This window comes from Rhizobium sp. RM (assembly GCF_013390595.1).
Classification (GTDB): Bacteria; Pseudomonadota; Alphaproteobacteria; order Rhizobiales; family Rhizobiaceae; genus Agrobacterium.
Window position 1 is genome coordinate 902,918 of the sequence record NZ_JACAWV010000022.1, and the last position, 56,558, is coordinate 959,475.

57 protein-coding genes (2 of these 57 running past the window's edge) are annotated in these 56,558 nt (G+C 56.8%); 33 read left to right on the plus strand and 24 right to left on the minus strand.

Features of this window, described 5'->3' with window-relative positions:
• Positions 1-1,003, plus strand: the 3' portion of a protein-coding gene (locus HWX89_RS20930; protein WP_138791061.1) for an alkene reductase. Its footprint begins 110 nt before the window's first position; 1,003 of the gene's 1,113 nt are visible here — the last part of the coding sequence; the start codon falls outside the window, past its left edge; it ends in the stop codon at positions 1,001-1,003.
• Between the two features lie 45 nt (positions 1,004-1,048).
• Here HWX89_RS20930 and HWX89_RS20935 read toward each other — a convergent pair whose 3' ends face one another.
• Positions 1,049-1,438, minus strand: a complete 390-nt coding sequence (locus tag HWX89_RS20935; protein ID WP_138791062.1) for a DUF6220 domain-containing protein — start codon at positions 1,436-1,438, stop codon at positions 1,049-1,051.
• Positions 1,438-2,478, minus strand: coding sequence for an NAD-dependent epimerase/dehydratase family protein (locus HWX89_RS20940; RefSeq protein WP_138791063.1), 1,041 nt, complete (start codon positions 2,476-2,478; stop codon positions 1,438-1,440). The genes HWX89_RS20935 and HWX89_RS20940 overlap by 1 nt, the downstream gene beginning before the upstream one ends.
• A gap of 90 nt (positions 2,479-2,568) precedes the next feature.
• On the opposite strand from HWX89_RS20940, the gene HWX89_RS20945 reads away from it, so the two are divergent.
• A complete protein-coding gene (locus HWX89_RS20945) occupies positions 2,569-3,513 on the plus strand; it encodes a LysR family transcriptional regulator (RefSeq protein WP_138791064.1) in 945 nt (314 codons plus the stop codon).
• Positions 3,514-3,516: 3 nt separating this feature from the next.
• Here the strand turns inward: HWX89_RS20945 and HWX89_RS20950 are convergent, their stop codons facing one another.
• Both HWX89_RS20950 and HWX89_RS20955 read right to left on the minus strand, forming a co-directional pair.
• Positions 3,517-3,789: a DUF2188 domain-containing protein gene (locus tag HWX89_RS20950; RefSeq protein WP_138791065.1), complete on the minus strand. Its 273-nt coding sequence runs from the start codon at positions 3,787-3,789 to the stop codon at positions 3,517-3,519.
• A 266-nt stretch (positions 3,790-4,055) separates the two neighbouring features.
• On the minus strand, positions 4,056-5,258 hold the full coding sequence (locus tag HWX89_RS20955; RefSeq protein WP_138791066.1) for a pyridoxal phosphate-dependent aminotransferase: 1,203 nt from the start codon (positions 5,256-5,258) through the stop codon (positions 4,056-4,058).
• Positions 5,259-5,467: 209 nt separating this feature from the next.
• Between HWX89_RS20955 and HWX89_RS20960 the strand changes: the two genes are divergently transcribed.
• The 4 genes from HWX89_RS20960 to HWX89_RS20975 all read left to right on the plus strand — a co-directional run bounded on the left by HWX89_RS20960 (position 5,468) and on the right by HWX89_RS20975 (position 8,597).
• Complete coding sequence (locus tag HWX89_RS20960) at positions 5,468-6,397, plus strand: EAL domain-containing protein (RefSeq protein WP_138791067.1); 930 nt, start codon at positions 5,468-5,470, stop codon at positions 6,395-6,397.
• Positions 6,398-6,530: 133 nt separating this feature from the next.
• Positions 6,531-6,839: a hypothetical protein gene (locus HWX89_RS20965; RefSeq protein WP_138791068.1), complete on the plus strand. Its 309-nt coding sequence runs from the start codon at positions 6,531-6,533 to the stop codon at positions 6,837-6,839.
• Positions 6,840-7,035: 196 nt separating this feature from the next.
• Positions 7,036-7,938, plus strand: coding sequence for a DMT family transporter (locus HWX89_RS20970; protein WP_138791069.1), 903 nt, complete (start codon positions 7,036-7,038; stop codon positions 7,936-7,938).
• A 443-nt stretch (positions 7,939-8,381) separates the two neighbouring features.
• A complete protein-coding gene (locus tag HWX89_RS20975; RefSeq protein WP_003494703.1) occupies positions 8,382-8,597 on the plus strand; it encodes a cold-shock protein in 216 nt (71 codons plus the stop codon).
• Positions 8,598-8,678: 81 nt separating this feature from the next.
• Here the strand turns inward: HWX89_RS20975 and HWX89_RS20980 are convergent, their stop codons facing one another.
• The gene (locus HWX89_RS20980) at positions 8,679-9,323 is read right to left on the minus strand and encodes an MBL fold metallo-hydrolase (RefSeq protein ID WP_138791070.1); all 645 of its coding nucleotides are present in this window, start codon (positions 9,321-9,323) and stop codon (positions 8,679-8,681) included.
• Positions 9,324-9,537: 214 nt separating this feature from the next.
• On the opposite strand from HWX89_RS20980, the gene HWX89_RS20985 reads away from it, so the two are divergent.
• The 4 genes from HWX89_RS20985 (at position 9,538) to HWX89_RS21000 (ending at position 13,024) form a co-directional block, all read left to right on the plus strand.
• Positions 9,538-10,146, plus strand: a complete 609-nt coding sequence (locus HWX89_RS20985) for a DUF1236 domain-containing protein (protein ID WP_138791071.1) — start codon at positions 9,538-9,540, stop codon at positions 10,144-10,146.
• A gap of 238 nt (positions 10,147-10,384) precedes the next feature.
• Positions 10,385-10,897 carry a MarR family winged helix-turn-helix transcriptional regulator gene (locus HWX89_RS20990; protein ID WP_138791072.1) on the plus strand — a complete coding sequence of 171 codons (513 nt, stop codon included), beginning with the start codon at positions 10,385-10,387 and terminating at the stop codon, positions 10,895-10,897.
• A gap of 2 nt (positions 10,898-10,899) precedes the next feature.
• Complete coding sequence (locus tag HWX89_RS20995; RefSeq protein ID WP_138791073.1) at positions 10,900-11,613, plus strand: response regulator; 714 nt, start codon at positions 10,900-10,902, stop codon at positions 11,611-11,613.
• Between the two features lie 31 nt (positions 11,614-11,644).
• Positions 11,645-13,024 (plus strand): ATP-binding protein, encoded by a 1,380-nt coding sequence (locus HWX89_RS21000; RefSeq protein WP_138791074.1) that lies wholly within the window; start codon positions 11,645-11,647, stop codon positions 13,022-13,024.
• Positions 13,025-13,061: 37 nt separating this feature from the next.
• Here HWX89_RS21000 and HWX89_RS21005 read toward each other — a convergent pair whose 3' ends face one another.
• From HWX89_RS21005 to HWX89_RS21020, 4 genes are all read right to left on the minus strand, one after another.
• Positions 13,062-13,403 (minus strand): tRNA-binding protein, encoded by a 342-nt coding sequence (locus HWX89_RS21005; protein ID WP_138791075.1) that lies wholly within the window; start codon positions 13,401-13,403, stop codon positions 13,062-13,064.
• A gap of 12 nt (positions 13,404-13,415) precedes the next feature.
• Positions 13,416-14,234: a pyrroline-5-carboxylate reductase gene (gene proC / locus HWX89_RS21010; RefSeq protein ID WP_138791076.1), complete on the minus strand. Its 819-nt coding sequence runs from the start codon at positions 14,232-14,234 to the stop codon at positions 13,416-13,418.
• 1 nt (position 14,235) lies between these two features.
• Entirely contained in the window at positions 14,236-14,736 is a 501-nt protein-coding gene (locus tag HWX89_RS21015) for a type III secretion system chaperone family protein (RefSeq protein WP_138791077.1), read from the minus strand.
• A 431-nt stretch (positions 14,737-15,167) separates the two neighbouring features.
• On the minus strand, positions 15,168-15,431 hold the full coding sequence (locus HWX89_RS21020) for an accessory factor UbiK family protein (protein ID WP_138791078.1): 264 nt from the start codon (positions 15,429-15,431) through the stop codon (positions 15,168-15,170).
• Between the two features lie 273 nt (positions 15,432-15,704).
• Here HWX89_RS21020 and lgt point away from each other — a divergent pair, with 273 nt between their 5' ends.
• The 7 genes from lgt (at position 15,705) to HWX89_RS21055 (ending at position 24,367) form a co-directional block, all read left to right on the plus strand.
• Positions 15,705-16,547 carry a prolipoprotein diacylglyceryl transferase gene (gene lgt / locus HWX89_RS21025; RefSeq protein WP_178340852.1) on the plus strand — a complete coding sequence of 281 codons (843 nt, stop codon included), beginning with the start codon at positions 15,705-15,707 and terminating at the stop codon, positions 16,545-16,547.
• 15 nt (positions 16,548-16,562) lie between these two features.
• Entirely contained in the window at positions 16,563-17,663 is a 1,101-nt protein-coding gene (locus HWX89_RS21030) for a class I SAM-dependent methyltransferase (RefSeq protein ID WP_138791079.1), read from the plus strand.
• 146 nt (positions 17,664-17,809) lie between these two features.
• Positions 17,810-18,604, plus strand: coding sequence for a peptidoglycan editing factor PgeF (gene pgeF, locus HWX89_RS21035; protein ID WP_138791080.1), 795 nt, complete (start codon positions 17,810-17,812; stop codon positions 18,602-18,604).
• Between the two features lies 1 nt (position 18,605).
• On the plus strand, positions 18,606-19,757 hold the full coding sequence (locus tag HWX89_RS21040; RefSeq protein WP_138791081.1) for a M24 family metallopeptidase: 1,152 nt from the start codon (positions 18,606-18,608) through the stop codon (positions 19,755-19,757).
• A 121-nt stretch (positions 19,758-19,878) separates the two neighbouring features.
• Positions 19,879-20,583, plus strand: a complete 705-nt coding sequence (locus HWX89_RS21045; protein ID WP_138791082.1) for a hypothetical protein — start codon at positions 19,879-19,881, stop codon at positions 20,581-20,583.
• A 218-nt stretch (positions 20,584-20,801) separates the two neighbouring features.
• Entirely contained in the window at positions 20,802-21,734 is a 933-nt protein-coding gene (locus HWX89_RS21050; RefSeq protein WP_138791083.1) for a ribose-phosphate pyrophosphokinase, read from the plus strand.
• A 365-nt stretch (positions 21,735-22,099) separates the two neighbouring features.
• Positions 22,100-24,367, plus strand: coding sequence for a methyl-accepting chemotaxis protein (locus tag HWX89_RS21055; protein ID WP_138791084.1), 2,268 nt, complete (start codon positions 22,100-22,102; stop codon positions 24,365-24,367).
• A gap of 159 nt (positions 24,368-24,526) precedes the next feature.
• Here HWX89_RS21055 and exaC read toward each other — a convergent pair whose 3' ends face one another.
• The 3 genes from exaC to HWX89_RS21070 form a co-directional block, all read right to left on the minus strand.
• Positions 24,527-26,044 (minus strand): acetaldehyde dehydrogenase ExaC, encoded by a 1,518-nt coding sequence (exaC, locus tag HWX89_RS21060; protein WP_138791085.1) that lies wholly within the window; start codon positions 26,042-26,044, stop codon positions 24,527-24,529.
• 181 nt (positions 26,045-26,225) lie between these two features.
• The gene (locus HWX89_RS21065) at positions 26,226-27,185 is read right to left on the minus strand and encodes a helix-turn-helix domain-containing protein (protein ID WP_138791086.1); all 960 of its coding nucleotides are present in this window, start codon (positions 27,183-27,185) and stop codon (positions 26,226-26,228) included.
• A 93-nt stretch (positions 27,186-27,278) separates the two neighbouring features.
• Positions 27,279-29,357 carry a putative bifunctional diguanylate cyclase/phosphodiesterase gene (locus tag HWX89_RS21070; RefSeq protein WP_138791087.1) on the minus strand — a complete coding sequence of 693 codons (2,079 nt, stop codon included), beginning with the start codon at positions 29,355-29,357 and terminating at the stop codon, positions 27,279-27,281.
• Between the two features lie 300 nt (positions 29,358-29,657).
• Here HWX89_RS21070 and HWX89_RS21075 point away from each other — a divergent pair, with 300 nt between their 5' ends.
• The 4 genes from HWX89_RS21075 (at position 29,658) to pth (ending at position 34,483) form a co-directional block, all read left to right on the plus strand.
• Positions 29,658-30,263, plus strand: coding sequence for a 50S ribosomal protein L25/general stress protein Ctc (locus HWX89_RS21075; RefSeq protein WP_138791088.1), 606 nt, complete (start codon positions 29,658-29,660; stop codon positions 30,261-30,263).
• A 289-nt stretch (positions 30,264-30,552) separates the two neighbouring features.
• Positions 30,553-32,943 carry a bifunctional diguanylate cyclase/phosphodiesterase gene (locus HWX89_RS21080; protein ID WP_138791089.1) on the plus strand — a complete coding sequence of 797 codons (2,391 nt, stop codon included), beginning with the start codon at positions 30,553-30,555 and terminating at the stop codon, positions 32,941-32,943.
• Positions 32,944-32,963: 20 nt separating this feature from the next.
• A complete protein-coding gene (locus tag HWX89_RS21085; protein ID WP_246705223.1) occupies positions 32,964-33,677 on the plus strand; it encodes a substrate-binding periplasmic protein in 714 nt (237 codons plus the stop codon).
• Between the two features lie 89 nt (positions 33,678-33,766).
• Positions 33,767-34,483, plus strand: coding sequence for an aminoacyl-tRNA hydrolase (pth, locus tag HWX89_RS21090; protein ID WP_138791091.1), 717 nt, complete (start codon positions 33,767-33,769; stop codon positions 34,481-34,483).
• 19 nt (positions 34,484-34,502) lie between these two features.
• Here the strand turns inward: pth and clpS are convergent, their stop codons facing one another.
• On the minus strand, positions 34,503-34,814 hold the full coding sequence (clpS, locus tag HWX89_RS21095) for an ATP-dependent Clp protease adapter ClpS (protein ID WP_138791092.1): 312 nt from the start codon (positions 34,812-34,814) through the stop codon (positions 34,503-34,505).
• A 214-nt stretch (positions 34,815-35,028) separates the two neighbouring features.
• On the opposite strand from clpS, the gene ychF reads away from it, so the two are divergent.
• From ychF to HWX89_RS21110, 3 genes are all read left to right on the plus strand, one after another.
• Entirely contained in the window at positions 35,029-36,132 is a 1,104-nt protein-coding gene (ychF, locus tag HWX89_RS21100) for a redox-regulated ATPase YchF (RefSeq protein ID WP_138791093.1), read from the plus strand.
• A gap of 174 nt (positions 36,133-36,306) precedes the next feature.
• A complete protein-coding gene (locus HWX89_RS21105; RefSeq protein ID WP_138791094.1) occupies positions 36,307-36,780 on the plus strand; it encodes a MaoC family dehydratase in 474 nt (157 codons plus the stop codon).
• A complete protein-coding gene (locus tag HWX89_RS21110) occupies positions 36,777-37,244 on the plus strand; it encodes a MaoC family dehydratase (RefSeq protein WP_138791095.1) in 468 nt (155 codons plus the stop codon). Before HWX89_RS21105 ends, HWX89_RS21110 begins: the two co-directional genes overlap by 4 nt.
• 44 nt (positions 37,245-37,288) lie before the next feature.
• On the opposite strand, the gene HWX89_RS21115 is transcribed toward HWX89_RS21110, so the two are convergent.
• The 5 genes from HWX89_RS21115 to petA form a co-directional block, all read right to left on the minus strand.
• On the minus strand, positions 37,289-37,831 hold the full coding sequence (locus tag HWX89_RS21115; protein ID WP_045019026.1) for an adenine phosphoribosyltransferase: 543 nt from the start codon (positions 37,829-37,831) through the stop codon (positions 37,289-37,291).
• 90 nt (positions 37,832-37,921) lie between these two features.
• Positions 37,922-38,314, minus strand: a complete 393-nt coding sequence (locus HWX89_RS21120) for a GFA family protein (RefSeq protein ID WP_138791096.1) — start codon at positions 38,312-38,314, stop codon at positions 37,922-37,924.
• Between the two features lie 87 nt (positions 38,315-38,401).
• A complete protein-coding gene (locus tag HWX89_RS21125; RefSeq protein ID WP_138791097.1) occupies positions 38,402-39,313 on the minus strand; it encodes a cytochrome c1 in 912 nt (303 codons plus the stop codon).
• A 22-nt stretch (positions 39,314-39,335) separates the two neighbouring features.
• The gene (locus tag HWX89_RS21130) at positions 39,336-40,658 is read right to left on the minus strand and encodes a cytochrome b (protein ID WP_138791098.1); all 1,323 of its coding nucleotides are present in this window, start codon (positions 40,656-40,658) and stop codon (positions 39,336-39,338) included.
• Positions 40,659-40,672: 14 nt separating this feature from the next.
• Positions 40,673-41,251 (minus strand): ubiquinol-cytochrome c reductase iron-sulfur subunit, encoded by a 579-nt coding sequence (petA, locus tag HWX89_RS21135; protein ID WP_138791099.1) that lies wholly within the window; start codon positions 41,249-41,251, stop codon positions 40,673-40,675.
• A 308-nt stretch (positions 41,252-41,559) separates the two neighbouring features.
• Between petA and HWX89_RS21140 the strand changes: the two genes are divergently transcribed.
• Positions 41,560-42,492: an endonuclease/exonuclease/phosphatase family protein gene (locus HWX89_RS21140; RefSeq protein WP_138791100.1), complete on the plus strand. Its 933-nt coding sequence runs from the start codon at positions 41,560-41,562 to the stop codon at positions 42,490-42,492.
• Between the two features lie 10 nt (positions 42,493-42,502).
• On the opposite strand, the gene HWX89_RS21145 is transcribed toward HWX89_RS21140, so the two are convergent.
• The gene (locus HWX89_RS21145) at positions 42,503-44,371 is read right to left on the minus strand and encodes an ABC transporter ATP-binding protein (protein ID WP_138791391.1); all 1,869 of its coding nucleotides are present in this window, start codon (positions 44,369-44,371) and stop codon (positions 42,503-42,505) included.
• Between the two features lie 124 nt (positions 44,372-44,495).
• Positions 44,496-46,346 carry an ABC transporter ATP-binding protein gene (locus tag HWX89_RS21150; RefSeq protein ID WP_138791101.1) on the minus strand — a complete coding sequence of 617 codons (1,851 nt, stop codon included), beginning with the start codon at positions 46,344-46,346 and terminating at the stop codon, positions 44,496-44,498.
• Between the two features lie 384 nt (positions 46,347-46,730).
• Here HWX89_RS21150 and HWX89_RS21155 point away from each other — a divergent pair, with 384 nt between their 5' ends.
• Complete coding sequence (locus HWX89_RS21155) at positions 46,731-47,192, plus strand: tRNA (cytidine(34)-2'-O)-methyltransferase (protein WP_138791102.1); 462 nt, start codon at positions 46,731-46,733, stop codon at positions 47,190-47,192.
• Between the two features lie 145 nt (positions 47,193-47,337).
• Positions 47,338-48,990 carry a Na/Pi cotransporter family protein gene (locus HWX89_RS21160; protein ID WP_138791103.1) on the plus strand — a complete coding sequence of 551 codons (1,653 nt, stop codon included), beginning with the start codon at positions 47,338-47,340 and terminating at the stop codon, positions 48,988-48,990.
• Between the two features lie 2 nt (positions 48,991-48,992).
• On the opposite strand, the gene HWX89_RS21165 is transcribed toward HWX89_RS21160, so the two are convergent.
• Complete coding sequence (locus HWX89_RS21165) at positions 48,993-49,265, minus strand: hypothetical protein (protein ID WP_138791104.1); 273 nt, start codon at positions 49,263-49,265, stop codon at positions 48,993-48,995.
• A gap of 230 nt (positions 49,266-49,495) precedes the next feature.
• Between HWX89_RS21165 and hemF the strand changes: the two genes are divergently transcribed.
• From hemF to HWX89_RS21180, 3 genes are all read left to right on the plus strand, one after another.
• Entirely contained in the window at positions 49,496-50,407 is a 912-nt protein-coding gene (gene hemF, locus HWX89_RS21170; RefSeq protein ID WP_138791105.1) for an oxygen-dependent coproporphyrinogen oxidase, read from the plus strand.
• Between the two features lie 122 nt (positions 50,408-50,529).
• On the plus strand, positions 50,530-50,799 hold the full coding sequence (locus tag HWX89_RS21175) for a hypothetical protein (RefSeq protein ID WP_138791106.1): 270 nt from the start codon (positions 50,530-50,532) through the stop codon (positions 50,797-50,799).
• 198 nt (positions 50,800-50,997) lie between these two features.
• The gene (locus tag HWX89_RS21180) at positions 50,998-51,183 is read left to right on the plus strand and encodes a DUF1059 domain-containing protein (RefSeq protein WP_138791107.1); all 186 of its coding nucleotides are present in this window, start codon (positions 50,998-51,000) and stop codon (positions 51,181-51,183) included.
• Between the two features lie 94 nt (positions 51,184-51,277).
• Here HWX89_RS21180 and HWX89_RS21185 read toward each other — a convergent pair whose 3' ends face one another.
• Genes HWX89_RS21185 through HWX89_RS21195 form a run of 3 tightly spaced genes read right to left on the minus strand, consistent with a single transcriptional unit; the run spans position 51,278 to position 53,780 of the window.
• Complete coding sequence (locus HWX89_RS21185) at positions 51,278-52,534, minus strand: CCA tRNA nucleotidyltransferase (protein WP_138791108.1); 1,257 nt, start codon at positions 52,532-52,534, stop codon at positions 51,278-51,280.
• Positions 52,531-53,160 carry an NUDIX hydrolase gene (locus HWX89_RS21190; protein WP_138791109.1) on the minus strand — a complete coding sequence of 210 codons (630 nt, stop codon included), beginning with the start codon at positions 53,158-53,160 and terminating at the stop codon, positions 52,531-52,533. The genes HWX89_RS21185 and HWX89_RS21190 overlap by 4 nt, the downstream gene beginning before the upstream one ends.
• Positions 53,157-53,780 (minus strand): DUF1285 domain-containing protein, encoded by a 624-nt coding sequence (locus tag HWX89_RS21195; RefSeq protein ID WP_138791110.1) that lies wholly within the window; start codon positions 53,778-53,780, stop codon positions 53,157-53,159. The genes HWX89_RS21190 and HWX89_RS21195 overlap by 4 nt, the downstream gene beginning before the upstream one ends.
• Positions 53,781-53,928: 148 nt before the next feature.
• Between HWX89_RS21195 and HWX89_RS21200 the strand changes: the two genes are divergently transcribed.
• The 3 genes in view from HWX89_RS21200 to HWX89_RS21210 are tightly spaced (at most 28 nt apart) and all read left to right on the plus strand, a layout consistent with a single transcriptional unit that may run on beyond the window.
• Positions 53,929-54,939, plus strand: a complete 1,011-nt coding sequence (locus tag HWX89_RS21200; protein ID WP_138791111.1) for an AAA family ATPase — start codon at positions 53,929-53,931, stop codon at positions 54,937-54,939.
• 28 nt (positions 54,940-54,967) lie between these two features.
• Positions 54,968-55,882 carry a DUF58 domain-containing protein gene (locus HWX89_RS21205; protein ID WP_138791112.1) on the plus strand — a complete coding sequence of 305 codons (915 nt, stop codon included), beginning with the start codon at positions 54,968-54,970 and terminating at the stop codon, positions 55,880-55,882.
• Positions 55,879-56,558: the start of a DUF4159 domain-containing protein gene (locus HWX89_RS21210; RefSeq protein WP_138791113.1), read on the plus strand. 2,128 nt of this gene lie beyond the right edge of the window; only the first 680 of its 2,808 coding nucleotides appear in the window; its start codon is at positions 55,879-55,881; the stop codon falls past the right edge of the window. The genes HWX89_RS21205 and HWX89_RS21210 overlap by 4 nt, the downstream gene beginning before the upstream one ends.

Sequence of the window (56,558 nt, forward strand, 5' to 3'; positions counted from 1 at the left end):
GAACGCCACATATTACGAACAGCGCGCCTCGGCCGGTCTGATTGTAACGGAAGGCACGCCGATCTCTCAGCAGGGCCAGGGCTACGCCGACGTTCCCGGTCTCTATAAGAAAGAAGCTGTTGACGGCTGGAAGACGGTCACAGACGGCGTTCACGCTGCCGGCGGCAAGATCGTCGCCCAGATCTGGCATGTCGGGCGTATCTCGCACACCTCGCTGCAACCGCATGGTGGGCAGCCTGTCGCGCCATCTGCGATCACGGCAAAATCCAAGACCTATATCATCAACGACGACGGCACCGGCGCTTTTGCCGAAACCTCTGAGCCTCGCGCGCTCACGCATGATGATATCGGCCTTATCCTTGAGGACTATCGCTCCGGCGCACGTGCAGCGATCGAGGCAGGTTTCGACGGCGTCGAAATTCATGCCGCCAATGGCTACCTCATCGAGCAGTTCCTGAAATCCAGCACCAATGAGCGCACCGACCAATATGGTGGCTCGATCGAAAACCGCGCCCGTTTCCTTCTGGAAGTCGTTGATACCGTGACAAAAGAAATTGGCTCTGGCCGTACCGGTATCCGCTTGTCTCCGGTCACACCGGCCAACGACATTTTCGAAGCTGATCCGCAGCCGCTCTACAACTATGTTGCCGAGCAGCTTGGCAGCCGCGGCCTGGCATTCGTCCACGTCGTCGAGGGCGCAACCGGCGGCCCGCGTGACTTCAAGCAAGGAGACAAGCCGTTCGACTACAACGCCTTCAAGGCTGCCTATCGCAATGCTGGCGGCAAGGGGCTCTGGATCGGCAACAACGGCTATGATCGTGGTAGCGCGATAGCAGCGGTCGAAAACGGCAAGGTCGACGCTGTCGCCTTCGGTAAGGCGTTTATTGCAAACCCGGATCTGGTCCGCCGCCTCAAAGACGACGCGCCGCTGAATGAGCCCAACCAGCCGACCTTCTATGGCGGCGGCGCCCAAGGTTATACGGATTACCCAGCTCTCGCCTGATAACAAACGATAAGCCGCGCCCCTCAACAAGGCGCGGCTTTTTGTTCAAGTATGCCTCCTGGCCTGGCGAGCGGCAAAGTCCGAGAAAGCCCCCATGATAAACGCGTTGGGCACATGCAGCGCCTGAAGAAATCCGCTCCCTGTTTCCCGGCCGATGCTCATCAGCGCGAGTTGCAGGCCATATAGCCCGAGCAAGATCATCGCGCGTAAGAGATTTGTGCGAAGAGCACTCAGCAGCAGCGCCATAAACACCAACGCACCGATAGGAAGCACAAGAAACATCCCAAGTGCCTTATGTACGTCAATCAGCGAGCTGTCATAATAGAGCGATAATCCTGCCAGCAAGACCTGAGCGAAAATCAGTACCGGCACACTCGCCGATATCAAGGCAAACAATTGGCGCGAGCGCGATCCGGAATGGACAGGAATGGCCATCACACCCTCCTCGTCACGTTGATGAAACGGCCGATCTCCTCAGCGCCATCGCGGACGGGGTCGAGACAGCCAAGCCCCGCCAGAGTTGCCGATATTGCCAAGTCGATCGAGGTGTGCGGCTCTTCCCCGAGAAACTCCACGAGCTTGCGATTGCTCATCCGGATCGGCATCCGCCAGAGATATTGCATTTCAAGGACTTCACGAAACAACGGAACAACAGGCGCGGCCAGCCGCACGGCACTCCACGACAGACGCTTCATCTTGACGGGATGACCGGATACACGCTCGATTGCCTTGACGATCTGCAGACCGTCAAAGTCCCAGAAGCCATCCATATGGAAGACAGAGAACGGGGCCAGCGCATCCGATCGATCAAGCAGGCGACCGATTGTTTCGGCCACATCCGGCAGATAGGCCCACTGATGCCCGGCATGAGGATAGCCGGGGTTCGATACGCGACGGACAGGTTTTCCTGGTCGCACCAGCATCTGCGAGAACCAGTTGTTCTTCGTAGCGGGCCCGAAGAAATCTCCCGCCCTCACGATCAGCACCGGCACGCCGCGAAGCGAGGCCGCCTTTAGCCGCTGCTCCATTTCCTTTCGCAACATGCCTTTACGGGTAAAAGGATTTTGCGGACTTACTTCCGTCAGGACAGGAAAGGCATCAGCACCGAAATTATAGACCGAGCCGAGAAATACGATACGTGCCCCGACAGCTTCGGCGGCTGCAATAGTGTTATCCAGCATAGGCAACACTTGCTTTTCCCAGTTCTGGTATCCGGGCGGATTAACCGCATGAACGATCATATCCGCACCTTCGGCGGCGGCCAGGACATCGGTGCGGCTCAAGGCGTCGCCAGTGACATATTCCATGTCCACCCTCGCCCCTGGCAGCGCCGCCCTGCGGCTCATCGCCCTGACGCGCCAGCCGCGCTTCAAAAGCATTCTTGAAATCTCGCCACCGATACCGCCATTTGATCCCAGCACGAGGGCCAGACGCCCAGCGGTTTGAATGGAAGCTTTGCTGTTTTCATTGATCATTGCCGTCACTCCTTCATCTTGGCTGGAGTATTGGCTCGTTCCGGATTATACGAAATTGTCGAAATATGTGGATCGGTCATACAAAATCTTATGATGAAGAACCGTAACGTCAGTTGGGATTTTTACCGAACCTTTCTCGGTGTTCTCCGGGATGGTTCCCTCTCGGCGGCAGCCCGTGAGCTTGGCATCACGCAGCCCACCGCTGGCCGCCACATCGGGGCGCTGGAGGAAGCAATAGGCTTCCCGCTGTTCATTCGCTCCCCGCACGGGCTGATGCCGACAGAAGCGGCACTTGCCCTGCGTCCCTACGCGGAAAATCTGGCCGCGACGGCATCGGCCCTGATGCGGGCGGCATCTGGCGAAGTCGGCAAGATCGAGGGCGCGGTTCGCATCAGCGCCTCCGATATCATCGGCGTGGAAATCCTGCCGTCGATTATCGCCAAGTTGCAGGATATTCATCCGCGGCTCGAGATCGAACTCTCACTGTCCGACACACTGGAAGATCTTCTGCGGCGAGAAGCCGATATCGCCATTCGCATGACAGAACCGCAGCAGGATGCGATTGTCATGCGCTATATCGGTAATTTCCGGCTGGGCTTTCACGCAACGCGCGAATACCTGGAAAAAGCCGGTACTCCGATGGAAATGATGGATCTGGAAGACCATCGCATGATTGGTTTCGATCGCAAGACGCCTTTCATTCGGGCTGCAATCCACCATATGCGATCCCTCAAGCCCGAGATCCCTGATACGGAAGAAATTTCATTCGCCGTACGCGCAGACAGCAATCTTGCCCAACTCTCGATGATCCGCGCCAGCGCGGGGATCGGTGTCTGCCAGATAGGTATGGGGCAAAAAGATCCTCGGCTTGTCCGTGTTTTGAACCACATCGACATTCCGCTGCACACCTGGGTCGCAATGCACGAAAATCTCAAGACGTCACCACGTTGCCGCGCCGTTTTCAGCGCGCTGGTGGAAGGCTTGAAAGCCCATCTGAAAGAGACGGACCCGGAAGCGCCGCCGCAAAGGCGTTAAAACTCAATAAGGCCGCGCCTGGGACTGGCGGGTGGTCTTGTCCACAATCTCGGCCTCCGGCCGGTCGCCGCCCTGACTGTATTCTTCGTGCCAGTGGCCTGTTTCGTCCTGATAGCTTATCTCTTCATCTTCCCCGCCGATCTGCTGTTCAGCGGCAACGATCCGCGCCGCCTGAACGGCATCGGAATAGGATGGGAACGTTTCGGAATAGGCGCCATTCAGTCGATAGGCAAAACCTCCATCATGTTCCACAATTTCATACACCACTTTGGTCATACATGCTTCCTCCTGCTTCAGGCGACATGACCATAACCGCTATTCAGATGTGGCATTCAGCGGACACCAAAGCGCGGGCGGCACGTCCTTGACGCCACCACTATCCTCCCAAAAACGCCTGAGTGCAAATTCTGCTTAAACGATGAGACGAGGCGTCGCAGGCCGATCGCGAGTGAGCGAAACGTTTCGCTCGATAGATCAACGTGAGCTAACACAAATAAAAAAGCCCGGCATCGCTGCCGGGCCTTATCATAATGTCAGTGCTATTAGCGGCAATCAGCGCAGAAGCGCTGGATACGCTTGCAGGCCTCTTCAAGCAGCGTCTCCGAGGTGGCGTAGGAGATGCGGAAGTTCGGGCCAAGACCGAAAGCCGAACCGTGCACAACGGCAACGCCTTCAGCTTCGAGCAGCTCGGAGACGAAATCCTCGTCCGTTTCGATGACCTTGCCGGACGGTGCGGTCTTGCCGATCATGCCAGCGCAGGACGGGTAGACGTAGAACGCGCCTTCAGGTGTCGGGCAATTGATACCCTTGGCCTGGTTAAGCATGGAAACAACCAGATCACGGCGACCTTCGAAGATCTTCTTGTTCTCGGGAATGAAATCCTGAGTACCGGCAAGTGCCTCGACGGCGGCCCATTGCGAGATGGACGACGCACCCGACGTCTGCTGACCCTGGATCATGTCCATTGCCTTAATGAGCGGCAGCGGACCCGCAGCGTAACCAATACGCCAGCCGGTCATGGCATAGGCCTTGGAAACGCCATTCATGGTCAGCGTGCGGTCATAGAGCGACGGCTCTACTTCAACAGGCGTCACGAATTTGAAATCGCCATAGGTCAGGTGCTCGTACATGTCGTCCGTCAGCACCCAGACATGCGGATGCTTGACCAGCACGTCCGTCAGAGCCTTCAGCTCGTCATGCGAATAGGCCGCGCCCGACGGGTTGGAAGGCGAGTTGAAGATGAACCACTTGGTCTTCGGCGTGATCGCCTTTTCCAATGCTTCAGGCTTGAGCTTGAAATTGTCTTCCAGCGTGGTGTCAACGAAAACCGGCGTACCACCGCAAATCGCAACCATTTCCGGGTAGCTTACCCAGTAAGGTGCCGGAATGACGACTTCGTCGCCCGGGTTGAGCGTTGCCATGAAGGCGTTGAAAAGAATCTGCTTTCCACCCGTGCCGACAATGGTCTGCTCAGGCTTGTAGTCGAGACCGTTTTCACGCTTGAATTTTTCAGCAATCGCCTTGCGCAGTTCAGGGATACCGGAAACAGGCGTGTATTTCGTTTCGCCACGCTTGATGGCATCGATGGCCGCTTCCTTGATGTTTTCAGGCGTATCGAAATCCGGCTCGCCTGCGCCAAGGCTAATCACATCGCGACCCTTCGCTTTGAGATCGCGAGCTTTCTGGGTGACGGCGATGGTGGCGGACGGCTTTACGCGGGAAAGAATGTCGGCAAGGAAGGCCATTTTTAATCGGTCCTGTTGAAGTTGACATCGGCAGAAGCCCGAAAACGTCGACGACTGCGGCATTTTCTATGTCTAAAGAGCAGCAGTCTTTCAAGGCCAAAAGCCGACATATGTGGAATAACGGAAGATTTAAATCTTCCTTTACCGGGAAGTAACGCTTCCTCGTTAAAATCTGGGGGTCAAATCGTGTGTTTTGCTGCTGGTGAAATATGGCGCAGAAAAGCATCTTTTCCAGCCTCGTCCGCCAAGCCGACGGGACCTGGACCACAACCTATCGCACGTTCAGATTGAAATCGGCTTTACAGCCGATCTTTCGAAGAACGGAGGTCGGCCCTCTCGACATCGATTCCTTCGAGGGTCTCGTCCGTCCCTATCGTGGTGAAGAGCCCGTCACGCCGGGTGAGTTTTTCGCACTCGTTGCGCCTGAAGATATCGAGAACATCGACAGCATTCTGCGCACCATCCATATTCTCAACGTCGGCAGGCTGGATCGCGCCCGCGCCCGCATCTTTGTCAATTTTCATCCTGGCCTCTTCCAGACACCCGCCAAAATGCGGCAGGAGGTGGAACGCATGCGACTTGCCGCCCACGAAGCGGGCATCACAGCAGATCGCATCGTCTGCGAAATCTCGGAAAAGAAAACATCCGACACACGCATGGTGGCGGATTTTGCCTATCATATGCACGATATCGGCTTTCGCGTCGCCTTGGACGACTATGGCGCCGGCGATTCCGACATCGAGCGCATCAAGCTTATCAAGCCGGACTATGTGAAATTCGAATCCGGATGGGTAAATGAGTTCATGCGCAATTCGGCCGGCGCTGCATTGCTGCGCGTCATCGTCGGCCAGTTCCGCAACGATGGCATAGAACCCGTCTTTGAAGGACTGGAGTCAGACTGGCAGGTCGACCTTTGCGAAGAACTCGGCGTTTTCCTGATGCAGGGATATGTGCTGGCCAAACCCGAACTGGCCCCGACGAGCTTCGATGAGCGTTTTCCCGAACTGGGAAGCGACCGATACAACGCCACGGTGCGGGCAGAACGAACCACATCAGGCCTGCCGCTCTTCAAGGAAGATCGTCCTTCGGACATTCGTCCGGCACGCCCAACACGAACATTTGGAAAACGCGGCATCTGACAAGACCGCACGCATTAACCGTGCCTTGATATTGCCACAATAAATACCGCGGACCGCCTGAATTCGGTCTCCAAGCAGTCCATTTCGAAGCCTCTTCTATCCTTCGCGAGCAGGGATAAAAGGGAACTGGACAATGTTTACGAACGACAGGACTTCCGTCGAAAGATTACGGGCCAAAAGAACATTGTTTTCTCTCTGGATGGCGATAGCTGCTCTCCTCGTGATCCTGACCATGGCAGCAGGACTTGCAACCTCGGCAAATGCTGCGCAGGCCGTGGACACCATGCAGACCGCCTCCATCCCTCAGGTTGCCGCAACCGCACCGGAAGGCGACAACACATTGCTCATAGCTCTCTCTGGCTTCGTCTTTCTCGGCCTCGGCGTCGGCGGTGTGGTCCTGACAAGGCGCAGCCTGAAGGACGAAGCGCGTCGTTTCAAATAGCGACCACGAAATGCTCCCTGCCGCCTTTTGCCCCGCCTCGCCCCGGACCTGCCCTATCCGCCGCCGCTGACTTGCAGCGCCCCCACCTTGCTGATAAAGCACGTGGCTAACGTCGTATCGACAATTCAAAAAATCCCCGAACGTTCAAGGCCGTGACCTTAGGTTGTCAGGCCCTTGTCTTGCTGCTGGTGCCATTATGACGCGTGTTCAAGCCAATCTGGTGCTTCTCCTCGCTGCGGCGATCTGGGGTGGCGGTTTCGTTGCCCAGTCCTCGGCGATGGCATCGATCGGGCCGTTCTGGTTTGTCGGGCTACGCTTTGCGATCGCAACCATTGCCGTCCTGCCATTTGCCCTGCTCGAAAACCGCAGCCTCAAAGCCGCCCCCACGAGGAGCAACATGCGGTCGTTTGCGATTGTCGGGCTTGCTCTGTTTGGGGGCGCTACCACGCAGCAGGTCGGCCTGCTCACCACCACAGTGACGAATTCCAGCTTCTTAACTGGCCTCTATGTAATTTTCGTACCGGTCATTGCGGTCGTTCTTTATCGTCGCCATCCACACTGGATTGTCTGGCCTTGCGCTCTGATGATGCTTGGCGGAATTTTCCTGCTTTCGGGCGGCGCGTTCGCTGCTCTCACCCAAGGCGACATCCTCAGCATTATCTGCGCCTTCTTCTGGGCCATCCAGATCACGCTGGCTGGCCGCTTCGTTTCCGAAACTGGAAGGCCTCTGGCGCTGTCCTGCACACAGTTCGCTGTTTGCTCCCTCCTGAGTTGCATCATCGCTCTCGTCTACGAGCCAATAAGCATGGCAGCGATTACAGGTTCGCTGGCCGAAATTTTCTATGTCGGACTGGTCTCATCAGGCCTTGCTTTTGTGTTGCAGGTGATTGGCCAGCGTTACACGACAGCCCCTCAGGCAGCTATATTTCTCTCATCGGAAGCCCTTTTCGGTGCTTTGCTAGCATCGATTTTCCTCAACGAGACGATTTCGGGGGCCGGTTACGTAGGCTGCCTGATTATCTTCGTTGCCATCCTGATGGTCGAACTCATACCCGAACTCACCAAGAAGCGCCCCAAAAGCATGGCGGGCGCGGCCTGACACGAAAAGAACCATTTTTCCCATTTCGGGAAAAAGCGCGGCGCCACCGCTAGAAATTTGCTGAAAATGCCGAACCATACGGTGATTATTTCAGCAATTTAGCAGGCTGCAGAAAAATTATGCGTTCACCGTCATTTGCTCTACCGCAGGTTTTTTATCTGATAAAAAGCCCTTGAAAACTTTTGCTTGCCAATTTCAAATAAACGCATCACTCTACCGCGGTTCGGGCAATTTGCGAGCATGGGAAGGCCTATAAATTTGCGCACCGGGGACGCTATAAACCTCGGGCGGCGGGACGAAAAACGTTGGATGAGAACGCCATTACTTCCCGTTGCGAAGGTCCATTTTCTCAATAGTCAAAAGCTGCCTGCCAACGCCCACGCGGGGCAAAACTGTAATGCTGCCTGTAGCTGAACGCGGGCAGAGCGAAAAGGACCTGATGCATGGCCGAGACTGGCACCGTAAAATTCTTCAATACCGACAAAGGCTTCGGCTTCATCAAGCCAGACAATGGTGGCGCTGATATCTTTGTTCACATCTCTGCCGTACAGGCTTCTGGCCTGTCCGGTCTCTCAGAAAATCAGAAAGTAAGCTTCGACACGGAACCGGATCGTCGCGGTAAGGGCCCGAAGGCAGTCAATCTGCAAATTGCTGGCTGACCCGACACGGCTTTCTCTTCTAGTTGAAGCCCGGCAGGAATGCCGGGTTTTTTTATTTGCGTCGCCAAAACAACTTCAGGTTCAAATGCCTTGAAGATAGGGGTTCGTACGGCGTTCTTCACCCAAGCGCCCACCCGGGCCGTGACCGCAAATGAACCCGACCTCATCGCCAAGCGGCAGAAGCTTGTCGCGAATGGATGCAATCAGTTGGTCATGGTTGCCACCCGGCAGATCGGTGCGACCGACGGAACCGGAGAACAATACGTCTCCGACATGCGCGAAATTCTGGTCACGATTGTAATAGATGACATGGCCTGGCGCATGTCCAGGGCAATGATAGACCTCAAACACATGATCGCCGAAGGATACCCGGTCGCCGTCATTCAGCCATCGGTCCGGCAGTACGTTTTGCAGACCGCTGATCCCGTATTTCTCCGCCTGCGCCTCAATTCGCTCAAGAAGCGGACGGTCGTCTTCGTGCGGGCCAACAATATCAAGAGCGAGCTTCTCTTTGAGTTCCTTGGCTCCTCCGGCATGATCGAGGTGACCATGCGTCAGCCAGATCTCTTTCAACGTGATGCCGTTTTCCGCAACAACCTGGAGAATAACGTCCACATCCCCGCCGGGATCAACAATGACGCCCTCCTTGGTGTCCTGATCGAAAAGAACAGTGCAGTTCTGTTCAAAAGGCGTAACAGGAATAATGCCTGCCTGTAGTTTTCCCATGTTATCGTCTCCGGCACCCAAAAAATCCAGTTTTCTATAACGCGCTGTCCTGCCCGGCACAATGCAACGACCGCATTCGTTGGATCGCTGTTTAGCGTTGGAAATCAGTGAGAACGGTCCGAACAGAATGTTTTCAGATACCGGCTGCACAAAAAATCTTGGAACGGACAGACCGTTCTGACGTTTAGCTCCCGTCTTAAAAGGAGTGAGACACATGGACAAAAAGCTGAAACTACTCATAGCCGGCGGCGCTTTTGCGCTCATGGCCGGTTACGCAAATGCCGCCATGGTCGCCACAACCGCATCCGACATTTCCGTGCGTTCTGGCCCTGGCGACGACTATCCAGAACTGGGTCTTGCTACCCGTGGCAGCAATGCCGTGCTTGATGGCTGCATAGAGAGCAGCGCCTGGTGTCGTATTGAGGTGAACGGTATGAGAGGTTGGGCACATGCCGACTATCTCAACGTGATGTATGAAGGCTCGCCCGTCATTCTGGAAGAGCGCCGTAGCGATCTAAACGTGCCCGTTGTGACCTATGAAAAGACCTCGAGCATTCAGGCTGAACCGAACCCCGGCGACCCCAATCTTGGTCGCGTGGCTGATGTCGATGCCATCACCCCACCTGAAACGGTGATCACCTACATGGATAGCCATCCGGCTGACGTGGTACGTGTCGATGGTGACGTCGTTGTCGGCTCGACTTTGCCGCCCAATACGCAGCTCATGACGATCCCGGACTACGAATATAGCTATGTGCGGGTGAATGATGTTCCGGTTCTGGTCGAACCTGGCACTCGCCGTATTGTCTACGTGTACGAGTAACGGCAAGGCAAGGCGTGACAAAAATCGCCAGACCTATCCAGAAGAGCGCGGATTTCCGCGCTCTTTTCTTTTGCCATCGCTTCTCAGCAGGATTCCGGTTGCACCCCGACCCGCACCATATTATCCAGCGCAACAGAAAATGATCGGCGACATCCTCCCGAGCGGGCACGTTTTCGGCTATGTTTACAAAATATTGGCGCATGGACGTGAGTCAGCCGCAGACAACGAAGGAACAGCAGTGCCACCGCAATCGCTCAAGAACGCAGCCACGAAGCAGACACCTGCACTTCCGAAGGTTGATGACGGCAAGATCGATTTCGACACGATAGAGGCACTGTTCTTCGCTTACCGCGACTTCGTCTCCGATCCGGATGTCATTCTTTCCAAGCTCGAATACGGGCGCGCGCACCATCGTGTTGTGTATTTCGTCAGCAGACAACCTGGCATGACAGTTGCAGATTTGCTGGATACCTTGCAGATCACCAAGCAAAGCCTTGCGCGCGTTCTCAAGCAGCTCATTGACGATGGCTATATTCGCCAGATGGCAGGTCCGGAAGATCGTCGTCAGCGCCGGCTCTACCCCACCCTCACCGGACGGGAGCTTGCACTGGCACTCAGCGAACCACAATCACGTCGTATCGATCGCGCACTGGAAGGCCTTGGCCCCGATGCGCGCGACTGCGTGCGGAAATTTTTGGCGCAGATGCGAAGCCCGACACCCCTTGAAGGGGTTCCATTGGAAAGCGAATAACCATGGCGACAGCTCCGACCAAACGCCCTCCCGCGGAAGACGATGCAGCTCACCTGCTGATCGTCGATGACGATGCCCGTATCCGCGATCTCTTGCAGCGTTTTCTCGGAGACAAAGGTTATCGCATTTCGGTTGCAGCCGATGCGGCCGAAGCACGCCGCAAGATGCTGGGCATTCGTTTCGACTTGCTCATTCTCGACGTGATGATGCCCGGTGAAAACGGTCTGTCGCTTACTCGGTCCCTGAACGAGGACAAGTCCGTTCCCGTCATTCTCCTGACGGCACGCTCCGAAGCCGACGCCCGCATTGCCGGTCTGGAAGCTGGCGCTGACGACTACCTCGCCAAACCTTTCGATCCCCGCGAACTGGTTTTGCGCATCAACAATATCCTGCGACGAAACACATCACCGGATACACCGAAGATCGAACAGATCATGTTCGGCCCCTTCAATTTCTCGATTCCCAAAAAGGAATTGCGACGTGGAGCGGAATCGATCCGTCTGACGGATCGCGAGCAGGAGATTATGCTGCTCTTTGCCCTGCGCGCCGGAGAAACGATACCACGGCATGAATTGGTCGAGGCAGAATCCGATGTTGGCGAGCGAACGATCGACGTGCAGATCAATCGCCTGCGCCGCAAGATCGAGGATGATCCCGCCAACCCTGTCTATTTGCAAACCGTACGCGGTATCGGTTATCGCTTGAGCGTAGATTGAACCTCGCAACAGCGAAAACGGGCGCATAAACATGGCAAGCCTCGATTTTCTCACCACCGTCAAGAACAGCGGCATCGCGAGAAGCTGGCGTTCCTTCGGCAGATTGGTTCGCCACTGGCTACCAACAGGGCTTTATACCCGCTCGCTCATCATCATCATCCTGCCGATGATCCTGCTGCAGGGGGTCGTGGCCGCCGTTTTCATGGAGCGTCACTGGCAGCTCGTCACGGAACGCCTTTCTGCCGCCGTTACCCGCGACATCTCGGCCATCATCGAATTGCTGCAGACGGACCCTGAAGAGGACGACTATCAGCGCGTCATCCGGATTGCCCGCGATAAGCTCGACCTCAGCGTCTATATCGAGCCGAAGTCCGATCTGCCGGCCCCAAGACCCGAACCGCTGTTCTCCATCCTCGACAGGATTCTGGCAGACCAGCTGACCCAGCAAATCGGCAAGCCGTTTTGGATCGACACCTATGGCAATGGCTCGCTCGTTGAGATTCGCATCCAGCTTGAAGACAAGACGCTGAGGGTCTTCACCCGGCGCAGCCAGGCCTACGCATCCAATACCCATATTTTCCTTGTCTGGATGGTCGGTGCATCGCTGGTGCTGATCGCCATTTCCATTCTGTTCCTGCGTGGACAGATCAAACCGATCGAGTCGCTGGCGCTTGCAGCCGAAAGCTTCGGCAAGGGCCAGAAAATCAGCGCCTACTCACCACGCGGCGCAGACGAAGTCCGGCGAGCGGGTCTTGCTTTCATCCTCATGCGCGAGCGCATTGAGCGCCAGATGGAGCAGCGAACGGCTATGCTGAACGGCGTGAGCCACGACCTGCGCACCATTCTGACACGATTCAAGTTGCAATTGGCCCTGGCCGGCGACAATCCCGACCTTGAAGGATTGGACAACGACGTCGAGGATATGCAGTCCATGCTGGAAGCTTATCTGACATTTGCGCAGACCGACGTGGAGGAGAATGTCGGCACGCTGGCGCTTGTTCCGCTTCTGGAAAAGACCAAGCACGACTTTGCGCTGCACGGCAAAACCCTGAGCTACGAACTTTACAACGTCGAGAATGTCGTCGCGCGACCAAATGCGCTGTCCCGCCTTGTTGCTAACCTGGCCGCCAATGCGCAGCGCTATGCCAACCGCCTTCATATCGATATTCGCAAGGCGCCACGCTCGATCATCATGACATTCGATGACGACGGTCCCGGCATTCCAGAACAATCACGCGAAGACGTCTTCAAACCGTTTTTCCGGTTGGACGAAGCACGTAATCTCAATGCTTCGGGTACGGGACTTGGCCTTTCCATTGTCAGGGATATTGCGCGTAGCCATGGCGGGGAAGTCACACTGGGTGACAGCGCGATGGGCGGCTTGCGCGTCATCGTGAAAATTCCGGCCTGATCCGCTCAACCGAGGATCGAGGCCGGACAAGCCGTGATCAGCACATTTTCTCGCCGTTTGGCACGTCGCGCTCGACACCTGCCAGAACGATGGCACCGTCCTTGTCGGCAAAACCGAGGGTAAGAACTTCCGAGCGAAAGGGACCAATCTGCCGCGGCGGGAAATTTACCACGCCCAGCACCCGCCGACCGATCAGGCTTTCCGGCGTATAGTGCACGGTGATCTGTGCCGATGATTTCTTGATGCCGATTTCCGGTCCGAAGTCGATCTTCACCTTGAAGGCCGGTTTGCGCGCTTCCGGAAAAGGTTCGGCTTCGATGATCGTACCGACACGGATATCGACCTTCTCGAAATCGGCATAGGAAATTTCACCGCTCATATCTGTACCTTGTCAGCCGGCCAATTCTTCGGCGCGTTTTTTCGCGGCTGCAACCGCCTTGTCGAACAAGGGCTGCATACCGTCGTCCGCCATCAGGACGGACAGTGCCGCAGCAGTCGTACCACCCGGAGAAGTCACGTTCTGGCGGAGGCGCGACGCCTCTTCCGTCGCCTGGTGCAGCAATTCCCCTGCCCCGGCAACGGTCTCACGCGCAAGACGCATTGCCACATCCGCAGGCAGGCCTGCTTTGCGACCAGCTTCGGCCATGCACTCCACGAGATAGAAGACATAAGCTGGACCGCTACCCGAAACTGCCGTCACCGCGTCGATATCGCTCTCGGCATCGACCCACTCAACGGGTCCGCTGACTTTCAGCAACCCATCGACCACGGATTTCAGAGCTGGCGTAACCGCAGCATTGGCATAAGCGCCCGTGACGCCACGGCCAACCATCGCTGGAGTGTTTGGCATGGCTCTGACAGCAGCCACGTCACCGAAATAAGAAGTGAAGGTGCTGATGGTCGTTCCGGCCGCGATTGAAACGACAACCGTGGATGGACCGACGAGTGACTTCAACGCTGGCAGCACGCTGTCCATCAGTTGCGGCTTCACGGCAACGAACAGAATACCCGCTGTCACGCCTTCCGGTGCGCTTTCGCTATGCAGCGCGCCAGCCTCGGCGATCGTCGTTCTCATGGCGTCGGAGGGGCGTGGATCGACAACGATGACTTGCGATCCGGGCACACCTTTTTTGAGCCAGCCGGTCAGCATTGCGCCGCCCATATTGCCCGCTCCGACCAGAACGAGCGGCCCCGAAGCCTTGTACACCATATTACGCTTCTCCAACGGTCTCGAACATAACGGCTTCAATTGCCGTTTTGGCGTCCAGTCCCGACCAGACGACGAACTGGAATGCCTGATAATATTGCTCGCAGGACTCAAGCGCGCTGGAAAGCAGCACCTCAACCTGCTGGTTGTTGGGCTCCGCGCCGCCAGCGAGCAGAAGCGACTGACGGAAGATCACCACATCTTCCTGCCGCCACAGGTCGAAATGCCCCATGAGCACCTGACCGTTGATTTGCGAAAGCAGGCGAATAACCTCATTGACGCGTGGCTCGGGCACCTTGATGTCGAATGCACAGGCAAGATGAAGCGCCTCGAACTCCTCCATCCAGGAAAAGGAGATATGGTAGTCGGCCCAGTGACCCGCTACCGTCATGGCAATTTCATCCTCGCCAGAGCGTTCGAACGACCAGTCGTTCGTAGCGGCAACGATCTCGATCATGTCCACTGGATTGGACTGACGCTCAATTTCAAATTCCATCAGGCTCATGCGGCACCTTCTCAGCCGGAATCGATGTTACGTTTTGAACGCCGGGCACAAAACTCCCATACAAACCGGATTCAACATTTGAGACGATTGCCCGACACCACCAGAATTACGCAGTCACCCTGTCTGGAGCTTACCAGGTTCGTTTCGAATCATCATTTAAAATCAGTCTATAATGCGCGAGTCCCACTGCCACCCCTCGAAGGCCATTTTTGCTTTTTGAGCAGTGGATATCTTCTCCCGCATTGCCTCAGGCGAGAGTCATAACCGACTCTGACAATTGTGTTTTTTGCATGTGTCCACAGGCCCGAAATTTCCCGTCCCGGTTTCGAAAATGACACCTGATGCAGACCGTCACGGGACAAGCGCGCAACAAAAAACCGGACCCGCCGCGCGAATCCGGTTTCCATCAAAATCTGAGAGCCTTAACCGTGTCAGTCGGTCGAGGTCGAGAGTTTTGCTTCGAGTGCCTCGATGCGGGCGCGCAGGGCGTCATTTTCGTCGCGCGCCTGGATAGCCATTTCGCGCACAGCTTCGAATTCTTCGCGCTTTACGACGTCGAGGCTGTTGAGCCAGCGATCCGCCTGCGCATGAAATGCGGATTCGACTTCCTTACGCATACCCTGCGCAGCGCCGGCTGCGTCTGTCATCAGCTTGGCAAATTCATCCAGAAAACGGTTGGTGCCCGTCGTGCTCATGGCGCAGTTCCTTCGTCGGTTAAAAGAGCTTTCCGCTCCATCCGGTTGATATGTTTCAGGTAGGCACTCGACCGCCACCTTGCAAGCAAAATCGCACAATTCGGCACCTTTCCTCGCCACAAATGGCGCCCGGACAGGCTGCAAAAATCACCTTGACCACCGCCACTTCAATCGCCATTTTCCTCGCTCCGGGTAACGGCCGTCATGGCCGGAAACCTTGAGGCAATGGAACCAATCTGTTGTCAGTAACAGCAACGATGACGGAATATACGATTGTCAGCCGCAGCAGCCCTACTTGCCATTATGCCGTTCCCCGATATTGATCCGGTGGCCGTTTCCATCGGACCCGTCGCGATCCACTGGTACGGGCTTGCTTACGTCGTCGGCATCATGCTCGGCTGGTCCTACGCCCGCCGACTGAGCCGCACCAATCATCTCTGGCAAAAAGACAACTCACCAGTAACCGTGCAGCATCTCGATGATTTCATCCTGTGGGCTGCCGCTGGCATCGTATTGGGCGGGCGCATCGGCTACATCCTGTTTTACGATCTTTCCTCCGTCGCAGCCAATCCGATCAGAGCAATCGAGATCTGGAACGGCGGCATGTCTTTCCATGGCGGGCTAATCGGCACCACCATCGCGATGATATTGTTTGCGCGCAAGAACGGCATTCCGGTCTGGAGCATGTTCGACATCGTCGCCGCCGTCGCCCCCATCGGCCTGTTTTTCGGCCGCATCGCCAATTTCATCAACGGCGAGTTGTGGGGCCGTATTTCCGACGCTCCATGGGCCGTTGTCTTTCCAACAGGCGGCCCTTTCGCCCGCCATCCGAGCCAACTGTACGAGGCGGGTCTAGAAGGCTTGCTTCTGACCGCTGTACTGGCTCTGGCAATCTACGCGTTCAAGGCATTGAAAGCTCCCGGCACCGTGACCGGCATCTTCGTCGCAGGTTATGCTCTTTCGCGTATTTTCGTCGAATTCTTCCGCGAACCGGATGCCCAGATCGGTTATCTGGCAGGCAATTGGCTGACCATGGGCATGGTACTTTCGACACCCATGGTGCTGCTGGGACTGTGGGCAGTCGTTCGCGCCCGCAGTGCCGCAGGCCGCGCGTAACCGGGATGCCTTGCTATGAGCACACCACTTGCGCGTCGCATCAAATCCATGATCCGCCTCAACGGGCCTTTGAGCGTCACAGATTTCTTTTCGCTCTGCCTCGCTGATCCCGAACACGGTTATTACAAAAGCCGAGAGCCTTTCGGTCGCTCGGGCGATTTCATAACCGCACCGGAGGTCAGTCAGCTTTTTGGTGAAATGATCGGCGTTTTCGTGGTGCATGCCTGGCAACGCCACGGCGCTCCTGCCGAGGCAAGGCTGGTCGAAATCGGCCCCGGACGCGGTACGATGATGTCCGATATATTGCGCGTCATTCGCCGGATTGCCCCGCCTCTCTACGAGACGATGCAGATCCATCTCGTGGAAACCAGTCCAAGGTTGACGGCCATACAGAAGGAAATGCTTTCCGGTCACTCCGGCAAGCTGACATGGCACGAGAGTTTCGATGCTGTTCCGGACGGTTTTCTGCTGCTCGTTGCCAATGAACTGTTCGACGCCATTCCAATCCGGCAATTTGTCAGGACGCCACAGGGTTTTCGCGAGCGCGTCGTGAGCCTGGATGCCGACGACAATCTGGTATTCTCGGTAGGTGTCGCAGGTATCGACCCTGCCCTCTTGCCGACCCTTCCCGAACGACAGCCGATTGGAACCATCGTCGAGATATCCCCTGCGCGCGAAGCGGTGATGACGGCAATCTGCCAGCGATTGACCACGCACGGCGGCACGGCACTCGCCATCGACTACGGCCATCTGGTTTCAGCTTATGGCGACACGCTGCAGGCCATGCGCCATCACGCCTTCGACCCGGTGCTCGCCCACCCAGGCGAAGCCGATCTCACGAGCCATGTGGATTTCGAAAGCCTCGTCAAAACAGCAGAGGCAAACGGCGTCCATGTCAACGGCAGTCTGCGTCAGGGAGACTTCCTGTACGGGCTTGGCCTGAAGGAGCGTGCTTCGGCACTGGCAGCCAAGGCGGACCCCGACCAGACGCTCGCGATCGCTGAAGCAGTCAATCGTCTGGCCGGCGAAGGAGCAGGCAAAATGGGGGAACTTTTCAAGGTGATCGCCGTTTCAAGCCCTGCACTTCATCTCATGCCGTTTCGCGCAGTGGATTGACACAACGAACGGGTCTGGGCCACCATTGCCTGTAAAACGAAGCAGGCGAATGGCATCAAACCCACCTTAGCTCTGCCGACAGGAAACATCTCGCTTACCGCATTCCCACTGCAAAACAGCGACATTCTCCAAGGAATTCCAAGACCATGCAGAACGAAACGCTGCCGCTCCCGATCCAGAGCCCCCTGCTTTCGTCCCTCTCCGGCAACAAGGTTCGTCACGGCTTTTTTACACGCTATGGCGGGGTTTCGGCAGGCATTTACGAAGGTCTGAATGTCGGCCTCGGCTCGAACGACGAGCCGGAACGGGTCAAGGAAAACAGACGCCGCGTTGCGCAATGGTTTGGCCTGCCGACAGAGAAACTTGCGACCGTCCACCAGGTCCATTCTCCTGATGTGGTCGTCGTGGATGACAGCTACGCGGGCGATCGCCCGGAGGCAGATGCTATGGTCACGGCGACACCCGGCGTGGTTCTCGGCGTGTTGAGCGCCGATTGCGGCCCCATTCTTTTTGCCGATGCCGAGGCGGGTGTGGTTGGCGCAGCCCACGCCGGATGGAAAGGTGCACTGTTTGGCGTTCTGGAGAACACCATAAGCGCCATGGAACGGCTTGGAGCCAACCGCGAACGCATCGTCACGTCGCTCGGCCCGTCCATCAGCCAGGCCAATTATGAGGTCGGGCCGGAATATGTGACGCGCTTTACCGACATCGATCCCGATTACCAACGTTATTTCTCCGCTGCAGAAAAAGCCGGCCATGCTTTTTTCGACCTGAAACAGTTCACCATCGACCGCTTGATCAAGGCAGGTGTCAGGGCGGAAAATCTCGGTCTTTGCACCTACCCCGACGAAGAGCGATTCTATTCCTATCGCCGCACCACCCATCGCGCCGAACCGGATTACGGACGGCAGATTTCTGCTATCGCTGTTGTGGAGGATTAATATGGCCCTGCATTTCGAGCCCTCGGAATTCGAGGCGCGTCGCGAACGGCTGACCGCGAAGATGGCGGAAGAAAAGCTGGATGCCATGCTGCTGTTTGCGCAGGAAAGCATGTACTGGCTGACCGGTTACGACACCTTCGGCTACTGTTTTTTCCAGACGCTTGTCGTGAAGTCCGATGGCTCCATGACGCTCCTCACACGGGCAGCAGATCTCAGGCAGGCGCGCAATACCTCCACCATCGAAAACATTCTGATCTGGGTCGACAGGCCGAACGCTGACCCGACGCTGGATCTTAAAAATCTGCTGAGCGATCTCGATCTGCTCGGCGCCCGGATCGGTATCGAATACGACACTCACGGTATGACCGGGCGTGTCGCACGCCTCATAGACAATCAGCTCGCCAGCTTTGGCCAGCTTGTCGATGCCTCCTATCTCGTCAGCACACTTCGTCTCGTCAAAAGCCCGGCGGAAATCGTCTATGCAAAACGGGCTGGCGATATGGCCGACGACGCACTTGATGCCGCGATGAAAATCATCGCGCCCGGCGCTGACGAAGCAGACATTCTGGCAGCGATGCAAGGCGCGATCCTGGCACGTGGCGGCGACTACCCCGCCAACGAATTTGTCATTGGCTCTGCCGCGGACGCTCTGCTCTGCCGCTACAAGTCTGGCCGCCGCAAGCTTGACACGACGGATCAGTTGACCCTGGAGTGGGCAGGTGTCAGCGCTCACTATCACACGGCCATGCTGCGAACGGTACTGATAGGCGAACAGGATTTCCGGCAAAAGGAGCTCTACAGCGCCTGCCTGCAAAATCTGACGGCGATCGAAGAAATCCTGCGTCCCGGCAGCACATTCGGCGATGTTTTCGACATGCATGCCCGTGTCATGGATGAACGCGGCCTCACCCGACACCGCCTCAATACCTGCGGTTACTCGCTCGGCACCCGTTTTTCGCCGTCCTGGATGGAGCATCAGATGTTCCAGGCAGGCAACCCACAGGAGATTCAGAAAGACATGACACTGTTTGTGCACATGATCGTGATGGATTCCGACTCGGGCTACGCGATGACGCTAGGCCAGACATATCTGACGACGGACGGCGCCCCGGAGCCCCTGTCACGCCACAGCCTCGATCTTCTGACAGCGTGAGTCTTACTCCACAACCGGCCATTTGACCTGGTAAACCGGCGTGTTTGACAGGAGGGGAGAACCCGCCATACATTGCCGCACCCTGGAAGAATATGGAGCGGAACATGAGAGGCAACATCGCATGAGCCGGACAAGGCTCATTCTCGTCATCCCGGCGCTCGCCCTCATGCTGTCGGCCTGCAACACGACGGAAGCCCTGACACCGCAGGTCGATATTGGCCAAAGCGGGTCCACACCCGTGACCCAGGGTGATCTTGATCAGATGGCCGCCGCCGCAGACAGGGCACCAGCAGGTTCACCAGCGACATCGAGCTCAGTTCGCTCCTATGCGCCACAAAATACGCTGCAGGCTCAGGCACAGGCGCTCTCCAACGGCAATCAATATGGCCAACCAGTCGACCAGAGTCCTCCCCAGCAGCAACCGCAACAGACGGCCTCGCTCGCTCCTTCCGGTTCCTCCGGCGATTCCATTCGCTTTCTGCCCATTATCGGCGCTCCCGTACAGGCGGTCACCCCGCTGTCGCGCCAGCTCGGCGCGGAAGCACGTGCCAAGGGTCTGACGATCCGCGCCTCGAACGACCATTCCGCCGACAATATCCTGAAAGGATACTTCTCCGCCTTCGCTGATGGCAGCAAGGTGAATGTCATTTACGTCTGGGATGTGCTGGATGCGAATGGTGCGCGCCTGCACAGGCTTCAGGGCCAGGAAACAGTGCCTGGCAAGGGCAACGATCCATGGTCGGCCGTCAGTGATCGTGTGATGCAGGATATCGCGGCAAAAACGCTGAATGAATATGTCACATGGAAGCAAGCACAGCGGGGATGAGGCAGTAAAACCGGACAAGTCGCAAAGATTTCACGAAAATCATTGGGAAAGCATGGAGTCCTCTTGCAATCGGAGGCAACAGCGCTATTAAGGCGCGCATGGCAATAGGGCGTGTCCGGCAAAGGTCTTTCGGCCGGGTATTCCTCCCCTTGAACGACGCTTGGTCACGGAAAACCTATCCCGGACCATAGGCGATGGCATGGAAACAGGCGGCCGCAATGAAGGTTTTCGCAGGCAATTCGAACCGGCATCTCGCCGAAGCGATCTGCAAGTATCTCAACGTTCCTCTAGGAAATGCCACTGTAAAGCGGTTTGCTGACCAGGAAATATTCGTAGAAATCGGGGAAAACGTACGTGGTGAGGACGTTTTTGTCGTCCAGTCCACCTCATTCCCGGCAAACGATCATCTGATGGAATTGCTCATCATGATCGATGCCATGCGCCGCTCTTCAGCGAAGCGGATCACGGCGGTTCTTCCCTATTTCGGTTACGCCCGCCAGGACCGTAAGGCCGGCCCCCGCACACCGATTTCCGCCAAGCTTGTCGCCAACCTGATTACTGAAGCGGGTGCTGATCGCGTTCTGACGCTCGATCTTCACGCTGGGCAGATCCAGGGTTTCTTCGACATTCCGACCGATAACCTCTTCGCCGCACCGATCCTAGCCCGCGACGTTAAGGAACACTACGACACCAACAACGTCATGGTGGTTTCGCCTGACGTTGGCGGTGTGGTTCGCGCCCGTGCACTGGCAAAGCGCCTCGACTGTCTGTTGGCTATCGTCGACAAGCGCCGCGACCGTCCGGGCGAATCCGAGGTCATGAACGTCATCGGTGATGTCTCTGGAAAGGACTGCCTCCTGATCGACGACATCGTCGATTCCGGCGGCACGCTTTGCAACGCGGCCGAAGCGCTGCTGAAGAAAGGCGCGACCAGCGTCACCGCTTACATCACGCATGGTGTTCTGTCCGGCGGAGCTGTTGCCCGTGTCGCTTCATCGAAGCTTCGCGAACTCGTCATCACTGACAGCATTCAGCCGACCACCGCCGTTCAATCGGCCCACAATATCCGCGTTGTCACAACGGCAAATCTTTTGGGCGAAGCCATCAACCGTACGGCTCAGGAAGAGTCTGTGTCTGGTCTGTTCGACTGAGACATCGAAGATCAGGTAACAATTTGAAAGGCGGCCATCATTCCGATGCCGCCTTTTTGCTTTTCCGGGGCTGCGACCGGACAGCGCATCGATCGGGGAGCTGAAAGAACGGCTTGTCCAACCCGTTCTCAACATCCAACTGGCGAGACATTTCCGTCAGTCACCACCGATCCTCCACGACACGTGCCGTCGACGGAGCTTCGCGCCATTTCCTTACCGTTTTATGCAAGCCTCAACACGACGAGAACACGGGAAATTTTCGCGTAAAAAGAGAAATATAGTCGTACAATTGCCTCGAAATTTAACGCGTCCGTAAACAATTGTTGCGACGTTTCCGGCACATATTTCAGGGGGGAGAAAACACGATGCCCGGCACGATTCCGTCCAATGGCAAGATCAAGTCATTGTCCATAAAAGCAAAGTTTGCAGCACTGGTCACAGGCGCAACCTTGATTTCCTGTTTGTCCGTAGGACTGATCTCCTATCAGATCGGCAAGGCAGGTCTGATCGACGCCAGCACAATCAGGCTCGAAACGGTTGCAGGAAATCAATCGAAGCAGCTTGACGCATATACATTGCGCGTCGAACAAAGCATTGCCGAACTGTCGCAGAACTCTGCAATTGCACAGGCAACGGAAACGATGACCAACATCATTCCGAGCGAACTGGATGCCGTCGTGCAGGCTTTCCGTCGTGATGGCGTTTCTGAAGAAGAGCGCGCCGCTTTTGACGGTACCGGATTGAAGTTGCTCTACGCCATCCAGCACGCAACCATCAATGGGACCATTGCCAGCGTTTGGCGCAATACCAAGGTCAGTGACATCTACGTAATCGACAAGAACGGTCTGATTGTCTACTCGGTAACCAAGGGCAAGAACTTCCTCACCAATATTTCCGAGCCGCAGAACAGAGCCATCAAGGATCTTTATGATCGCGTCTCTGCGGGGAAAGACGGCATTATCACGACTGCGTCGTTCAGCGGCCAGGGCGCGGACGAATCTGCTTTCGTCGGCATGCCGCTTGCGGTTTCGAACTGGGGACAGATACAGCGAAAAGGCGTCGTGATCATGCGCGTTTCGGCAGACCGGGTTGGCACGATCGTCACGCCGGAAGAAACCGGCAAGAGCATTGACGATGCGCTTCTTCTGAGTGCAGACGGCAAACGCCGCGCGGGCGTCCTGTCCGGCGGTGCGGACGCTCGTGTTCCCGAAAGCCTGGCGGGCCTGTCCGGCTCGGCAAACGCCGGCACGGTCGTCGCAAGCACGCCTGCTGGCAACATGTTCTACGCGTATCGCCCGGTCACCGTTTTCGGCGAAAAGCATTTACTCGCGATCGGCCAGCAGGAGAGCAAGGTTCTCGCGGCTGCCAACAATCTCGCCTTCTGGGCGACGCTGGCAACACTCGCAGTCCTGGCCGCCATGACCCTCATCGGCATCGCCGTTTCCGCAGGCCTCACAAAGCCGCTGACCGGCCTGGCAAACCTCATGGAACGCCTGAACGGCGGCGAAAACAACATCGAGATCAAGGCTGTCGCACGCGGCGACGAAATTGGCACAATGGCCCGCGCACTGGAATCCTTCCGCCGGGGCATCCTTGATAAGCTGCGCATGGAAGACGAAGCCGCCCGCAAGGGAGAGGAACTCGACGAAGAACGCTCCCAGCGCGAAATGGAAAAGGCGAGAAGCGCCAAGGAGCTGGAAGAAGCCGTCAGTGCTCTTGCAAAGGGTCTCGCCAACCTCGCCGCCGGCAGGCTCGATCTGCGGATCGAGAAAGCCTTTGTTCCGTCCCTTGACCATCTGCGCATCGATTTCAACAATTCGATGGCGGGTCTGGAAACGACAATCGCCAATATCGATCACAGCGCCAGCGCCATTCGTGCCGGCTCGAGCGAACTCAAGAGTGCCTCGGAAGACCTGTCTCGTCGCACGGAACGGCAGGCCGCTGCCCTTGAGGAAGCTGCGGCAGCACTGGGCGACATGACGAAGGCCGTCAACAATTCTCTCGAACGTTGCAACGTGGCGGTCGAAGCAACAGCCGACACTATGCAGGACGCACACAAGTCTACAGCCGTGGTGAAGGAAGCCATCGTCGCGATGGAACGGATCGAAACCTCATCGTCCAAGATCCGCCAGATCATCGATGTCATCGATCAGATCGCGTTCCAGACCAACCTTCTGGCTCTGAACGCCGGCGTCGAAGCTGCGCGTGCCGGCGAAGCAGGCAAGGGCTTTGCTGTCGTTGCACAGGAAGTCCGCGAACTCGCGCAGAAATCCGCCGCTGCGGCCCGCGATATCACCCAGCTGATCGCAACCTCGGCAGGTGATGTAGAAAGTGGCGTTGCGCTGGTTCTGCGCACCGGCGAAAGCCTGGAACAGATTCAGGGCCGCATTCAGTCCGTCAACGATCAGATCGTGGCGATCGCCGCCGCGTCACGCGAACAATCGGGACGCCTTGGTGAAATCAACGCTTCGGTCAACGAACTCGATCAGGTCACACAGCAGAATGCCGCCATGGTCGAGGAAACAACTGCCTCCGCCTTCTCGCTGGCAAGCGAGGCCGACGGCCTGACCGAACAGGTTGGACAGTTCTCGGTTGGCTCCGGTCATCAGAATGAGCGCCGCTACGCCGCTTGACGGCGACCACGCCTAGAAATCTTTAAAAGAGGCCGGACACTTTCGTGTCCGGCCTCTCTCTTTCGGGCAGGGATTTCAAATTGTCTGAGCCGGGCTCCCAGGAGCCTTGAGCCCCTGGGAGCTTGCCGGCGACCACCGCCGCCGGCCCCGGGGAGGAGATCAGAAGAAACCGACCTTGTTCGGGCTATAGGAAACAAGAAGGTTCTTGGTCTGCTGATAATGATCGAGCATCATCTTGTGGGTCTCGCGACCAATGCCCGACTGCTTGTAACCACCGAAGGCGGCACCCGCCGGATAGACGTGGTAGCAATTTGTCCAGACACGGCCGGCCTCGATGCCACGACCGGCACGATAGGCAACGTTGGTATCACGGCTCCACACGCCAGCGCCCAGGCCGTAGACGGTGTCGTTGGCGATTTCGAGCGCCTCTTCCACTGTCTTGAAGGTCGTCACAGAAACGACGGGTCCGAAGATTTCCTCCTGGAAGACCCGCATCTTGTTGTTGCCTTCAAAGACCGTTGGCTGGATGTAGAAACCATCCTTCAGATTGCCGGAAAGCGATTTCTTGTCGCCGCCAGCAAGCACCTTCGCGCCTTCTTTCTTGCCGATTTCCAGATAGCTCATGATCTTGTCGAACTGCTCTTGCGAAGCCTGCGCACCGATCATGGTGGAGTTGCTGAGGGGATCGTCCTGCGTGATTGCAGCAACGCGCTTCAGTGCCTTTTCCATGAAGCGATCATAGATGGACTCATGCACCAGAGCACGAGACGGGCACGTGCAGACCTCACCCTGGTTGAGCGCGAAGAAGGCGAAACCTTCGAGCGCCTTGTCGAGGAAGGCATCATCTTCATCCATGACATCGGCAAAGAAGATGTTCGGCGATTTGCCGCCCAGTTCCAGCGTGATGTTGGTCACATTGTCAGCCGCATAACGCATGATTTCCTTGCCGACCGACGTGGAGCCGGTGAAGGCGATCTTGGCAATGCGGTTGCTTTGCGCCAGTGGCTTGCCGGCTTCCGTGCCGAGACCGTTGACGATGTTGATGACACCAGGCGGCAGAAGGTCCTCGATCAGTTCCATCACCACCAGAATGGATGCTGGTGTCTGTTCGGCAGGCTTGAGCACGACGCAGTTGCCGGCAGCGAGAGCTGGCGCAAGCTTCCAGGCCGCCATCAGGATCGGGAAGTTCCACGGAATGATCTGACCGACGACGCCCAGCGGCTCATGGAAATGATAGGCAACGGTATCATTGTCGATCTGGCCGATCGTGCCCTCCTGCGCGCGAATGCAGCCTGCGAAATAACGGAAGTGATCGATCGTCAGCGGAATATCCGCGTTGGTGGTTTCACGCAGCGGCTTGCCATTATCCCAGGTCTCCGCCCGGGCAATGAGATCGAGATTGTCCTCGATGCGTTGCGCGATCTTGAGAAGAATGTTGGAGCGTTCGGTCACGCTCGTCTTGCCCCACTTCTCCCGCGCCTGGTGCGCGGCGTCGAGGGCAAATTCGATATCGGACGCATCCGAGCGTGGGACTTCACAAATCTTCTGTCCGGTCACTGGCGACAGATTATCCATGTAGCGGCCGGATTTCGGTTCGACCCACTTGCCGCCAACATAGTTGCCATACTTCAGCTTGAACGGCGCCTCGCCAGCCTTTTGCTGAACCTGAATATTCATGATTTCATCCTCCCTGATGAAAAACGATCCGTTGCAGACCGCATGGGAAGAAGGTGGTCTCCTATCGTGACATTTGGTAGAGGGGCGGCGAGGTTCCGCACCGCACAGTGTTTCACATCTGCGACAAAGCGGCCTTGCGGAGAACGCAAGACCGCTTTTGCGGGTCCAGAGTTAAGAAATGTCAGTGAACGGCGAGCTTTTTCATCTTGCGATGAAGGGTCGCACGGCTGATCCCCAGCAAGGAAGCAGCCTGCGTAACATTGCCGTTTGTGCGCGAAAGAACCCGGCGCAGCGCGGCTCTTTCCGCTTCGGCGAGATCAGAGCCGCCGTCATGTCGCTGCTCGTGAAGTATGTCGGCAGCGGGCACGCCCTGGGCAATTTTCCCATCATCCAGCTTGAGCGCAATTCTCGCAGCACTCGTTGCACCAAGAACAAGATCGTCCTGATCGACCGCAAGCAGCGAGAGCGACGCACCCGAACCAGTTGGCACAATCACGATACGAGCACCCGGGAAAGCCCGACGGAAAAGATTGCCCTCTATCCGTTGCGCTGCATCCTTGACTGCCTGGGTCACGAAAGAGAACGTCATTTCATCAATGTCGTTACGGCACGTCGAAATATCGAGGGCGCCCGTCACCCTCCCCGTATGATCGCGGATGGGAGCAGTGGTGCAGCTCAGTCGGGTGTTGGACGTGAAGAAGTGCTGGTCGCGATAAACGACAACTGATCGCTCATCGACAAGCGCTGTTCCGATACCATTTGTCCCGACGCTTTGTTCGCTCCACACCGCTCCTGACCATAAACCAAGGGCACGGAAATCGCGATCATCTCCCGCCGCGCCGCGCCGTTCCAGCGCAACCCCCTCGGCATCCGTCAGCAACAGACAACATCCCGACCTGCCGACACTCTGGAATATACGGTCGAGTTCCTCAGTACTTTCGGCAATAAGGCCGGCAGCACTTTCCCGCGCACGGCGAAACTCGCTGTCGGTCAGGAAAAGAGGCTTGCGATTTTCTTCCGGGGCAAGGTGATGTTTCACCATGCAGCGACGCCATGAGGCGACAATTGGAGAGCTCGCGGCGGCGGAACGGTGTCGCGCGATTTCATACACGCGGTCTGCATGGGCAAGGTCAGATGACATGCGCTCCTCCCAAAGCTTTTGGGCAATGTGCGCTGTAAGCCTTCACGTTTCAATAAAAAACTTTGCGAGCGCAGGCTCGCCAGGTTTTCTCGTTCAGCTTGCGGCGCGATAACGCAGGTCGTCAAGGCCCGCCTGATCGTCCGAAGACTGCAGGTCATCACCCACGAGATTGGCGATCGAGGTCACAGGGCCAGGTTTACCGAAGAAGAAGCCCTGCACCTGCAGGCAACCTTCTCGGCGCAGGAACTCTATATGAGCCTGCGTCTCAACCCCTTCGGCCAGAACCGGAATGTTCAAGCTGTGCGCCAGGATAAGCGTCGAACGGACGATGGCCTCGGACTGCACATTCGTCGAGAGGCCGTCGATAAACGCACGGTCGATCTTGATCTTGTCGAAGGGGAAACTCTGCAAGGTCGAAAGCGAGGAATAACCGGTACCGTAGTCGTCCATGGCAATTTTCACACCCAACGCTTTCAGTCGGCGAATGGTCGTCAGGGCATGGCGATGGTCGGCAATGATACTGCCCTCGGTGATTTCGAGTTCCAGCCGCGCTGGCTGAAGCCCCGTCTTGCGTAAAATCCTGTCCACCTTGTCGGGAAAGTCGTTGTCGGCCAGCTGCTGTGGCGCCACGTTGACGGCGACCGAAAGCGCCTTTTTCCAACGCGCGGCCTGTGTGCAAGCTTCCGCCAGCACCCATTCACCCAACTCAACAATGAAACCATTCTGCTCGGCAATCGGAATGAAATCGGCAGGGGAGATCATGCCGCGTGTCGGATGCTTCCAGCGCAAAAGCGTCTCGAAACCGACAATGCTGCCGGTATTGGTATCATTCTGCTGCTGATAATAGAGCTCGAACTCGTTGTTCTCCAGACCGGCACGCATGGCGATTGCAAGTGCATTGCGCTCGCGGGCCGCATCGTCCATCGACTTGTCGTAGAAGCAGATCGTTTCTGCGATGCCATTCTTGGCGCGGTACATGGCCACATCGGCCTGGGCTATCAGGGTATCGGCATCGACCGAACTGCTGTTGCGAACAGAAATGCCGACGCTCGCCCCGACGGTGAAAGAATGACCATTCCACTCGACCGGTGTGTTGATCTGCTCGATCAGCCGTTTGGCAAACTCCGTGCCATCTGCACGGGTGTAATAAGCTTTGGTCAGCGCCACGAACTCGTCACCGCCCATACGCGCCAGGAACTCGCCCGACCTCAACACGGAACTCGCCCGGTCTGCAATCGTGCGCAGCACCGCGTCTCCCGCCGCATGGCCGTGCACATCATTGATTTCCTTGAAGCGGTCAAGGTCGATCGACAACAGTGCAATATGCGCGCCGGTGGACACGTCACGCGTAAAGCGGGTGAGATGTTCGATAAATGCCGCACGGTTTGGAATGCCGGTCAGTGGATCGTGAAGCGACAGATGCCGATAACGCGCCACTGCCTGCTGCGTTGATTGAGCATCGATCACGTAGGTCGACAAGCCCAGTGCAAAAAGCAGCACAGTCACTCCGATCGCTCCTCCTCCCATAAGTGCGGGCGAAAGGAGGCTCTCTTCAATGACAATCCGGGGATCGAACTCGAACGTCATCGATGCCATGCCGGTATAGTGCATCGACGCGATCGCCAGAATGAGAAAGGCGACGGCGGAATGTTTACAGAACCAGTTGATGGGACGGGCAATGCGGTTAACAGCCAAGGCGCCGAAGACAGCGCCAAGGATCAGCGATGCGATGACGTAGCTCTTGTTCCACTGGATGAAGCCCTGGACGTTATAGGCTGCCATGCCGGTGTAATGCATCGCCGCAATACCAAGGCCGACAATTGCACCACCGGCTTCGACGAAGGCACTTCTTCCACCATAGGCGGAAATGCCAAGCCCCGTCGTCATGGTCACGATGGCGATGACCAGCGAAAACCCGGTCAATGTCGGATCATAACCGACAGTGCCGGCCGCGATATATCCGAGCATCGCAACGAAGTGGGTTGTCCAGATGGTTGCACCACCATTGACGCCGGCCAGAAACAACCAGCTCACCTTCTGCACGCCAGACGCGACTCTGACGCGTGAGAACAACCTCATCGTAACGAAGCTGCCCAGAATACAAACGATCACGGCGGCGGCCGTGTAGCGGATGTCATGATCGATGATCAGGCAGTATAGAACCAGAAGCATTATTGTCTTGCACCAACGGAATGTCGGCGACACTTATCATTCATCAAGTTTGCGCTTGGTTTATGCACATGGCTAAGCATTGATTAAAAAAATCGGCCAAGAACACTATAGACGCAGGATCGGTATTGGCGCAGTTCGAGTCTGGCGATGCAGCCTTGTCATTGCGGCTGTTTTGTACTATAGCGCCCGCACCCGTGCAGACACCCTTGGAGGCAACGCGGGCGGGATGACCTGATGGCCATCTCCAGTTCAAGCCAAAAACAGGCATGAACTCTCCATATAACCTCGAAAGGAAATGCCATGAGCAAAGAATCGTATGAGCTCAAGGCCGAGGCGCGCGAACGAGTTGGTAAGGGGTCCTCTCGTGAACTTCGCCGCAACGGTTTGATTCCCGCTGTCATCTACGGTGACAAGCAGGCCCCAATTTCTATCGCCCTGTCGACCAAGGAAGTAACGCAGCGCATTCACGCTGGCGGCTTCATGACGACGATCGCGACCATCGACTTCGACGGCCAGAAGATCAAGGTTCTCCCGAAGGATTACCAGCTTGATCCGGTTCGCGACTTCACGATGCACGTCGACTTCCTGCGCGTTTCCGGCAATGCTGCCGTTAACGTTGAAGTTCCGGTTCACTTCGTCAACGAAGACAAGTCGGACATCAAGATCGGCGGCGTTCTGAACATCGTCCGTCACACGGTCGAACTGCACTGCCCGGCAACCGATATCCCGGAATTCATCACGGTTGATCTCGCTGGCCTGAAGATCGGCGACAACGTTCACATCTCGAACGTTAAGCTGCCGAAGAACGTTACGCCGGTTATCGACCGCGACTTCACGATCGCAACGATCGTTGCTCCGGCCGCTGGCGTTGCTGAAGAAGCAACCGAAGAAGCTTCCGGCGAGTAATTGACGGGACCGAAAGGTCCTGATCGCCTTGCTTATGAAGACCCGTTCCGTTCGCGGAGCGGGTTTTTTTGTGTTTTGTGAACCTTAAATCGAAACCCCTTTTCTATCCCGCGCGAACGCTGCAGCGTTTCAGCATCGATTAATAATTCCATGAAACGATGCGATTGCTCTCACCCAGCACCGGACGCCAAGAAAAACAATGACCTGTCTGTTTTCTCATTCAGGTTTTCAAGGACGACCGGAAAGGTGAGACGCGTAATTCAGGGGCAAAGGGTAACGACAATCAAACATGGCTCATTCCGTCGAAAGTCGCTTCATCGCGATTGTCTCCGGGGCACTTCTCACGGTCGTTGCTCCCCTCTTCACGCTCCTGCTGACGCTCTCCTATCACGAAGCCATTCGTAGCCAGCGCGATCACCTTGAAATACTGCTGACCACGAACACGCAGGCCCTTGCACGCCCCCTGTGGGATCTGGATGATGACACCATCAACCAGATCACCGGAACGCTTGTCTCAGACCCCATGGTAAAGATGGTGGAGGTCAAGGACACGTCTGGACAGCTCGACATCGTCCAGACCGCGGGCGACGACGCTGTCGAAGATACGGTTTCGACATCCCGCACGGTTATCTACAAGACGTCGGGGGGCGCGATCACGGTCGGACAGCTGATCGTTCACTATCAGAGCCTCAGCCTGTTCACGTCCCTCAGCCAGATGGAAATGGCGTTCATTACCATTTTCATTCTGGCGATTCTGACGATCGTGCTCGCAGCCATTGTCGGCAACCGCTTCATGGTCATTCGGCCGCTGATGCGATTGGCAGCGGCCATCGAAGCGACACGGCGTCTTGGCTCGCGCCACCACGTCGACTGGCGCTCGAAGGACGAAATCGGCCGGCTGGCTAAAAGCTTCAACGAAATGCAGACCCAGCTCGAAAAAGAAGAGCTGGAGATCAAGAATGCCCATGAACGCAAGATCGAGATCTACAACCGCACGCCCGCCATGCTCTTCTCTCTCGACCGGCAGGATCGGGTCGCGGCTGTTAGTGACTATTGGGTCCAGGTAAGCGGTTACAGCCGCGCAAAAGCACTGGGTCTGGATTTTGCCGATCTCATTCATCCGGAAGATCGGCCACTCTTCAAGACGCGCAAGACTGCGTTCGAGGCTGTGGATGCCACGGGACAGATGGGCATTACGCTGCGCTTCCGTTGCGGCGACGGCCGCACCATGGATATCCTTATTCTCGAAAAAGAACTCCACTCCAGCGCAGTGACGCAATCGGACACACGGCTTTGCGTCATGACTGACGTGACCGAACTGCGCCAGTCGGAAAAGCGCAATCGGCAGCAGGCCATTTCCGATCACCTGACAGGCCTTTTCAATCGCCAGGGCTTCGAGGCAATCCTGGACACCCAAATCCGCGAGGCGGACAAGAATGGAACGGAACTCGCGTGCCTTTTCATCGACCTCGACCGGTTCAAGGCAATCAATGACAGTCTCGGCCACGCCATAGGCGATGCCGTCCTCAAGGAGTTCACGCTGAAGCTTGAACCTTTGCTCACCGCTGACGATAGCGCGTCGCGGCTGGGCGGTGACGAGTTTGCCATTCTGCTTGCCGGCGAAAATGCTGCCGAGCGCGCCTCCAAATTCAGCGACCGTATCTGCTCGATTCTGGATACGCCTTTCGACATTGACGACAACAGCATCCGTATGAGCGCCAGTATTGGCATGGCGATCTACCCGGTTCACGCGTCGAGCGCCGCTGAACTTCTGCAGAATGCCGATATGGCGATGTATACACGCAAAAGGGCCGGCAAGAACGGATCGCAAATGTTCGACCCGTCCATTACCGACCGGGCACGCGAACACGCGGAGATGGAACGCGATATCGAACAGGGCTTGGCGGAGGGCTGGTTTGAACCATATTTCCAGCCGATCCTGGATCTTGCAACGGGCCAGACGGCAGGCTTTGAAGCCTTGATGCGCCTCAATCATCCGGAAAAAGGGCTGCTGCCCCCCGCCGCCATCGTCAGCCTTGCGGAGGAAAACGGTACGATCAATCGGATCGGAAACACGATCCTCGACCTTTCGATTGCCAATCTGGCCGAGATATCGCGCATCCCCGGAATGGAGAATTCCTATGTGGCGGTTAATTTCTCACCGCTGCAATTTGAACCGGGACTTCCCACACGTATTGCCGGCGTTCTTCATCGCTACGGCATCCGCCCATGTCGCCTCGTCATCGAGATAACCGAAGCGGTCATCATGAAGGATGATCCGCAAATCCGGGCGATCCTCGACGCCATTCATCAATTGGGCTGCCGGATCGCTCTCGACGATTTTGGCACGGGTTATTCGTCCTTGAGTTACCTCAGCCGTTTCCCGGTCGATATCGTCAAGATCGACCAGTCGTTTACGCGTTCGATCTGCGAGGAAACCGTCGAGGTAAAACAAAGAAGTCGCATGCTGATCGAGGGCATCGCTGCCATATCGCACAAGATGAACTGCATCGTCGTGGCAGAGGGTATCGAAACCGAGGAGCAGAAGGCACTTCTTCTGTCAATTGGTGCGGACTGTGGTCAAGGTTATCTGTTTGCAAGGCCACAACCGGTTCCCGCCGTCATCGACGACCTGAACCGTGATCGACTTGTCGACAGCGTATCGGTCCGGCAGGCATGAGATCGAAAGGAGCGGGTTTGATGCGATTGATCTTGTTGCCCCTGATCTGCCTCGCGCTTGCCCATCCTGTCAGTGCGGCAACACTGTTTCTCACCACGGAGATCTATCCTCCCTATAACGTCCGGTCCGCCGATGGCGGCGTGGAAGGCGTCTTCATCGATCAGCTCAAAATCCTGCTCGATGAAACAGATACGGATTATCAGGTCAGTGTGATGCCGTGGGCGAGAGCCATTGCGCTTGCCAGAACACAAAGCATGCATTGCGCCTTCGCCGCCGCGCGGACACCGGAGCGGGAAAATCAGTTCAAGTGGGTTTCTCCGATCCTGACTGACAAGAATATCCTCATCGCCAAAAGCACGACGCCGATCGACTCCACAAGTCTCGACAAGATGAGGAAATACCGGGTCGGCACCCAGCGCGGCGACTATACGGAAAAACTGCTGCAATCGCTCGGGTTTGCAAACATCGATCTCGGTGCGGACTTTTCCATCACGTTGAACAAGTTGAAAGCCGGGCGCATAGATCTGATGCCCATGTCCGAATTTACCCTCGGGAGCTTGCCGGCGGGCGAGTTCAAGGAGGTCATGACCTTTTCAAAACAGCAGTTTGGCTTGGCATGCCACAAAAGCGTGCCTGATACCTTGATAAAAAAACTGCAGGCTCGCCTTAACACACTGATCGCCGATGGCAGACAGCAGAAACTCTTCGACCGCTATAACCTAAACTCTCGCTGATTGCGCGACAGGACACAAAGAGGTTGACAGCGGCGGCATTTCGGGGTGGTGACAGGCGAGAAAACCAGTCAGAACGCGGACAGCCCCCCATGAAGATCATTGCAGGATTAGGTAACCCCGGCGCGCAATATGCGGGTAACCGACACAATATCGGCTTCATGGCCGTCGATGCCCTGCAACGTCTGCCGTCTTTTGCCCCCTGGTCGAGAAAATTCAAGGCAGAGATTTCCGAAGGAGAGATCGACGGCGAGAAAGTGCTGTTGATGAAGCCCCTTACCTATATGAACCTCTCCGGTGAGGCTGTGGGGGAAGCAATGCGCTTCTTCAAGCTCAAGCCCGCCGACATTATCGCTATCCACGACGAACTGGACCTGCCGGCCGGCCGCAGCCGGATCAAGATCGGTGGCGGACATGGCGGGCACAACGGCCTCAAGTCGCTCGATGCCCATTGCGGCAAGGAATATCGCCGCCTGCGCCTTGGCATCGGTCATCCGGGAGACAAGGAGCGTGTCCACGGGCATGTTCTGGGTGACTTCGCCAAGGCCGATGCAGTTTGGCTCGACCCGCTGCTCGACGCCATTGCCGACAACGCTGCCATGCTGATCAAGGGCGAAGATTCGCAGCTTATGAACAAGCTGGCTCTCGCCACTGGCAGCAAGCCGGAAAACGAGAAGCCCGCCAAGACAGCGAAACCTGCCGCGCAATCGCATATTCACCAGGCCAGAAACAGCGCTCAGCCCAAAAAGCTGCCGGAGACTGGCCCCATGGCAGAAATGCTGAAGAAGATGTTCGGCAAGAAAGACTGAGGAAGCGACACGCTTGGGGTCATTCCTCCGGCTCGGTGGTGAACATCAGCGGAAATCCCGCCTGCTTGCCAAGATCATTCGCCTCCTTTGCTTTTGTCTCGGCGATATCACGCTCACAGACAACCACAACCGAACTGCCGAAACGATGTGCCGTCATCATGACGCGATGGCCGGTTTCCTCGCTCATGCGAAACACCGCTTTGAGGACGATGGTCACAAAGTCGCGCGGCGTGTAATCGTCATTCAACAAAATGACCTTATATAGCTTCGGCCGCTCAAGCTTTGGTTTCGTCTTCGGTTTTGGTTTGAGATCGACAGCGTTGTCACTCATGGGAAGTCCCCGTTGATGACGAAAAGACCGGACGCTTGGCCGACGCATATTGCGCCGCGACCGCTATATCGGCAAGTCTGCCAAGAGCGGACGCCCGAAATTCAGCACCATTCCGCCGCTTTGTCCGGACAAATCAGGCGCCGGGCTTGACCTTGCCCCGCCCATTCCGCAAAAGGCTCCCAACGAATTCTTTCAAACGGACAGGTTTCAAGCCATGGGCTTCAAATGCGGTATCGTCGGGCTGCCGAATGTCGGCAAGTCCACCCTCTTCAACGCGCTGACGAAAACGGCTGCCGCACAGGCAGCCAACTATCCTTTCTGCACGATCGAGCCCAACACTGGTGAAGTGGCTGTTCCAGATCCCCGCATGAAAGTGCTGGCGGATATTGCCAGCTCCAAGGAAATCATCCCGACCCGCATTTCATTCGTCGATATCGCCGGCCTGGTGCGCGGTGCATCGAAGGGCGAAGGTCTCGGCAACAAGTTCCTTGCCAACATCCGCGAAGTCGATGCAGTGGTACATGTTCTGCGCTGCTTCGAAGATGACGACATTACCCACGTCGAGGGCCGCATCAATCCGGTCGGCGATGCCGAGACGATTGAAACAGAGTTGATGCTCGCTGACCTTGAGAGCCTCGAACGCCGCGTCGAACAGACCCGCAAGCGTGCCACCTCCAAGGATAAGGAATCGCTTGCGCAGCTTCCTGTCATGGAAGCGGTCATTAAGCTGCTGAATGAAGGCAAGCCTGCCCGCCTGCTGTTGAAGACGCTGGCCGCAGACGAGATCGAAGTGCTGAAGGGTCTGAACCTTCTCACCTCGCACCCGGTTCTTTACGTCTGCAACGTCGCTGAAGCCGACGCTGTCGATGGCAACGAGCACACCAAGGCCGTCGCCGAAATGGCCAAGGCGCAGGGCGCGGAATGTGTGATCATTTCTGCGGCTATCGAAGCCGAAGTCGCGCAGCTTCCTGAAGAAGAAGCCAAGGAATTCCTGTCTGCTCTCGGTCTGGAAGAAGCAGGTCTCGACCGCCTCATTCGTGCCGGTTACCACCTACTCGACCTCATCACCTACTTCACCGTCGGTCCGAAAGAATGCCGCGCCTGGACGATCGTTCTCGGCACCAAGGCGCCGCAGGCAGCAGGTGTCATTCACACGGATTTCGAACGCGGCTTCATTCGCGCCTTCACCATCGGCTATGACGATTACGTTGCCTTCAAGGGCGAAGTCGGCGCCAAGGAAGCTGGCAAGGGCCGTGACGAAGGCAAGGAATACGTGGTTCAGGACGGCGACGTCATCCATTTCCGCTTCAACACCTGACACACCGGGCATTTCCGGACATTCCGTCCAACAGGAAGTCATAAAGCTTGCGCCGCCCTCCGGGCGGCGTTCTTGTTTGTGATGTTGCATTCTCCCGCCCGAATGATTTGACCTTTACGTAAAAGGCAAAATCATCTTAGATGCCGCCGTATTGACTGTGCACAGGAGGAGAACATGGCACCGGTCGCGACATATGCCTACGAGGATTTTTCTGCAGGGCGGGAATTTCCCCTAGGGCCGCAGCCGATTTCAGCAGCAGATATCATTGAGTTTGCCAGCGAATTCGACCCCCAACCCATGCATCTTTCAGAGGAGGCTGGTCGCGCCAGCATTCTTGGCGGGTTGGCGGCCTCAGGCTGGCACACATGCAGCCTGTTGATGCGCATGATGGCGGACAGCTACATCATCAATTCGACGTCGCAGGGCAGCCCCGGCATCGATTATGTCGAGTGGAAAAAACCGGTACTGGCCGGCGATACACTCACTGGCAAATCCATTGTCCTGGAACAGCGCACGTCCAGCTCACGCCCCGGCATCGGGCTCGTGAAATTCAGGCACGAACTCTACAACCAGCGCGGCGACTTGGCAGCCCACGGAGAAAACACAGTCATGTTCAAAATGCGCTTAAACGGAGGTGTTGCAGCATGAGACTGGCGGAACTCTCTCCCGTTGGTGAGCGTGTCAGACTCGATACGCTGCACTTTTCCGCTGACGACATCATTCGTTTTGCCGAAAAATTTGACCCGCAGCCATTTCACCTGGATGCGACGGCGGCGAAGAACAGTGTTTTCGGCGCCCTGTGCGCGTCCGGTTGGCACACCAGCGCCGGTTGGATGAAGACCTTTCTTAGCCATTGGGCAAAAGAGGTAAAACGCCTGAAACAGGAGGGCATCGAGCCGCCCAAACTTGGCCCCTCACCCGGATTTCGCAAGCTGCAATGGAAGAAGCCGGTCTATGCCGGAGACGACGTCACCTATTTCGTTACCCTGGTCGACACGCGACCCCTGGCATCAAAACCCGGTCTGCTGCTCAACACCACTTTTAACGAAGGCGTCAATCAGGCCGGAGAAACGGTGATTTCGTTTGAAAGCGGCGTTCTGGAATTTGAATAAATTCTTGCCCTGCGCGCCGATGGGCGCGCAGGGTGGATTTCGTATCAGTGACCTGAAAATTCGACCAGCGTCCGCACTTCAACGCCAAGGTCTTCCAGTTTCTTGCGTCCGCCAAGATCAGGCAGGTCAATTACGAAGCATGCGGATACGATGTCCGCTCCCATCTGCCGCAAAAGCTTCACGGCCCCTTCCGCCGTTCCACCGGTTGCGATGAGGTCATCCACCAGAATAACCTTTTCACCGGGCTGCACGGCATCCACATGCATTTCCATCTCGTCGACGCCATATTCGAGGCTGTAGGCAACGCGAACGGTGGTGTGAGGCAGCTTGCCTTTTTTACGGATCGGCACGAAACCGGCCGAAAGCTGATGAGCAACAGCGCCGCCGAGGATGAAGCCGCGTGCTTCCATCCCGGCAATCTTGTCGATTTTCGTCCCCGCATAAGGCTGCACCAGTTCGTCTACGGCCCGCCGGAACGCGCGTGGATTGCCAAGCAGCGTGGTGATGTCACGGAAAATGATGCCCGGCTTCGGATAGTCGGGAATGGAACGAATGGCAGCGGAAAGCTCCGAAGCGATGACGGTCATGGTATGTCCAATTAATATGGGAAATGGATCAGAAGGTTCGCGCTACCCTATCAATTCGGCGGCGACGTACCAACTAAAAAGGACAACGGCTTACGCGACCTGCTCCATGCCAGCGATCCGCCCCCATGAAGGACAAACATCTTCGAAGGAATGAGACTGTGGTCTCAGCCCCTCGTCAGCCTTGTCGTCGAAACAACCGAAGACGAGGGCAACGGTCGGCGCGTCATCGATGGCGCCCAGCGTGCTGCCGCAGGCAGCGCAGAATGCACGGCTGGAATAGTCGGAAGAACGATAGGTGGCTGGCATGCCTCCAGCGCCGGTCCACCGCACAGCATCCTTGGCATACTCCACCCACACTAGGCTCGCAGCACCCGAATGACGCTGGCATATATCGCAGGAACAACTATGCCGGTTGGCCGCCTCGCCACTCGCCTCAAACCGGATGGCACCGCAAAGGCAGCCGCCACAACGTGTTATACTCATTGAACGTTCTCCTGCTGCACAGCGCATGAAAAAGCCCCCATGCGATCATGGGGGCCAAATCCTCTTCATTGATCCCATCTGTTCGGATCAATGTTCCTTGTTCGCGTAGACCGATTTCTTGGTGAGGTAGACCAGAGCGGTAAAGATGAACAGGAACACCATGACCATGAAGCCGGTGCGCTTGCGATCTTCCAGATGCGGCTCAGCGGCCCACATCAGGAATGCGGAAACATCCTTGGAATACTGGTCGACCGTCTGTGGCGTGCCATCGTCATATGTCACCTGATCGGCGCTGATCGGCGGCGCCATTTTCAGCGCGGTTGCACCAACGAAATACGGGTTGAAATGCGTGCCTTCCGACAGCGTGTAATCCGAACCGTCCGGGTTTTTTATTCCTGCCGGTGCATCCTGATAACCGGTCAGCAGCGCATGGATGTAATCGGGGCCGCCTTCCTGATAACCACCGACGATCGGGATCATGTCGATGAGGAACTGCGGAAAACCACGTTCGACGCCACGTGCCTTGGCCAGCAGCGACATATCAGGCGGAGCGGCTCCACCATTGGCTGCAGCCGCCGCCTCATGGTTCGGGAACGGCGATGGGAAATGATCCGAAGGCACGGCCTTGCGGTTAAACATCTCGCCGTCGGCATTCGGGCCGTCCTGAACCTCGTATTCACCAGCGAAAGCCTTCACCTGATCTTCCGAGTAGCCCAGATCCTCCAGCGTACGGAAGGAAACGAGGCTCATCGAATGACAGGCGGAACAGACTTCCTTGTAGACCTTCAGGCCACGCTGAAGCTGGCCCTTGTCATATTTTCCGAATGGCCCGGCAAAGGACCAGCTCTGCTCTTCAGGCTTGATAACCGGGAAATGATTTCCGGCGATCGCATGCGTGGTCTGGGCGGCAAGATCGTGGCTTTCTTCCGCCGCAGAGGTGACAGAGACTGAGCCGGTAAGGGCGGCGATCAGCGCGATGCTCGTGAGAAGCTTTTTCATTGTCGTCATCCTTCCTTCGCGATCACGCTTCGGCAGCCGCAGAAGCGGCCGACTTCTTGCCGCTCTTTTCGAGAACGGCTTCGGTAATCGAGTTCGGAATACGCCGGGGCGTTTCGACAAGGCCGAGGATCGGCATGATGACGAGGAAGAAACCGAAGTAATAAAGCGTGCCGAGCTGCGAATAGCCGACATAGTTGCCCTTCAGGTCGCCACCGAAAATCAGACCGATCAGACCGCTGCCTTCAGCAGGGCGCGAGCCCAGCCAGCCAAGTAAGATCGCATTGACCACGAACAGCCAGAAGAACATCTTGTACCACGGCCGATAGACGGCAGAACGGACACGCGACGTATCGAGCCAAGGCAGAAAGAACAGCACGACGATCGCACCGAACATCACGAGAACGCCACCCAATTTGGAATCGATGATCCAGATATTGAAAGTGATGGCGCGCAGCATGGCGTAGAACGGCAGGAAGTACCATTCGGGCACGATATGTGCCGGTGTCTTCAACGGATCTGCCATGATGTAGTTGTCAGGGTGACCGAGGAAGTTTGGCATGTAGAACACGAACCAGGCATAACCGATCAGGAACACAGAGACGCCAAGCGCGTCCTTCAACGTCGCATAAGGCGTGAACGGAACCGTATCGGTCTTGCTTTTCACTTCAACGCCGGTCGGGTTTGTCTGACCGGTCACGTGCAAAGCCCAGATGTGCAGGATCACGACGCCCGCGATCATGAAGGGCAGCAGGTAGTGTAGCGCAAAGAAGCGGTTCAGCGTCGGCTGATCCACGGCAAAACCACCAAGCAGGAACTGCTGAATCCACTCGCCCACGGCCGGGAAAGCCGTGAAGAAGCCGGTGATAACGGTTGCGCCCCAGAAGGACATCTGACCCCAGGGCAGAACATAGCCCATAAAGCCCGTTGCCATCATCAGCAAGAAGATGACACAGCCGAGAATCCAGAGAATCTCGCGCGGCGCCTTGTAGGAGCCGTAGTAGAGACCACGGGCAATGTGAAGATAAACGGCGATGAAGAAGAAGGATGCGCCGTTTGCATGCATGTAACGCAACAGCCAACCGTGGTTGACGTCGCGCATGATCTTTTCAACGGAATTGAAGGCAACCGTCGTTTCCGCAGCATAGTGCATGGCAAGCACTACACCCGTCAGGATCTGCACCAGCAGCATGACGGACAGCATAGCCCCGAACGTGTAGGCGTAGTTCAGGTTACGCGGGACCGGATAGGCAACGAAGCTGTCATAGATCATGCGCGGCAAAGGAAGCCGCGAATCGATCCACCTCTCGATGCCGGTGGACGGTTGATAACTGGAATGACCACTCATGAATATCTGTCCCCTTATCCGATCTTGAGTACGGTATCGGATGTGAATGCAAATGTCGGAATCGCAAGGTTCTGCGGCGCCGGGCCTTTGCGTATGCGGCCCGCCGTATCGTAGTGCGAGCCATGGCAGGGACAGAACCATCCGCCGAAATCGCCGGCCTGGCCGAGCGGAATGCACCCAAGATGCGTGCAGGAGCCGATCATAACGATCCAGTTTTCCTTGCCCTCTCCGGCGGAACGGTCGATGTCGGTTGCCTGCGCGTCAGCGGCGATATTGGCATTGCGGGCCACAGGGTCCTTGAGATCGGCAAGAGCCACGGCCTTGGCCTCTTCGATTTCCTTTTCCGTGCGGTTGCGGATGAAGACGGGCTTACCACGCCACTTCACCGTCAAAGACATGCCCGGCTCGACGGCTGCCACATCCACCTCGATAGAGGCAAGCGCCAGCGTCGATGCGTCAGGACGCATCTGGTCGATAAATGGCCATGCGACGGCAGCGGCACCAACAGCCCCCGCCATTCCGGTTACAAGATATAGAAAATCGCGACGGGTCGGTTCACCCGATGCGTCATGATTGGTTACGTGCTCGCTCACCGCTACACCATCCTCTGCGCTGTTTTTGCCGTAGATCGCATGAGTCCTCCCGCTATGATTTGATCCAAGACAAACTCCATCCCTCGTCTCGGGTCATGTGCGCGGCAGATAGAATCCGCGTCATTGTGTTTGATCGCAAAATATTGACGGACTTGGCAAGAGCAAAGCACACAAAGCTGCCGTAATTCTGTCCCTAGGGCCTCATTTGCTTCGCGATTTCCGCTGCGTTCGACAGCCATGCAACATTGTGCGCGGTTCTACGGCATGTTAGGAGACGGGGCGGGAGAGCTTGGAAAGCAGGAATTCGTATGAAGGCGAAGCTCGCTTGCATGGCTTCCTCGGCGATATTGGGCGCGCTTTTTATAATAAGCCTGCGTTATATCACCGATTTTTGGCTACTCGCCTTCGTCAACAGCTTCCAACTTCACATCGCTGTTGTCTGCATCCTGCTGTCTTTGCTGGTTTTTTGGGCGGCGCGTAACGCCATATCCGTCATTCTCGTGGTCTGGTCGCTGGTGCTTTGCGGCCACGCACTCGCCATGATGCTGGAATTCTCCACTTCCGCCTCCCCGCCTGCAGACGCAAAGCCCTTTCGCTTGCTGTCATTCAACGTGTTGATGGAAAACGCCGCCAATGCAGATGCCATCGCCGACACAATTCTCGCCTCAAATGCGGATGCAGCCTATGTTTTCGAGGCTGGCGCGTTGGAATCGGTCCTGCCGAGACTGTCCCTGACCTACCCCTACAGGCTGGGATGTTACCAGGGCACCCCGACCTGCGACCTGTTGATCCTGTCGAAGCGGCCGCTGAATGAAGGGCACTTCCACAGCCTGAGCGATCTGCGCCGCGACCGTTTTGCGATGGCCCAGATCGATTTCGAAGGGACCGAACTGACACTTGCAGCAGGTCATATCACCAAGCCCTATTTTGACGACTATCACCGTGACGAACTGGATGAAGTGAGCGAACTGATCTTCAAGGTCACAGGACCGCTCATTCTGGCGGGTGACTTCAATTCGGCAAGCATTGCACCGGATATGCGCGCTTTTCTGGCCTCAAACGATCTGAAAAAAGCGTTTTGGGAACCGGCAACATGGCCGATCGAGGCCGGTAGCTTCGGCATTGCCATCGATCACATTTTCGCCCGCGAACCGGCAATGCTGATGAAAACCACCCGACTGGCAGACAATCTCGGCTCCAATCACTACGGTCTTGTTGCCGATTTCATGATCGGACAGTAACGACAGCAGTTTATTGCGCGGCCTCATCTGCGGCCAGGAAACCGCCGGACTGCCGTGCCCAAAGCTCGGAATAAAGTCCACCGGATGCGACGAGTTCGGAATGTGTACCCTGCTCGACGATGCGACCGCGATCCATCACGATCAACCGGTCAAGGGCAGCAATAGTGGACAGACGATGCGCAATGGCCAACACTGTCTTCCCCTGCATCAGTTCGTCCAGATTGCTCTGGATCGCAGCTTCCACCTCGGAATCGAGTGCGGAGGTGGCTTCGTCGAGCACGAGAATGGGAGCGTCTTTCAGCATGACGCGTGCGATGGCGATGCGCTGGCGCTGACCGCCAGACAATTTCACACCGCGCTCACCGACATGGGCATCCAGACCCTTGCGACCGCGCTGATCTTCCAGCCTTGCAATAAAATCATCCGCCTTGGCTCGCCGCACGGCTTCCAGCAACTGTGCCTCCGTCGCATCCTGCCGACCGAACATGATGTTGTCGCGGATCGAGCGGTGCAGCAGCGAAGTGTCTTGTGTCACCATGCCAATATGGGCGCGCAGCGATTCCTGCGTGACCTTTGAAATGTCCTGTCCGTCAATGAGAATACGGCCGCTCTCCACGTCGTAGAAACGCAAGAGCAAGTTGACCAGCGTGGATTTTCCTGCGCCTGAACGGCCAACGATACCGACCTTCTCGCCCGCAGTAATGTCGAGATTGAGATTGTCGATGACGCCGCCGCTGCGGCCGTAATGAAAACTGACATTATCAAAACGGATCGCAGGCTTGCGAACGGAAAGAACAGTGGCGTCAGGCGCATCGACTAGATCGATCGGCTGCGAGATCAGCTCTGCAGCGTTCTGCACAGTACCGAAATTGCGCATGATGCCGTTGAACTGGGTCATCAATCGCCCGAGCAGGAAGTTCAGTCTCAACACCAGTGCCAGCGTGAAGGCAACGGCACCGGAACTGATCTTGCCGGTCAGCCATAGATGCATGCAGAGCGCGGCCATTGACGTGATCATCACCCCTGACAGCAGCGCCATCGAAGCCCGCACGCCAGTGATGAAACGCGTGAAGGTCATGGTGGTGGTCTGGAAGATATCGAAACCCTGCCGCATGTAGCGGTCATTGGCATCATCACGTCCGAACAGCCTGAGTGTCTGAATATTGCTGTAAGCATCGACCATGCGGCCCGACAGCATGGACGCGGCTTCCGCGGTCTCCTTTGAGTGGTAGCGGATACGCGGCACGAAATAGCGTGCCAGCATCGAAAAGATCACCACCCAGACGAGCACGACCACCGCCAGCCGCCAGTCCAGTCCGCCAATCAGGAAGAGCATCGAGACGGAGTAGATGCCAACAAACCAGACGCTTTCCATCAGCGACGTGACGAGGTCACCTGCCGCCTGGCCTCCAGACCAGACCTTTGTGACGATCCGTCCGGAAAAGTCGTTCTGGAAGAAGCTCAGCGATTGTCGCGCGACATGCATATAGGATTGCCAACGCACCAGGTTGTAGAAACCCGGCGTAATGATCTGCTGATCAACCAGAGCCGTTATCATCGTCACGATGAAACGTACGACAGCAATCAGGACGAGCATGCCGAATAACTCTGTTCCATGCGTGGCCAGCAATCCTGACCATCCCTCGCCCGGTTTCACCGTCGCCAGAATATCGACAAGGCGTCCAACGAACCAGAACAGCGCCGCTTCGATGGCCGCAGTCATGCCGCCAAGCACCAGCATGGCAAAGAATGGCGCCTTCGCCTGCGAGACATAGAACCAGATGAAGGAGAATGTGCTTTCCGGCGGCCTCAGATCGTCCTTACGGGCGAAAGGCTTTATCCAGTTCTCGAAGAACTCGAAGATGCGCGTCATGACCATGTTTCGGATATAGGCGGATTCTGCTTGAGGGAACAGCCGCACAGGCGACCCCGGCGGATTATATTTCGGTAATATTTGCAGACATGAAAAAGGGCGGAAAATGCTTCCCGCCCTCTGATTTTTCTTATTCAGCCGCCACATCGGCCTCGTGATCGGCAATGAAGCCGCCGGACTGGCGCCGCCAAAGATCGGCATAGATACCGCCCATTGCCGCCAGTTCGGCATGACTTCCAGCCTCGACGATCCGGCCTTTATCGAGGATGATGAGCCGGTCCATTTCGGTCAATGTCGACAGCCGGTGGGCAATCGCAATCACCGTCTTGCCTTCCATCAGGGCAAACAGATTTTCCTGAATTGCCGCTTCGACTTCACTGTCCAATGCCGAGGTCGCCTCATCGAGAACAAGGATTGGTGCGTTCTTCAAGAACACCCGGGCAATCGCGATACGCTGGCGCTGTCCGCCCGAAAGCTTCACGCCACGCTCACCCACCTGCGCGTCGAGACCATGGCGACCCTGCATGTCCACCAGTGTCTCTATGAAGTCCCAGGCATTGGCACGTTTCGCCGCTGCAATGATCTCCTCATCCGTCGCCTCTGGATGACCATAGGCGATGTTGTCTCGGATGGAGCGATGCAGCAGCGACGTATCCTGCGTGACCACGCCGATCAGTGAACGCAGGCTGTCCTGCGACACCGTGGAGATATCCTGCCCGTCGATGGTGATCCTGCCCGCCTCCAGATCGTAGAAACGTAACAACAGGTTCATCAGCGTCGTCTTGCCGGCACCGGAGCGACCGACCAGACCGACCTTCTCGCCGGGCCTGATATCGAGCGTCAGCCCATCGATCACGCCCTTGTTCTTCCCGTAGTGGAAGCGAACGTTGTCATAATGGATAGCGCCCTTCGGCGCTGCCAGTTGCGGAGCCTGCGGCGCATCGACGATATCGTGCGGCTTGGTCATCATCGACATACCGTCGTAAACGGTGCCGATGTTTTCGAACAGTGACGTCACTTCCCACATGATCCACTGCGACATGCCGTTGACACGCATGGCAAGGCTGACCGCAATGGCGACAGAACCCGCTGTTACCGACCCCTGCATCCAGAAATACAGACCCAGTGTCGCAGTGGAAAACAACACGACCGCATTGTTAAGGTCGATCAGGATGTTGAAGCCGGAAATCTTGCGCATCTGGCGATGGACGGTTCCAAGGAACACGTTCATCCCTTCACGCGCATATCTTTCCTCACGACCCGCGTGCGAGAACAGCTTGATCGTCGAAATGTTCGTGTAGCTATCGACGATACGGCCGGTCATCATCGAGCGAGCGTCCGCCTGTTCCTGCGCCAGGCGCCCAAGCTTCGGCACAAAATAGGCAAGAATGCACATATAGATGCCAAGCCACGCCAGAAGCGGAATGACAAGCCGCCAGTCCGCCGCCGCAACCATGAATAGCATCGAAACAACGAAGCTGATCGCGTAGACGAACACGTCGATTACTTTCAACGCGACTTCACGGATCGCCAGCGCCGTCTGCATCACCTTGGTCGAAACACGACCCGCGAACTCGTTGGCGAAAAACGTCATCGAGTGGCGAAGCAGGAAACGATGCATTTTCCAGCGCGCGATCATGCCGAAGTTACCGGCAAGCGTCTGGTGCATCGTCATGGTGTGGATAGCGCCCATGAGTGGCAGCAGGAACAGTACCAGACCGGCCATGGCAATCAGATGCCATCCTTCATCGGCAAAGAATGTCTCGCGATTGGCCGTAGACAGCCAGTCGACGATATTGCCGAGGAACTTGTAGAGCATCGCTTCCGCAACCGCGATGCCCATCGACATCAGGCCGAGCAGAAGAAGCCACGGCCAGGCGGGCTTCACGTAATGCCAAAGGAACGGCAACAGCGTCTTCGGCGGCACGGTGGGCGTCGAAGCGGGAAAAGGATCAAGGCGTTTTTCAAACCAGCCAAACATAGGCCAAGCTCCGGCAAACAATCGCCTCATCGTTGAAGTCGGTGAAACGCAATTATAGCGCCAACGACGAAGCGGGACAGTCTTGGAACGTGGCCGTGACAGCCACATGACGAATCAGGAAAAGGAAATTGCGGGTGGACCGCGAAGAAACACCTAAGCCAGCAGTGGCACGGCCATGGCTGGGAGGCGGTAGCGAATATTCATATGCATGGAAACCTCCCTCGGCTGGTGTTGAAGATGGCAGCTTTCTACCGCAAAAAACAGGGAAACGCCAGCCTATTGCCCGAAAAAAGTGCAAACGCATGATACTGCAGCCGTCCCTATGCCTTCCGTTACACCCAGGCCGTGTGTTAGTGCCTTGGGAAATAATGGAAAGACCAGAGAATGTCAGAGATCCGTATCGCTCTTTATCAGCCTGACATAGCGGGCAATACCGGAACCATCCTGCGCCTTGCCGCGTGCCTCGGCATCGGCGTCGACATCATCGAACCGGCAGGTTTCGACATTTCCGACCGCAATCTCAAGCGTGCAGGACTGGACTATATTGCTACGGCAGCCCTCACCCGCCATGTCACCTGGGAACGTTTCGAAGAATGGCGGGCTGAAAGCGGTCGACGGCTTGTCCTCGCGTCCACAAAGGCCGCTTTGCCTTACGCGAAAATCGCCTATCGACCCGATGATATTCTGCTCTTCGGACGAGAAAGTGCCGGCGTTCCCGACCATGTCCATGAAAAAGCCGACGAGCGTGTTATCATCCCGATGGTAGAAGGTCAGCGCTCGATCAACGTCGCCCTGTCTGCGGCAATGATCACTGGCGAGGCCATGCGTCAGACCGCCTGGGCCTGACAAACAGATTCCGGCATGACCGTTTTTCCTGAAAAACTGTCGCAACCCGACCTGTTTTTCAGACATTTACGGCGCTATACTCCTTAGCCGGACAATAAAATTCGCCTTCGCCAAGAGAACAATGGCGGATGCGAGGAGACGTTGAATGCAGTCCACAATTGTCATCATCAACCTTCTCGGCGCAGTTGCGCTGCTGCTTTTCGGCCTGGCTCAGGTCAAGGATGGCGTTACGCGCGCCTTCGGCATGAAGCTGAGAAGCGTGCTGTCGACTGGTACCCAGAACGGACCACGCTCGTTTTTTTCGGGATTTCTGGCGACCGTCGCATTGCAAAGCTCTACGGCAACCGCATTGACCGTCGCGTCCTTCGCCGAGCGCGACCTTATTCGCCCGCGCATGGCGCAGATTGTGCTCCTGGGCGCCAATGTTGGAACAGCCGTGACGGCTTGGATTGTCTCCGCAGGCGTCGAATGGCTTTCGCCTTTGCTGATTCTGACCGGCATCATCCTCAAAAAAGGCAGTTCAAACGCTCGTCAGGGCGGAGGCACGGCAGTCATTGGCATCGGCCTGATGCTTCTGTCACTTCATCTGTTAAGTGGCGCGACTGAGCCGATGCGCGCATCACCAGCACTCGCCGTCTTTATCAGCCTTCTCGATGGCGCATGGCCTGTGGCACTGATCTTTTCTGCAGTCCTGGCGTTCGCGTCCTCCTCCAGCCTTGCGGTTGTCGTCCTTATTCTTTCGCTTGCGGCGACGGGAACCCTATCGACCGGCCTCATTATCGTCCTCATCCTCGGCGCAAATCTCGGCGGCGCCATACCTCCGGTCATTGCCACCCTCTCCGCCCCGGCCTCGGCAAGGCGCATCACCATCGGCAATCTTGTCGTGCGCACCATCGGCTGCATTGTCGCCCTGCCCTTGGCGTCCTATGGCGCAACGTTGTTGCAGACGTTGCCGCTGTCGCCAGCGAAACTGCCTGTTGATGCTCACCTGATTTTCAACGTCATGCTGGCTGCATTGGCATGGCCCTTTTCCAGCGTCATTTCCGACCTGATGGCCAAAATGGTGCCGGATGACGCGAGAAACGATGACGGTCCAAGCTTCCTTGACGAACAGGCACTGGAAACGCCGGTCGTGGCGCTCGCGAATGCAACACGTGAAGTTCTCGGCGTTGGAGATACCATCGAACGCATGCTCATCCGTGCGGAAAATGCGTTCAAACACAATGATCTGGACCCGCTCAAGGAAATTTCAGCTCTGGAAAAACGGGTCGACACCCTACAGCAAGCGGTGAAAGTCTATCTTTCCAAGCTTGGGCGAAAGGGATTGGACGCCGATGATGCACGTCGATCGATCGCCATCATCGACTATGCGATCAATCTCGAACATATCGGCGACATCATCGAAAAAGGCCTGTGCGAGCAGATCCGCAAGAAAGTTCTGAACGGCTTTAAATTCTCTGAAGACGGCTATGGAGAATTGAAAACCCTGTTCGACATGACAATCGAGAACCTTCGTTCAGCGCAGAGCATTCTGGTCACAGGTGACTTTGATCTTGCGCGCCGCCTGATGGAAAGCAAGGTGGATATCCGTCATCTCGAAAAGCGGTCCTCTGCCCGCCATCTTGAGCGGCTGCGCGACGGTCTGGCGGAGAGCATGCAGACCAGTTCACTCCATCTCGATATGCTGCGCGACCTGAAGCGGATCAACGCCCATATCGTTTCGGTTGCCCATCCCATTCTGGATGAAAGTGGTGTTCTGATCGAAAGCCGCCTGCGTCACGCCGAGCCGCACGCCTGATGTCAATCGGCGGAAGGCAGTCGTCTCATGGTGAACTCGATGCGATCACCTTCAAGCTGCCGCCAGCTTTCGACTTCTGTCCAGTAAGCCGCTTTCGGAAACGCTTCAAACCATTCTCGCGCCTTCGCACGGGCCTCTTCGCGTCCGAGACAGAAGGTCTGACGAACGAACATGCCGTTCTTGGCCGTATCGAGACTTTCGCTTGCCTTTTCCTTGCGGTGGTTGGCAATCCTGCGCTTCAGCCCATCGAGGGGCGGTCCGGTAAATTTCGTCATGACATTCACCTGTGGCACCTTCACTCAGCAAGATAGTGCAAGCAAACTGACTTTACGAGTCGAGGTTTGCTTCGCCCGTCCGGCAAGAGCATTGAGTGCCCTCTTCGGCTTGCAAAGGAAGCACCGACATAATCTGCGTATCAGCGTTGCAGAAATCGATTCCGATTTCCGCACCTATGCTGTAGACGCAGCTTGTTTGAATAACCGACCACCATGACAGGAGAGTGGACATGGAACGGCCATCTTTGCCGAAGGGCTTGCCCGAAGACATCGAGGAAAAGAAGGCCGCTGCCCAGGCATGGTTCCAACACCTGCGCGACACCATCATCACATCTTTCGAGACGCTGGAAGACGATCTATCCGGCCCGCTATCCGATCAGGAACCGGGACGTTTCGTCCAGAAGCAGTGGTTGCGCGACAATGGCGCCGGTGGTGGCGGCATCATGTCGATGATGAACGGCCGCGTCTTCGAGAAAGTCGGCGTTCACACCTCAACCGTCTACGGGGAATTTTCTCCCGAGTTCCGCAAGCAGATACCAGGCGCCGAGGAAGATCCACGCTTCTGGGCCTCCGGCATTTCCTTGATCGCTCATCCTGTCAATCCAAACGTTCCAGCCGTTCACATGAACACCCGGATGGTCGTGACCTCCAGCCATTGGTTTGGCGGCGGCGCCGACCTGACCCCTGTTCTGAACCGTAGACGCACCCAGGACGACGCGGACAGCCAACTTTTCCACCGCGCCTTCGAGATCACCTGCAACCGTCACGCGGTCGCCGATTATCCGCGCTATAAGACCTGGTGCGACGAGTACTTCTTCTTGCCTCATCGCAATGAAGCGCGCGGCATTGGCGGCATATTTTTCGACTGGCTGCACCCGGATGAAGACAAAGGCGACTGGAACGCCAATTTCGCTTTCGTGCAGGATGTCGGCCGCGCCTTCAATCTGGTTTACCCGAAAATCGTTCGCGCCAACTTCAACCAACCGTGGACGGAAACGGACCGTGATGAGCAGTTGATTCGCCGTGGGCGCTACGTCGAATTCAACCTTCTCTACGACCGAGGCACGATTTTCGGCCTCAAGACCGGCGGCAATGTGGAATCGATTCTTTCGTCCCTCCCGCCTGTCGTGCGCTGGCCGTAAAAAGCTCACGAAATTTTGACGGTTGTCAGCCCTGCGACGAAAAAAACCGTAAATTAGGACTTATGGAAATATAAAGGCAGTGTTAGTCTCCTCCTCGCAGACGTACTGGAGGAGCTATCGTCATGATTACTTCGAACAGCATGCCTATGTCCTCTTCCCGCAAGGAAGAGCAAAATTCCATTGAAACTCCGGAACTGATCGAACGCCTAGCCGCAGAAATGCGCGCCAGCGGCGACCGTGAGCTGCCGATTTCGTTCTATGTTGATCAGGTGAAACGCACCCTCGCCAGAGAGCGCGTGACAAACCAGGTCGCTAACGACGAGCCGGCTCTCGCGAAGGTTCCGGCCGCCAGCACATCATCCGTGTTCCAGTGCTGGGCAATGCCTGAATAAAGCCGGCTCTCGGCGGGAACCCGGAACCGAACCGGGAAAAGTTCGTTTCAGTCATACCATACCGCACAGAAAACAGAGGTGTTCCTGACGGGATGGTTACGCAGGCAAGTGGAGCGTTTCCAACGAGATGCTCCACAGGGACAACGAAGCTCCTGGCAGTGCACGCGTTGTCCCTGGTCATTACAGGGAGGTACGACCATGCGGTTGTTTGAATGCGGAACGCTTGTTCCCGGCTGCGGCTGGCACACGCGCGCAGAAGACGATGCGGAAGTGGTTCGTCGCACGGTAGAGCACATGAAAACGGCTCATGGCGAAACAGTGATCCGCGAAAACATGATCGAAAACATCAAGGCGCGCATTCGCAACGAAGCCAACGCGGCTTGATTTTGGCGCAGTCGGAAACGACCTCAGCCAAAACACGTCAACACAGTCCAGTCGTGCCGCCATCCGAAGATCGCGGCACGATTTGTTTTTAACGTCAGTTCTCGACCATATCTTTCAGCCGAGCGGTAAGCGCCGACCGGTCTAGAGCGAAATTGACCTCGATCCATTTGTCCTCGAGGCTTTTCAGCACTTCTCCGACTTTGGGACCCGCAGCAATGCCCGCTGCCATCACGTCCGCACCCCTCAATGGAAAATTCGGCTTCTGGAATTTTTCTGCACGCGCAAGCAGTGTCGAGAGACGCGCGACCTTCTGCATAGCGGCCTCACCTGCGGACAGATCGGCACGGGCTGACGCGAGCGCCAGCTTGAGCCGAGCTTTCACACCATCGACACCTTGACGGTAAAGCAGACGATCAAGTGCCGTCTCCTTCATATCGGAATCGACTGCAGGCGCACTGGCCCAATGATTGAGGAATGCGGCTTCGGCTTTTGAGAGCCGCAAACGACTGGCGAGCGTAGTCAGCCTTTCACCATCCGGTGGTACAATGGCGGCAAGCCGCAGCAATGGAACAGGCGCCCAGTTGAGCGCTTGTTCCGTAGCCACAAGGCCGTGAATGGCATCGATGCCCCATTTTTCCGTTTCCGGCAGCACTTCCGCCAACACACCGGACTGGCGCATCCACAAAAGCGCCCGCGACGGATCGGTCGCCGACAGCAGCTTCTTGATTTCACTCCAGACCCGCTCTGCGGAGAGCGTCTGCAGCTTGTCCTTGGCGCGCGCGCTGGCTCTGAGCCCATCGGCATCGGGACGGCCCGACCCGTAATGCGCAAAGAAGCGGAAAAAGCGCAGGATGCGCAGATAGTCCTCAGCGATCCGCGTCGCCGCATCACCAATAAACCGGACTGTTCCCGTCTCGATATCAGCAAGACCGCCGATCAGATCGATCACCGCTCCGCTGTGGTCGGCATAAAGGGCGTTGATCGTCAGATCACGTCGTTCTGCATCAGCCTGCCAATCGGTGCCAAACGCAACCTGCGCATGCCGGCCATTGGTTTCGACATCACGGCGCAATGTGGTGATTTCGAAGCCTTCACCGTCGATCACAAGCGTGACGGTACCATGCTCGATACCGGTCGGGACCGCCTTGATACCCGCAGCCTTCGCACGAGCAACCACCACATCCGGCGTCAATGTTGTCGCCATATCGACGTCGCCAACCGGCAAACCCATCAAGGCGTTGCGTACCGCACCGCCGACAACACGCACTTCGCCTCCGTCCGCATTCAAAAGCGCAAAGATGCGCTCCAATGCCGGTCTCTGAAACCAGTCTCGCCCGGCGACGCTGCTCATGCATAAAACCTTTCGTAGATTGTTCGTACGATGCCCGCGGTAATGCCCCAAATATAACGTTCGCCATAGGACATTTCGTAGAAAAAACGCTCCTTCCCCTGAAACATCCGGCTTCCGCGCGCATGATTTTCCGGGTCCATCAAAAAGGACATCGGCACTTCAAAGACATCGTCCACCTCGTCCGGGTTAAGCGTCAGGTGAAAACCCGGCTGTATGACGGCGAGCACCGGTTTGATGCGAAATCCCGTCCCGGTAATATAGTCTGGCAGACGTCCAACGGTTTCCACGTAGGATCGCGCCAGACCGATCTCCTCTTCGGCCTCACGCAACGCAGCATCTTCCGGCGTGCGGTCTTCGGCGTCGATACCGCCGCCCGGAAATGAAATCTGGCCGGAGTGCTTGCGCAGGGTTGCCGTCCGCTGGGTAAAGATCACCCGCGCATCATCCCCTTCATCGACCACGGGCACGAGAACGGCAGCATCCTTCAGCCGGATGCCGTTTCCCGAGAGAACGACACCCGGATTAAGCACATGGTCTCCAAGTTCCTGTTCGGCAACACCCTCACCGTCCCGCAGCACGCGCCGACGGAAATCGTTTGCCGAAAAGTCCAATATCTTCAAAGTCATTGCGAAAGTGCTTCCAGTTCATCTGCCGGCATCACGGCAAAAACGCTTTTGCCCGAACGGACCGCAAACATGGCGCGACCATCCATATCCACAATCTCGCCGCATGCGACCAGATCATACATCACCGCACGCGACACCAGTGCTTCGAGCCTTCCACGCACCAGAATATACGGTTTCAGCTCGTTGTTTTCGCCAGCGATTTCAAATCGCAGCGGATGGTCCTCGCCGATCTCCACCACGTCGCCTACATTGGTGCGAAACGCCAGGCGTGGCTCACCCTCCTTTTCAGTCACAATCATCTCGACCGCTATGAAAGGTGCGTCGGCCACCTTTATGGCGACTTTTTCCACAGGTGTTACGAGATAGGTCTGACCGTCCTCATCCTTGCGCAAAACGGTCGAAAATAACCGCACCAACGGCGCTCGTCCGATCGGCGTTCCCATGTAAAACCATGTCCCGTCGGCACGGATTTCCATGTCGATATTCCCGCAAAACGGCGGGTTCCAGCGCTCGACCGGCGCAGGCCCACGCTTGGCGTCACCTGTCTGCTCCGCGGCGCGGGAAATCATGGCCGCCAGCCCCGCTGCATCGCCCGCCGAATGAATTGTTTCCAGTGCCATATTCGAGTCTCGCTTTGCCGATAAGGAAACATTAGGCTGTGTAAGTCACGAGATAGTCATTCTGATGGTGCTTGTCAGCGGGCAAGAGAGCAATAAGCTATATGCAGTGCGAAATCCGTGCCGGAGCGAAGGTTTTGAGGAGAACGACATGGGCGTGATGAATACCGGCGAAACCCTCGACGAAAAAGCCATCGTCGCTGCCGCCGAAAAGGCGTTGTCCGATATAGCTGCGATCCGAGCGGAGGTGTCCAAAGTCATCTTCGGCCAGGAAAAAGTTGTCCAGAATACGCTTCTTGCCATTCTTTCAGGCGGACACGCCCTGCTCGTCGGCGTTCCCGGCCTCGCCAAGACAAAACTCGTCACCACGCTCGGCACCGTTCTTGGCCTTGATGCGAACCGCATTCAGTTCACGCCTGACCTTATGCCATCCGATATTCTCGGTTCTGAAGTGATGGATCAGGACGAAAACGGCCGCCGCTCTTTCCGCTTCATCAAGGGGCCGGTCTTTGCCCAGCTTCTGATGGCCGACGAAATCAACCGTGCCAGCCCGCGCACGCAATCGGCGCTGCTGCAGTCCATGCAGGAATACCACATCACGGTTGCCGGCCAGCATTACGACCTGCCCAAGCCCTTCCACGTTCTTGCCACCCAGAACCCTCTGGAGCAGGAAGGTACCTATCCGCTGCCGGAAGCCCAGCTTGACCGCTTTCTGCTGCAGGTCGATGTCGACTATCCAGATCTTGCCGCAGAGCGCCAGATTCTTCTCGACACCACCGGTATGGCTTCCGGAGAAGCCCGCCGCATGATCGATGCGGAACGGCTGATGGATATTCAGACACTCATCCGGCAGATGCCTGTCAGTGACAAGGTTGTGGATGCCATTTTGTCGTTGGTTCGGTCCGCGCGGCCGGGGCATGGCAACAAATTGACCGACAAGAACGTTGCATGGGGACCGGGTCCGCGTGCCGGACAGTCTCTCATGCTGACGGCCCGTGCCCGGGCACTCTACGAAGGCAGGCTGGCGCCGTCACTCGATGATATCTACGCGCTGGCTGAACCTGTGCTGGAGCATCGTATGGCACTGACATTCGCGGCCCGCGCAGAGGGTATGTCGGTCCGTGATGTGATCGCTGCACTGGTAGAGCAGGCAAGGGACTAAAACGCCGGATTGTTAAAAAGGAGCGCATGTGGCGTCCATCGGCCAGATCGTAAAGCAGACACCCGGAGCCGAGGTATTGGCGCGCGCCCAGCAACGCGCAGCCCTTGTTCCCGATTGCATGGTGGAAGCGCGGCGTATCGCGAATACCGTCATAGCCGGCTGGCACGGACGCCGCAAACGCGGTGTCGGTGAGAATTTCTGGCAGTTCCGCCCCTACGCGGAAGGTGAAAGCCTGTCGCGGATCGACTGGCGGCGTTCGGCCCGCGACGATCATACCTATGTGCGCGAGCGGGAGTGGGAAGCGGCGCATACCATCTGGCTCTGGGCCGATATGTCACCGTCGATGATGTATAAATCGACGCTCGGCACTGTCTCCAAGGAAAGCCGCGCGCTGGTTCTGATGCTGGCGCTGGCGGAAATTCTCGCCAGATCTGGAGAGCGCATCGGGTGTCCCGGCATCATGGAGCCGGTTTCGGCCAGAAACGCAGCGGAGCGCCTCGCCACCGCCATCATGCACGCACCGGTGACGAATGGTCTGCCTGAAACAGGCATGATCCGTGGCGCCAGCGATATCGTTCTGATCGGTGATTTTCTCGATGATGCGGCAAGCGTCATGGAACGCATCTCGCCGCTGGCGCGCCGAAGCCTTCGCGGCCATGTCGTCGAAATCGCCGATCCTGCAGAGGAGATGTTCCCCTATTTCGGCCGTACAGAATTTACGGACCCGGAAACGGGAGAGAAACTCGTAGCCGGCCGGGCCGAAACGATCCGTGAGGACTACACCCGAGCGTACCTCGCCCGCCGCGAAGCCTTGTCGTCATCGCTGCGTCGTCTCGGCTGGAACTTCGTCTTCCACCGCACTGACCATCTCGCCTCCGAAGCGCTTGTCGCCGTCCATATGTATCTGTCCGGATCTCCGGCGGAAGGCGGTGGTCGTCGATGAGCTTTCTGCCGTTCGTTTTTTCCAGTCCCTACATTCTCTTCGGTCTTCTGGCGCTGCCAGCCATATGGTGGTTGTTGCGGCTCACTCCGCCACGTCCGAAGGCGGAAATCTTTCCGCCGTTGAAAATCCTCGCCACCGTGCTGAAGCGGGAAGAAACGCCCTCGAAAAGTCCGTGGTGGCTGACGCTGCTGCGCATGGCTTTGGCCGCGGCTGTTATTCTCGCGCTGGCCGATCCCGTGATGAACCCGCGTAACAATACGCTGGCGGGCACTGGACCTCTGGTGATGGTCGTCGACAACAGTTGGGCGGCGGCGCCGGATTGGGATCGCCGTGTCGAAACCGCAAAAGCCTTGATTGGCGATGCGGAACGGGCCGAACGGCCGGTGTCGATCAGCTTCACCGCGGATGCAGACCATGATGCCGTCCCCTCAACGACGGCTGTTGCGCTGGAGAAACTTGCGGCAGCAAGGCCGAAACCTTTGGTACCGGATCGAACGCGGACAGCCGAGGCCGTGACCGAAGCGCTGAATGGCACGACGCCAGGCACACTTGTCTATATCGCCGACGGTGTGGCAACACCGCAGGACGAAACGGCACTTGCAACATTTGCTAGCCTATCACCTGCCGAGTTTCGTTTTGTCGAAGGTGACGGCAATAACGTTACGGCCATTACTGC

Coding starts and splice junctions, on each gene's coding strand:
- HWX89_RS21085 (WP_246705223.1), top strand. CDS start 32,964: ATGCGATTGATCTTGTTGCCCCTGATCTGCCTCGCGCTTGCCCATCCT.
- HWX89_RS21150 (WP_138791101.1), bottom strand. CDS start 46,346: ATGTTTGGCTGGTTTGAAAAACGCCTTGATCCTTTTCCCGCTTCGACG.
- HWX89_RS21070 (WP_138791087.1), bottom strand. CDS start 29,357: ATGCTTCTGGTTCTATACTGCCTGATCATCGATCATGACATCCGCTAC.
- HWX89_RS21080 (WP_138791089.1), top strand. CDS start 30,553: ATGGCTCATTCCGTCGAAAGTCGCTTCATCGCGATTGTCTCCGGGGCA.
- HWX89_RS20995 (WP_138791073.1), top strand. CDS start 10,900: ATGGCGACAGCTCCGACCAAACGCCCTCCCGCGGAAGACGATGCAGCT.
- HWX89_RS21155 (WP_138791102.1), top strand. CDS start 46,731: ATGTCAGAGATCCGTATCGCTCTTTATCAGCCTGACATAGCGGGCAAT.
- HWX89_RS21200 (WP_138791111.1), top strand. CDS start 53,929: ATGGGCGTGATGAATACCGGCGAAACCCTCGACGAAAAAGCCATCGTC.
- HWX89_RS21120 (WP_138791096.1), bottom strand. CDS start 38,314: ATGAGTATAACACGTTGTGGCGGCTGCCTTTGCGGTGCCATCCGGTTT.
- HWX89_RS20950 (WP_138791065.1), bottom strand. CDS start 3,789: ATGACCAAAGTGGTGTATGAAATTGTGGAACATGATGGAGGTTTTGCC.
- clpS (WP_138791092.1), bottom strand. CDS start 34,814: ATGAGTGACAACGCTGTCGATCTCAAACCAAAACCGAAGACGAAACCA.
- HWX89_RS21075 (WP_138791088.1), top strand. CDS start 29,658: ATGAGCAAAGAATCGTATGAGCTCAAGGCCGAGGCGCGCGAACGAGTT.
- HWX89_RS21110 (WP_138791095.1), top strand. CDS start 36,777: ATGAGACTGGCGGAACTCTCTCCCGTTGGTGAGCGTGTCAGACTCGAT.
- HWX89_RS21055 (WP_138791084.1), top strand. CDS start 22,100: ATGCCCGGCACGATTCCGTCCAATGGCAAGATCAAGTCATTGTCCATA.
- HWX89_RS21005 (WP_138791075.1), bottom strand. CDS start 13,403: ATGAGCGGTGAAATTTCCTATGCCGATTTCGAGAAGGTCGATATCCGT.
- HWX89_RS21105 (WP_138791094.1), top strand. CDS start 36,307: ATGGCACCGGTCGCGACATATGCCTACGAGGATTTTTCTGCAGGGCGG.
- HWX89_RS21160 (WP_138791103.1), top strand. CDS start 47,338: ATGCAGTCCACAATTGTCATCATCAACCTTCTCGGCGCAGTTGCGCTG.
- pth (WP_138791091.1), top strand. CDS start 33,767: ATGAAGATCATTGCAGGATTAGGTAACCCCGGCGCGCAATATGCGGGT.
- proC (WP_138791076.1), bottom strand. CDS start 14,234: ATGGTGTACAAGGCTTCGGGGCCGCTCGTTCTGGTCGGAGCGGGCAAT.
- HWX89_RS20965 (WP_138791068.1), top strand. CDS start 6,531: ATGTTTACGAACGACAGGACTTCCGTCGAAAGATTACGGGCCAAAAGA.
- HWX89_RS21180 (WP_138791107.1), top strand. CDS start 50,998: ATGCGGTTGTTTGAATGCGGAACGCTTGTTCCCGGCTGCGGCTGGCAC.
- HWX89_RS21175 (WP_138791106.1), top strand. CDS start 50,530: ATGATTACTTCGAACAGCATGCCTATGTCCTCTTCCCGCAAGGAAGAG.
- HWX89_RS21030 (WP_138791079.1), top strand. CDS start 16,563: ATGAGCACACCACTTGCGCGTCGCATCAAATCCATGATCCGCCTCAAC.
- HWX89_RS21130 (WP_138791098.1), bottom strand. CDS start 40,658: ATGAGTGGTCATTCCAGTTATCAACCGTCCACCGGCATCGAGAGGTGG.
- HWX89_RS20945 (WP_138791064.1), top strand. CDS start 2,569: ATGATGAAGAACCGTAACGTCAGTTGGGATTTTTACCGAACCTTTCTC.
- HWX89_RS20960 (WP_138791067.1), top strand. CDS start 5,468: ATGGCGCAGAAAAGCATCTTTTCCAGCCTCGTCCGCCAAGCCGACGGG.
- ychF (WP_138791093.1), top strand. CDS start 35,029: ATGGGCTTCAAATGCGGTATCGTCGGGCTGCCGAATGTCGGCAAGTCC.
- HWX89_RS20975 (WP_003494703.1), top strand. CDS start 8,382: ATGGCCGAGACTGGCACCGTAAAATTCTTCAATACCGACAAAGGCTTC.
- pgeF (WP_138791080.1), top strand. CDS start 17,810: ATGCAGAACGAAACGCTGCCGCTCCCGATCCAGAGCCCCCTGCTTTCG.
- HWX89_RS21115 (WP_045019026.1), bottom strand. CDS start 37,831: ATGACCGTCATCGCTTCGGAGCTTTCCGCTGCCATTCGTTCCATTCCC.
- HWX89_RS21190 (WP_138791109.1), bottom strand. CDS start 53,160: ATGACTTTGAAGATATTGGACTTTTCGGCAAACGATTTCCGTCGGCGC.
- HWX89_RS21165 (WP_138791104.1), bottom strand. CDS start 49,265: ATGACGAAATTTACCGGACCGCCCCTCGATGGGCTGAAGCGCAGGATT.
- HWX89_RS20980 (WP_138791070.1), bottom strand. CDS start 9,323: ATGGGAAAACTACAGGCAGGCATTATTCCTGTTACGCCTTTTGAACAG.
- HWX89_RS20935 (WP_138791062.1), bottom strand. CDS start 1,438: ATGGCCATTCCTGTCCATTCCGGATCGCGCTCGCGCCAATTGTTTGCC.
- HWX89_RS21045 (WP_138791082.1), top strand. CDS start 19,879: ATGAGCCGGACAAGGCTCATTCTCGTCATCCCGGCGCTCGCCCTCATG.
- HWX89_RS21020 (WP_138791078.1), bottom strand. CDS start 15,431: ATGAGCACGACGGGCACCAACCGTTTTCTGGATGAATTTGCCAAGCTG.
- HWX89_RS20985 (WP_138791071.1), top strand. CDS start 9,538: ATGGACAAAAAGCTGAAACTACTCATAGCCGGCGGCGCTTTTGCGCTC.
- HWX89_RS21145 (WP_138791391.1), bottom strand. CDS start 44,371: ATGGTCATGACGCGCATCTTCGAGTTCTTCGAGAACTGGATAAAGCCT.
- HWX89_RS21065 (WP_138791086.1), bottom strand. CDS start 27,185: ATGTCATCTGACCTTGCCCATGCAGACCGCGTGTATGAAATCGCGCGA.
- HWX89_RS20955 (WP_138791066.1), bottom strand. CDS start 5,258: ATGGCCTTCCTTGCCGACATTCTTTCCCGCGTAAAGCCGTCCGCCACC.
- hemF (WP_138791105.1), top strand. CDS start 49,496: ATGGAACGGCCATCTTTGCCGAAGGGCTTGCCCGAAGACATCGAGGAA.
- HWX89_RS21125 (WP_138791097.1), bottom strand. CDS start 39,313: ATGAAAAAGCTTCTCACGAGCATCGCGCTGATCGCCGCCCTTACCGGC.
- exaC (WP_138791085.1), bottom strand. CDS start 26,044: ATGAATATTCAGGTTCAGCAAAAGGCTGGCGAGGCGCCGTTCAAGCTG.
- HWX89_RS21040 (WP_138791081.1), top strand. CDS start 18,606: ATGGCCCTGCATTTCGAGCCCTCGGAATTCGAGGCGCGTCGCGAACGG.
- HWX89_RS21015 (WP_138791077.1), bottom strand. CDS start 14,736: ATGAGCCTGATGGAATTTGAAATTGAGCGTCAGTCCAATCCAGTGGAC.
- HWX89_RS20940 (WP_138791063.1), bottom strand. CDS start 2,478: ATGATCAATGAAAACAGCAAAGCTTCCATTCAAACCGCTGGGCGTCTG.
- HWX89_RS21195 (WP_138791110.1), bottom strand. CDS start 53,780: ATGGCACTGGAAACAATTCATTCGGCGGGCGATGCAGCGGGGCTGGCG.
- HWX89_RS20970 (WP_138791069.1), top strand. CDS start 7,036: ATGACGCGTGTTCAAGCCAATCTGGTGCTTCTCCTCGCTGCGGCGATC.
- HWX89_RS21000 (WP_138791074.1), top strand. CDS start 11,645: ATGGCAAGCCTCGATTTTCTCACCACCGTCAAGAACAGCGGCATCGCG.
- HWX89_RS21185 (WP_138791108.1), bottom strand. CDS start 52,534: ATGAGCAGCGTCGCCGGGCGAGACTGGTTTCAGAGACCGGCATTGGAG.
- HWX89_RS21050 (WP_138791083.1), top strand. CDS start 20,802: ATGAAGGTTTTCGCAGGCAATTCGAACCGGCATCTCGCCGAAGCGATC.
- HWX89_RS21140 (WP_138791100.1), top strand. CDS start 41,560: ATGAAGGCGAAGCTCGCTTGCATGGCTTCCTCGGCGATATTGGGCGCG.